The organism is Fodinibius sp. GM21 (assembly GCF_058386955.1).
Window position 1 is genome coordinate 519,043 of record NZ_JBYEIQ010000004.1, and the last position, 57,671, is coordinate 576,713.

A 57,671-nucleotide genomic window follows, 5' to 3' on the forward strand; every position below is an offset into this window, starting at 1 on the left:
ATGAGTTTGATCAATAATTTTGCAACGAGCCATAGTAATCCGAAAGCAACGATCATTCCTGCAGTAAATATACCGCCCACTATCCAATCGGAAGTCAATAGGGTGGCATATCCCATGACAACAAGCGCTACGGTTACATATATAATAGTTTTTGTCTTATTCGATAGCAGGGCAGTAATTGATCCCTCCATAGTACGCAGAGCATATAACGGAGAGGCTTTACGGAGGGCAAGGAGCGGCAGCAGGGCGAAAGCAAGGGCAACACCCGTGCCGGTAAAGAGCCCAAGACCAATAGCCAACCAAGAGGTTGTCAGCTCAACATTAACAGGCAGGAAATCACTGACCAGGCCGGGTAATAAATATTGAATACCGACTCCGATAACCGTACCTGCAAGAGCCCCCAAAAATCCTAAAACAATTGATTGAATAAGGAAGATGCTCATCGTTTGATCAGAGGAAGCTCCAAAACATCGAAGAACGGATGCTGTACTGATCTTTTGGTTGATATATACATGGATGGAACTTGCCACACCTATACCACCAAGCAGCAGGGCAACAAATCCAACAAGATTCAGAAATTTTCCGAGATTACCGACCGCTTCGCCAATTTCTTCGCGACGTTCTTCTACGGTTTCTGTGTCAATATCAATGCCCAGGGCATCCTGGAGCGAGTCGACCCGTGTTTCAATGGTTGTAATATCTCGATTATCCGTAAACTTAAAATACTGCTTGTATTCCACACGGCTGCCGCGCTGAATAAGATTTGTGGCCTCCAGCATAGAAGCGGGAATGAATACGCGCGGGCCTACCATTGCAGCAGCTGCGGCTTCTCCGGGGACTTTAGTAATTCCACCACCAATCGAAAAGGTTACTTCTCCGACCTTGATAGAGTCTCCGACTTCAATATTGAATTGAGTCATCAGGGCCTGATCGACCAAGGCCGTTGTATCTGTTTTAAAGGTTCGGGCTGCTTCGATCGGGATGGTTTCGAGTGCCCCGTAAAAGGGAAAATTTCCTTTCAGCGCGCGAATATTAGCTAAACGGGTATTTCCATTTTTGGGAAATAACACCATTGATGGAAATTCTGTAATAGTGGATTGTTCTCCGCCCAAGGTGTCAAAATAGGCGGTAAGGGTATCGGGGGGCGGTTGCTCGGTTTCAATTTCTAGGTCAGCCCCCAGCAGTTCTTTCGACTGATTATTGATGGTATTATTGAGGCTGTCACGAAATGAGGTGATGGCTACCTGCGCCGCCACACCAATAATAATAGCAGATATATAAACGAATAATCGTTTTTTGTTTGATCGGGCATCGCGCCAGGCCATCTTCCATGACCATTTAGAAAAGAATGATGACATAAATCTAATGTCTAAAAATCTTATTGAACCTGTTCAACAGTGGGATTGTCAATCCATTCATCCTTATGGATCTTACCATTTTTAAGTCGGATGATACGCTGGCACTGCTCAGCCAGAGATAAATCATGTGTCACTAAAACAAGGGTAGTGCCGCGTGCTTTATTGAGATCAAAGAGTAATTCTTCAATAGTGGCTCCCGTTTCAGAGTCAAGATTTCCGGTGGGTTCATCCGCAAAAAGAATCTTCGGTTTATTGATGAATGCCCTTGCAATGGCCACACGCTGCTGTTCTCCTCCGGAGAGTTGAGCAGGATAGTGGCTCATTCGATCAGAAAGCCCAACCTGGGTAAGCAATTCTTCAGCATTGCGCTGTACCTCAGAAGTTTTTACACCTCGTAGTTCAAGAGGCACCATCACGTTCTCTATAGCGGTAAGGGTAGGCACCAGCTGAAAGGTCTGGAAAACAAACCCCACGTGTTTATTGCGAACTTCTGCACGTTGATCTTCATTAAGCGGCCCCAATGTTACGCCATTGAGCGTTACTTCGCCGGTTGTTGGACGATCGAGACCTGCACAAAGTCCCAGCAAGGTTGTTTTGCCACTGCCCGATGGGCCCACGATAGAGCAGGTGGTGCCCGATTCTATCGAAAAGTCGACGTGATCGAGGACGGTTAATTCTTTTTCCCCACTTCTAAATTGTTGTGTTAGATTTGTAACTTCCAGTATTGGATTTAAAGCCATAAAAATAATATCGTAATAGAATTATGGGTAGTAACATCTACCGGCGGGTGAATCATTCCGTAAAAGAAAGCGTTTCCCAACTTAAATGAAAATGATGTAACAATAATTTATGCTAACTGATTTATGAAACGAATTTTGACGGCTATTGTTTTGATTTTTTTGCTTCCGTTGTTGCTTTTTGGGCAGGAAAAACCCAAACGCATCCTTTTCTTTGGGGACAGTATTACGGCAGGGTATGGAGTGGGCAAAGAAAATGCTTTCCCTGCTTTTATCCAGCAGAAAATTGATTCGCTGGATTGGAATTTCAAAACAGTGAATGGGGGATCGAGCGGTGAGACATCGGCCGGCGGTCTGTCTCGTATTGACTGGATGTTGCGTCAGCCGGTATCTGTGTTTGTACTTGAGCTGGGAGGCAATGACGGACTTCGTGGTATTGATTTGGATGCAACGAAAAAGAACTTACAGAAGATTATTGATCGTGTTGAAGCCAAATACCCCAGTGCCGCTATTGTTATAACGGGAATGCAGGTGCCGCCTAATTTGGGTCCCGAATATACCACTAAATTCAAGGAAATATATCCTAAACTGGCCGAAGAAAATAACGCTGAACTAATTCCTTATTTTTTGGATGATTTGGGGGGCGATTCAGAATTAATGCAGTCCGATGGAATCCACCCGACAGAAGCTGGTCACAGATTGTTGGCTGAGAAAACCTGGAACGTGTTAAAACCAATATTGCAATCAAAAAGAACAGATACTCACTCTAATTAAAAGCGTTTACTATTATGCGCAGGATAAAAGGGATTTTTCTAATCATCAGTTTACTTTTTCTATTTGGATTTACGGGGTTATCCCAAGCTCAGGAACTCGATTATGAACCGAAAGTACTGCTGGTGACCGCACATCCCGATGATGATGCGCTTTATGCAGCCACGGTATTTAAGACTACTCATTTGTTGGATGGTGTTGTAGATCTGGCCATTATGACGAATGGCGAAGGTGGATATAAATATTCAACGTTGGGTAATTATATTTATAATCGTGAGTTGGACCGGGAAGAAGTGGGTCGTGAATATCTGCCTGGCATCCGCAAAAGGGAATTGATGGCCGGCGGTAAAATTGTAGGTATGCGCAACTACTTCTTTTTCGATCAGGTGGATGATGAATATTCAAAAGACATTAGTCGCCCGATGCAAAAGTGGGACATCGATTGGATAAAACAGCGACTGCAAAAAATATTGAAAGAGCAACAGTACGACTTTGTATTTACCATGACGCCTTCAAAGTCGACGCACGGACATCACAAAGCCTCAGCGATTTTAGCCTTGCAGGCTATAAAAGAACTCCCCGAAGATGAGCGACCCCTTGTTTTTGCAACGACTATAGTTGATTCACTGGGAGATAAAATAAACTATACGCAGTTGGAAGGATATCCGGTTTCGAAGCTTATGGAGGGACAACAGCCGATGGAGTTCGATCGGACACAGAAATTTGGATTTGATAAACGGCTGGATTACAAGATTATCGCAAACTGGGTGATTGCCGAGCACAAATCGCAGGGAACCATGCAGCTTTTGATGGGACGCGGCAATGTGGAGCAGTATTGGCCGTATGCTAGTAATGATAAAGAAGCCTTAAGAAAAGCGAAGGAGTTCTTTGAGGCCGTTAATGACGTTCCCATTTATCGAAATCCCAATGTGGATTTTCGGAGGTAACAAAAGAGATGCCACTGTTTTGAGCAATGACATCTCTTGCTTAAATCATTTCTTGAATCTATAGGTTACCGACACATTTGCTGTAACGCTTACGGTCTGGTCAAATTCCATCAAACCGCTATCAGCAGCTCTGCTTGCGGTCATTTCCATCATAGGCCGGGGCGGACGACTACTATAGGAATGGTTGATATTTTTGATACCGGATATAGATACACCCGTTTCTGAAGCAATAATTTCAGCTTTTTCTCGAGCAGTTTTTAATGCTTCTTTGAGAGCCTCATTTTTTCCTTCCTCAGATTTGCTGGATGTAAAATTACCACTGAATTCGTCAAAATTATTTTCGATAAGCGTAATCTGTATTTGCTCATAGATGTCAAAATCATCCAGTGTTACAATAACATTTTGTCGCGTATAAATACGTTTCTCTTCCTTATTTCGATATGAATCGTTGTGTCTTTTATTGATTGAGATAGGTTCAAAATTCAGATCTTTATCTTTTATATCATGCTTTTTTAGCTGCCTGACTAACACTTTTTCCCGTTCCTTGTGAAGATCATACGCTTCTTGAGGCGTATCCCCCTCAGCATTGAGGTTGATTTGAAAAGCAATCTTATCCGCCGGAACCAGTACCTCCGCAGCGGCATTTATGGATATTTCATTTTGGGCTTGTCCATTTGTTGTTAAAATAAATAGTGCGAGGAAAAGGGTAAGAGCTCTCATAGAATACGTGTTTTTTAAGTTAAATATGTTAATCACACAAGACTGATTGTAATTTATCTTGAGAAATATTGGCACCACAAACAATAATAACGGTTGTTTGATCAGTAAAGCTGTTGGGGTGTTTAAGCAAACTTGCAATAGCCACACCCGCCGATCCTTCCACTAACTTTCTGTGGTGCTTGATCATGGAACGAATAGCGTCGGCAATTTCGTCTTCAGAAATTAAAATAAAATCATCGACAAGCTTTTGGCACAATTCAAAAGTAATAGAATCGCGCTCAAATCCACCTGCTGAACCGTCCGATAGGGTAGGCTCTGATTTTACTTCACGGTATTCACCGGCACGTACACTAACGCTCATTTCCGGGGAATTTTCGGGTTGACAGCCAATCATATGTATATCGGGTAAATGCTTTTTCACATACGCGCCGATACCCGAAATGAGACCACCGCCTCCCACAGTTGCTAAAATATTATCAAGTTGGGGCATAGCATTTAACAGTTCTATTCCGATGGTTCCCTGTCCCGCTATAATCTGCGGATCGTTATAGGGTGATATATAGATCCATCCGTTATCCTCGGCTGTCTTGCGGGCAAAGGTTTCGGTTGTATAGGGATCATCCCCATGGAATTCGATTTCCACATCAAAAGCGCTGATTGATTCAACCTTGGATGTCACCGCATTATGGGGCAAAAAAACCTTTCCCTTTATGCCAAGAAGGTCACAAGCACGGGCAAAGCCGAGCCCGTGATTTCCCGTTGATGCCGTAACTGGCAGATTGGTTATATTTTGCTCTTGTATCCATTTAAGCTTGTTTAAGCTGCCCCGTGCTTTAAAAGACCCCGTTATTTGTTCGCTTTCCAGTTTTAGATAGACATCACCGTTACAGTAGTCACTTAGCCAGTGTGAATAGATCAGCGGCGTATGAAAAACATCATCACGAATACGCTTGTGAGCTTGTTCAATTTCTTTGAGTAGCTCCATATCATTTACTGTAGTTTAGGTAGAATTGAAGGAAGCATTTTTGAAACCCACTGCTGGTACATTTTTCCTGAAGGATGTAAGTCATCGCTGGCCGTTAGTTCAGGATTGTCCAGTGCTTTCTCAGAGATAGGAGTAATGTTGATAAATGTGATCTCGTATTCTTCTGCAATGGATCGGGCGGTCTCATTATACTGTGTTAGTTCTTCCCGTATTTGCTCAGGATTACGTATTTGTCCAAATGGTGTGGCCCCATAATTGGGGATTGAAACCACAAACACATTTTCCTTCTCTTCTCCTGCAAAAGTAATAGCTTGGGAAAGTAATTCTTCAAACTCCTGCTCAAACTGATCAAAACTCAAGCCTTGATATTGATTATTAACGCCTATAAGTAGCGAAACCAAATCATACGATTTTTGAGGATTTTTTTCTTTGATTGCTTCTTGTAAATCAGCGGTAGTCCACCCGGTTTCGGCAATAATATCAGGAGACGAAACAGAATAGCCGCGCTGGCGTAGAGAATCAGCAAGCTGAACAGGCCAGCGCTCTTCTTTGTCGACGCTTTCGCCAATCGTGTAAGAATCACCCAGAGCCAGGAAGCTAATTTGTTCGAAGGTAATTTCTTGGTCGTAAACAGTAGATTTTGATTCCTGCTGACACCCACTTAATAAAAATATGGTCAGCAGTACAATAAAAAAGGTAAATATTCGCAGATGGTTAATAATCATACGGTGATCGTTAGGAGTTTGTATTTGAAAATTAGGTGGGTAATCCTTCCATTTTCATAATTTTAAGAGCATTGGTAGAAGGGCAGGGGCCAGGTTTCAGCTTGTATTCAAAACTCATCTTATTGCCCTCGATGGTTTCGGCGAAATGCCAGTTGCTGAGTTCGGGGATGGACTTTTCCAACTGTGCCAATTCAAGATCGTGAGTAGACACAAGTCCCACCCCGTTTTTACCGGCTACATTTTTCAGGAATGCTTCACTACCCTGCAGGCGTTCCCGGTTGTTGGTACCGCGGTATATCTCATCTACCATAAAAAATACCGGTGTATCATGGTTGTCATTAAGCATATCAAGTAATTCCCGCAAGCGCTTAACTTCTGCATAAAAATGAGACAGCCCATTGTCCAGCGAGTCTGTTACATTGATGCTGCTGTAAATTCGAAAAGGGATCGCAGAAAAGGTTGAAGCATTGACGGGAGCTCCTGCAAAGCACATGGACAGGTTGATTCCCATAGTTCGTAAAAATGTGCTTTTTCCAGCCATGTTTGAGCCGGTAATCAACAGAATATCGCCTTTTGAATCAACAGTGATATCATTGGTTACTTTCTCGTTATGGGGGATAAGTGGATGTCCCAGGGCAGTAGCTGAAAAAGGGACTGAGGATTCAACATCCGGCAAGGAAAAAAGATACTGAGGATTTAGCCAAGCAAAATTGGCCATTGAACAAAAAGCCTCAAGCTGATAGAAGTGTGTGAGCCATTCGTCCAGTTTTGGTGCGAGTTCTTTCTTATAGGTACTCAGTTTTTGTGAAAAGTAGAGGTCCCAGGGTACTAAAAAATTAAGCAGCACCCAGATAACTTCACTCTGTTGTGAAGAGGCTGCACCGGCAATACGAATAATGCTTTTTACATATTTGGAGGGGGAATAATCACTGCTCCAATAGGGTTTACAAAATGCTTTCAGGCGATTATTGGATTGATAATCGTAATTTTCTAAGAAGTGTAAAACAGGATTAAAGCGACTGAGCTGTTTTTCAATTTGATGCGCTTCGGTGTATAACCCGGATATTTTTTCGCTGTTAAAGTTATAAATCACTAAATATGCTACGAAGCTAATGATGACGTAGGGAGCAATAGTTCCCATGAGATAGAGTGCCAGCAGCACTATATTGAGAGCCGATAACCCTCCAAGTATTGTTAGCGGAAGCGTATAGTTGACCACTTGTGAGTTCCGTAGATAGTCGAGCAGCTCATCGAGATTCCAGTCGGTTTTAAGCTCCTGCTTGCTGTTGAGTTCTGCCAGCAGCTGTAGCTTGTCACGGAATTGTGGTTTTGCTTTAAGTTCTTTGACAATTTCCTGACGCTCTTTGACATCCTCAATCGTGGGTTCTCGCTTTAACAGATATTTGGCAAGTACATCGGTACTGCCTTGGTAGGTGGAAGTATCAATAAGTTGCAACAGAGAGTGGTTGCCAATTATATCGAGGTCGTTGGCAAAGGGATGGTCTTCGTAATTTGAGGTAGGTTTGCGTTTCGGTATATCTGACCAGTTTAATTGCTGGCGTGCCAAGTGGTGTTTCCGAATCGATTTCCAAATTTCAAACTCTTCTTTAGAGCGCTCAACGTTATTGTGTATTGTAATCAACCGGTTAAATCCAAAGAGAAACGCTGCCAATGTAATCCAGAAAAGCCATTCCGGCCCCCAATTTCCTGCCGCATAAACCAGTGCAAGGCCTCCCACAAAACCGAAAAGGCGACCCATCGAGAGACTACTGCTTAGCTTGTTAAGTGCATCAATATTATCGGATAAACGACGGACTTGATTTTTGAGCGCGTTTGCTAACGACTGTCGGGAATAGTTTTGCATATAATGTTTTGTTGGAATATAAATACTATGTCAAAGGATAGAGAAAGCAGCGAAAAGATGCAGATAGAAAATAGAGCTATAATTTATTATTGGCCAAGGCATAATTTTTTTATAAATTCAAATAAAGGATAAAAAGATCTTTTATTCTTGTTAGGTGATATATCAAAAAAATAAACCCTCAATAGTTATGAATATTATACATAAAGTAGGCACATTAGTGTTGGTGACGGTAATTTCAATGGCATTAATTTCGTGTGGCAATACAGAAGAAAAATCCAATAACACAACTCAGAATCGGTCAGCTTCTGCATCTACCACAGGACAGGCCGGCGTAGTGGATGATGAGTCTAAAGCACATATTTTGCGAATTGCTAAAGAATCTCCAGATCATACCATTTTGGCTAAAGCAATTGAAGCAGCAGGTATTCAAAATGTCTTGGTTAATCCGGGACCATTAACGGTTTTTGCTCCAACTGACGAAGCTTTCAAGGCACTTCCTGAAGGCACACTCGATGACTTGATGAAGCCCGAGAACAAATCGAAGTTGGCAAAAATATTAACATCTCATGCTTCTCCCGCTTCGCTGGATAAAGATCAATTGGCCAGCGGTATGAACGTGTATCTGGCTACGGGACATTACGTTCAGTCGGAAGAGAAAGATGAAGGGGTATATATTAACGGCGCCAAAATTCTAGGTACCGTTGATGCTTCAAATGGTTATGTCCACGTTGTTGACAAGGTATTTCTGGTGGCATACTAAGGGAGCTGTGGAAGGTGAGTAATAAAGTCCGGTAGCGTTCTAAGTTTCCGGACTTTATTTTCTATGCGTTCGTTTCTTAAGATCCTTAAAAAAAAGCTCTTATCGGAATGCGTCTCAGCAATTCCAATAAGAGCTAATAGTTGTTCAAATAAATGCCCTTCTAAATAATAGTGACTTATTTATCAGCCAGTTTTTGAAGAGTGTTAACCAATTTGTTGACCTTCGCAGTTTGACTGGATTTTGATGCCCGGCTATCCATATCATCAGCCAATCCATCAAGAAGTTTTTGTTGTTCTGTTCCTGATGTTTTTTCAGCTGCAGCGAGTTGCTTCCTGGCTTTAGTTATCTGATCCATAGAAAGTCCTTCACCTCGTTCGAGTTGATCTACATATGCTTTCGCAAGTGCAAAAGTGGCAGGCCAATTGTATTTCGGTTGTCCCTGCGGATTGAGTTGCTCAAACGTAACGGTATTGGCAGCTGCAATCTCATTTTTGGTGAGATAGGGGCTAGGTTCCAGTTCAAAGATATCAAGTCCGCGGGCGATTTCAGAGTTCACAATAACACCGTTGTACCAGTATACCGACCAGCTTCCGCCCATCTGCATACGAGTAGAGTCAACAGGACCACGATCGTGGTAAGCAATTTCAACAGGATTATTGGGATCGGTCCAGTCGAACACAGAGATACCACCCTGATACCAGGATTGTACCATGATATCACGATCGGGTATGGGTATCAGCGAGCCGTTGTGCGCTACACAGTTTTCTTCTGGGGTTTGTGGCGCAGGCATTTTGAAGTAACTTTGAAAATCCATTTCATTGTTTTCATCAATGGTAAAGATGGCGTTTGCGCCCCATTCCATAGGATCTTTCTCGCGGCACTTCGGTTGACCGCCGCCGCCCCATTCATCCGTAAAAAGAACTTTGTCACCTTCATTATTGAATGTAGCAGAGTGCCAGTAGGCAAAGTTTGAATCCGCAACCGCATCAACACGCTTGGGATTAGCAGGATCTTCAATATCTAAGAGAAGTCCGTATCCTTCACAAGCTCCGCCGGCCAATCCGATCTCAGGATACAATGTAATATCGTGACACTGATTTGGACCGCGATTTGCCATAAGATTTTCTTCCTCATCATCATTACCGCCAAAGCGTTCTTCGATCATCTTGCCAATATTTTCTCGCAGCATGGCACTGTCTTGTGCGGTAGGTTCGCCCTCGCCGCCGCGTTGCTTTACAACTTGCGCAAGCATCTGCTGAACATAACGATCAGGTATGATACGGGGTTGACCAAAAATTTCAGCTACAAATGCTCCTTCTGCTTTCGCTTTCTCAATTTGTTCTTTATCAGCAGGAGACATTCCGTGGGTAGGGGCTTCGGTAAGATTCTCAAAGATGCGTGGAGAATTAACGATCTTGGCATCTTCGGGACTATCCAAAGGTACCTGAATTACTTCGATTCGGAACAGGGCAGAGTTTGGATCCTCAGAGGGAGGAGCCGAAGAACAGCCTGGTAATTCTTCATCGGGACGTACCGGAGCTGATCCGGAAACGTACACGTACACATTTTCATCATCCTGAGGATCGTCTAAGACTGAATGAGTGTGTGATCCTCGGCAAGTCTGTACGTTGGAAACATATTCGGGATTTTCGATGTCGCTTATATCAAAAATTCGTATACCACGCAATCGTTCTTTGCTTGCTCGCTCATTAACTCCTTCGGTACCGCAGTCGAGACGTCCGCCCAGTCCTTCACCGGATACAAAGAGTAGGTCGCCGTAAACAGATACGTCACTTTGAGAAGCCGGACAAAGGAAATCAACCACAAGACTTGGGTTTGCAGGATCGGATATATCCCAAACCATGAAACCATTATAATTCCCCTGAATGGCATAGTTTCCTTTAAAAGCCAGGTCAGAGTTTGTTGAGCCTATAAAGTCTTTGGGCGGTGGGGTCGTCGAAAGCATCTCGAGATTCCATATCGCGTCTTCGGCATCGAATAATCCCGCTTTAAGACCCACGCGAGGATCTGGGCTGGGAGGACTTACTACATCCAGAGATTTTACATTGGATGTTTCGATGGTTTGTTCTTGCTGATTTTCAGTTACCGTTGATGAAGAAGAACAGGCATAAGTGCCGAATAAAGCTACTACGAATAATAGCCCCAGCCAGCGTTTACTTGCTCCCGCTAATCCGGCAACGGTAATGATGCGGTTGTAAAGTGAGTTCATAAAGATAGTTTTAGGTTAAAGGTAAAGCGTTGTTAAGGTGTTATCCTGATTCGGTAAGCTGATCGAGCATTTGCTGCATGCGATCTATTTCAGTGCGTTGATCTACCTGAATATCAGATGCCAATCGGAATGCTGTATCATCTTGCGCAGCGCCATCGGTATTAAATAAGTTTTCTACCATATATACAGCGCCCGAATGATGCTCAATCATGTATTTAAGAAAAAGTCTGTCGAAGTCTGCTCCTTTTGCAGCGGCTAATTCTTCAATTTGTTGCTGGGATAAAACTCCCCTCATTTTTTTATACATGGTATAGGGTTTACCATTGAGCTCGATCATTAAATTAAGTCCTTCTATTTCGATGTGTGGCACGGGCTGTTCGCGCTCCCGGAGCCACTGTTGCATTGATGCAATTTCATCTTTCTGAGCATTGATGATGCGTGCGGCCAGTCGCTGTATTTCGGGGCTGGCACCATTTTTCGGGGCCAAGCGGGACATAACCAGTGCCTGGGCATGATGAGCAATCATTCCTGTCATAAACTTGACGTCGGCCTTGCTGAATGATGTGCGCGAACTTTCAATACGATCCCAGTAAAGTTTTTCAAGTTCTGATTTGTCAGCTGAATCGTCCGCAGATTGTGTTGCTGTTTTTTCTGTGTGTTGGCAAGCGATCGTTCCTGTTGTGACGAGAAACACCAAAAATAATTTTAAAACTTTCAAACCGTCGAGTCTTTTAAATTTTATGAAAAGAATATCGTAACTCTTTTATAGCACAAATTGTGAATTACGATCAACATAATAATTGCAAATTCACAAAAATACTAATGTGATTACTTTAAAAAATGAAAATTCTATGACCTCCGTTGCTACCTAAGAATAATTCATGAACAGTTAGGGTTAACAAATAATGGTTAAATATCAGACGCAGAAATTACAAATAAGTTTCAGAAAGGCAGTTAAAAATGGTCTTGGTCAAATATGTGGATTAAGAAGCTAAAACCGAACGGATGTGACAAATACCTGTTTGCTATTTTAAAAATTACGGAAGTTATCAAAGTGTCCTTTTGTGAAGATAAATTATCTTCTTGTAATATCAACGATACGAATCACAGGGCCTACCATTCTGATGCTTCCCACGTTTTCTTCGACATTGGCAGCGACCGTAACATCAAGCCCGTCCTCTTGAAACTTAGAGGGCAGGTTGGTGGGTTCGTAGGTTTCATTGCCAGTTTCTATCGCCCAAAAGCCACCTTCAATTTCCATATACGTTACTTCTCCTTCGAAGTATAATTCGGCATCATGGGATGATTTTAGATCACTACAGTGTGTAATGCTTACTGCAATCAATAAAATGAACAGTAGCTGTTTTAACTGTCTCATGGTATTGTAACAAACCTTATTGTAGATTTTTTGTAATTCTAAAAAAGTTTAGTTCTATCATCAAATTTGGTGTGATTACCTGACAATATATGAGATAAAAGGCACATGAATAAAATAGGCCGGAATTTTATACAAATCCGGCCTATGAAAATATTAAATCCTGATAGACTAAGCTTTAATTAGACACTTCGAGCCCTCGTCGTTTCAGCAGATGGTTGACATCTGGTTCCTGGCCGCGATACTCTTTATAGAGTTCCATGGCCTCATCACTACCACCTTGCGAGAGAATGTATTCACGGAATCGATTCCCGTTTTCTTTTTCTAAGCCGCCTTGCTCCATCATATAAGCAAAGGCATCGGCGGCAAGAACTTCGCTCCAGATATAAGCGTAATAATTGGCAGCATATCCGCCGGAAAATATATGGGCAAAGTAGGGAGACTTATATCTTGGTGGTATGGCCTGCATGTCAAGATTGTATTTTGCAAGCGCATTGTTTTCAAATGCCTGTACATCTTGTGGAATCTCATCCTGACCCAGCAGGTGCCATTCCATATCAAGCATCGTTGCAGCCAGATATTCTTGGGTATCAAATCCTTGATTGAAATTGCTGGCTTCAATGACTTTGTCGAGCAGTTCCTGTGGAATTTGCTCTCCTGTTTTGTAGTGGATAGCATAATTCTCAAGCACTTCCGGCTGTATGGCCCAGTCTTCTTCAAATGTAGATGGAAACTCTACAAAATCACGAGGAACGGATGTTCCTGATTGGGATGGATATTTTACATCAGAGAAAAGCCCGTGTACGGCATGCCCCATTTCATGGAACATGGTTGTAACGTTATCGAAACTGATGAGTGCGGGTTCTCCTTCTGCGGGAGGGGGGATATTCATGACGTTTACAATCACGGGCTTTTTATCCAACAGATGCGATTGTGATACGAAAGAGTTCATCCAGGCCCCGCCGCGCTTGGAATCGCGCTCAAAATAATCGGCATAAAACAAACCGATTTGTTCGCCGTTCTCATCATACACATTAAATGTTCGCACATCTTCGTGATAGACCGGCAGATCATTTCGTTCTTCAAAGGTGATACCGAACAATTTTTTCATTGTATAGAACACACCGTCTTTTAACACCCGGTCGAGTTCAAAATAAGGACGTACTTCTGATTCATCGATATTGTATTCTGCCTTGCGTACCTTTTCAGCATAGTAATTCCAGTCCCAGGGTTGGACTTCTTCATCGATGCCATCTTTTCGCATCATTTCTTTAATGGCATCCGCTTCATTTTGTGAGTTTTGTATTACCGGCGGAATGAGATCCGTAAGCATATCGAGAGCAGCTTCCGGTGTTTTCGCAGTTTGGGGATCAAGTTTATAGGCAGCAAAGTTCTCGTATCCCAATAAGTTTGCTTTTTCGGCGCGCAGTTCAGCAAGTTCTAGAACAATGGGACGGTTGTCTATCCCACCATTTTGTCCAATGCCTCGATAGGCAGAGGCTTTCCATACTCGTTCGCGTAGATTACGATTGTTCAGACTTTTTAAAATGGGGACGCGGGTGGTATTGGTGATAGTAAGTAGATACTTGCCGTCTTCACCACGTTCAGCTGCAGTTTCTTGGGCAGCTGAAATACGATCATCGCTGAGTCCGTCCAGCTTATTTACATCATCAACTAAAACGGCGCGTTCTTGGGTTATTTCCAGCAGATTATCCTGGAATTGAGTAGTAAGTGTCGAAACACGCTCATTGATTTTGCGCATTCGTTCTTTTTCTTCTTCCGAAAGTTCGGCCCCTGCGCGAACGAATTCGCGATGAGTGTCCTCAAGCAGTTTTAATGAGGCCTCGTCAAGTTCAAGTTCGTCTCTTTTTTGGTAAAGGGTTTTTACACGATCGAAAAGATCGGCATTAAGCAGGATATCATCGGAATGGGCAGCCAGCTTAGGAGCCATTTCTGACTGTATTTCCTGTATCTTATCGTTGGTATGGGCCGATGTAAGATTATAAAAGACAGAGCTTGTTCGTCGAAGTAGTTCTCCGCTTTTTTCCATTGCCACAATAGTATTTTCAAAAGTCGGCGGCTCCGGGTTGGTCGCAATAGCTTCCATTTCTTCCAGTTCCTGTTTCATTCCTTCTTCAAAAGCAGGGCGATAATGTTCAACTTCTATGGCATCAAAATCGGGTGCTTCATAGGGAAGAGAACTTGCAGAAAATAGGGGATTGTTGTTCATCGAATCTGTTTCACTTTTGGATTGATCGCAGGATGATAGTGATAGGCTGAATGCCAGCGATAAAATTAAAAGGTGAATAATTTTCATCATACAAAAGTTAATTGGTTGTTGGGTCTTGATCAGTTGAATATAAAGAAATTTGTGTTGCCCGAAATGATAAATATCAGGTTCAAACCTGCAATAACTAAAAAAAGATTTAAAAGGGGGCATTTTTTAATCAAATATTATTCCTTTTCCGGAGAGATAAGATGGGTAGTGCTATCTTAATCATGCATTACCACAAGCTTGATTGATGCCATTCTTGCACTGTTGCAATAGGGGCTTTCGGAATGGTTGAAAATGTATGGTCTGGAGGTTCTAATGCATGCCTTATAGGCATTACAGAATGGTCTGATTCTTGTGGTACTACTATTAAAAAACGCTGAAAACATAGAAGGAGTATTACCATTTGTAGCTTGTCGTTTGACCAGCTATCTGTTTTCGGCTCTCCAAATAAATAAAAAGGAGGTTGTTATGTATTCAGATATGAAGAATCCCAAATATGACCTCAGAACATATTATAAACTGTTTTGGGAAACCGGTGTTATTATTTCACTCCTGATATTTATTGGGTTGACGAAAATTGATTTCAGTGTAGAAAAATCAGAAATAACCTTCAAGGGGGAACAAGAGGTTGTTGAGATGGAAGAGGTTGTACAAACGGAGCAACAAAATCGTCCACCCCCACCTCCACGACCACAAGTTCCTGTAGCAGTGCCTAACAGTGAGATTATTGAGGATGTGGAAATCAATATTGATGCAGAAATTGATATGGAGGAATCCCTGGAGATGCCACCCCCACCCCAGGAGGAAGAAGGGGTTGAAGAGGAGGAAGAGGATTTCTTTGTCTCAGTAGAAAAAATGCCCAAAATGAAAACCAGCTTAGCTGAACTTCAAAAGAAAATTGTATATCCTGATAAAGCCCAAAAAGCCGGTATAGAGGGGCGTGTTATTGTACAGTTTGTTGTCAATGAGAAGGGCGAAGTCGAGAATCCCAAAGTTATCCGCGGTATCGGTGGCGGTTGTGATGAGGAGGCACTACGTGTTGCGAAATTAGCGAAGTTTGAACCCGGAGAGCAGCGAGGAGTCCCGGTTCGTGTTCAATTTACACTTCCTATTATGTTTAAGCTTCGAAATAATCGATAACTTTGATACTTAAAAATAGATCATAGCAAGAATATATACACCGACTACCAGTGCTGTTGTGATAACTGCCGTAGGTCTGGCAAAATTGAGGGCGTATCCTCCACCACGAGGTTTAAAAAGTCGTGGATCGCTGGGGTTAAAATAGATGAAGTACCAGTAAAAGTGTTTGGCCTCAGACTGGTATTGTTTTCCCAGATTATTTTTGTGCCACTTATAGCTCATAAAAGCGTTATAACCCAACAGAACAAGAAAAAATAGGAGTATGGCTGTTACAATGGTAAAAACTACCACGATGTTATTTATTTTCTATTGTGCCAGCTTAACTTTCAACTTGTTATCTAAATAGCAACGTTTAAGAAATTATGAATCTTTTTTAAGTGTGGCAATGGTAGCGCCCCACCCGCTGCGGTCATTTGCCAGGGAGTAGGACTTTACTTTATCATTTCTGTTAAGAAGAGCATGTACCGAACGCCGGAGATTGCCCGTTCCTTTGCCGTGAATTATGCGAATCTCATAGATTTCCTTTTGCAGGCATTCATCAATATAACCGGGAATGAGTGAGCCCAGTTCTTCTGGTTTAAAGGTATGCAGGTCTAGAGTCCCATCAATGGGAATTTCAGTAGGTTCCATTATCTTAATAATCTAATTTATTTCTTGAAAAGATAAGTATAGAAAGCAGAATAGTGAGATTAAACGTTTATTTATGGATACTTGCCGCCAAGTATTTGTTTTTTATTCTCTTGTTATTATATATCAAGTGATGAAGAAACAGATGATCATATCATTTATTACACTGCTTGTATTGTTGATGGGGGCAAAGTGTGCCTATTGTCAACATGATAACAGCCGTTTTTTACGGTGGCTTAAAGATGATCCTGTATCTATGATTTCGAATGTACAGTCTGACCAGCTCTTAACGATGGCCTCATTCGGGATGGGTATAGCTGCAATTTCTGTTTCTGATGTCAGTATAAGTAACACTATGCGGCGACATTATTCACAATCCCCAATCCTTGATTTCACCAATCGATGGGGGGCTTGGGAAACCGTATTACCTGTTTCGGCGGGTATTTTTGGCACATCGCTGCTTACTAACAACACAAAATTTCAAGATGCTGCTTTTACTTCTTTACAGTCGTTAGTTATGACCAATATTACGGTTAATGCCGGGAAGTTTCTGTTCGCCCGACAACGTCCTGCCCACAACGGGGGACCTTTTGATGTGGAATTTGCTGAGTTAGGGGCAACTTCATTTCCGTCAGGGCATACAGCTACAGCATTCGCATTGGTAACACCGTGGGTTATTTATTATCCAAGTCCGGTAACCTATTCCTTAATGGCTATTCCGGTAGGGACTGCAATTGCTCGTGTTGCCAAGGGACGTCATTGGCTAAGCGATGTTACCGCCGGAGCTGCCATTGGCTTTTCAATGGCTTATCATTTATCAAAAAAGCATCTAAAGATACAATCTGATCGGGTGGAAATAATGCCGCTTGCCAGTCGAAATAGTGTGGCTTTGAGCGTTAATTTATCTTTTTAGAAAGTGATTGCAGAAAAAACTTTTACGCTCGCTCGGCCAGTTCAAACCATCGTTCAGTACATTCCTCAATTTCAGTTTTTAGTGCTGAGTATTCATCTGACTTTTCGCGAAGTTGTTCATGGTCTAAATTACCGCTGCTAATTTCAGCTTCGAGTTCTTTTTTCTTCTCCTCCAGTTTCGCAATTTTATCTTCGAGCTTATTGTACTCCCGGCGTTCATTATAGCTGAGACGTTCATCATAATTGCCGGACGTTTTCTGTCCATTTTGGGATGTCGAGGATTCTGCCTTCTTTTTTGCGCGTTCTTTGGCTTCACGTTCTTTTTTTAGCTGACGATATTCTTCATATGAACCGTGATGGTCATGTACTTTTCCTTCTCCTTCAAAAATAAGGTAATGGTCAACCAACTTGTCCATAAAAAAGCGGTCGTGTGATGCGATAATCAGGCATCCCTCAAATCCCATTAAAAACTCTTCGAGCTTGTTAAGCGTAAGCAAATCCAGATCGTTGGTAGGTTCATCAAGGACTAGGAAATTGGGATTTTCCAGCAGTACCATCATCAGGCTGAGACGACGCTTTTCACCGCCGCTCAGATTTTTGACCGGCGTATACTGCATGTCAGAAGTAAACATAAAGTGTTTAAGAAACTGCGATGCCGATATTTTTGATCCATCCGCCAGCTCTACTACTTTTCGCACATCTTCAATGACGTCAATCACGCGCTGTTCCTCATCAAAATTGAGCCCTTCCTGCCGGTAGTGACCAAAGACAATTGTTTCGCCCACACGTCGCTTGCCGGAATCAAATGACTCTTCGCCTGTAAGAACTTTTAGAAAGGTGCTTTTGCCCACGCCGTTTTCACCGATGATACCGATGCGTTCTCCCTTTTCAAAGTCGTAGTAAAAACTGTCCAGAATTTTCTCATCCCCGTAACTCTTGGAAACATTAAGCAGCTCCAAGATTTTTCCGCCCATGCGCTGCATATCCATTTGGAGGCGCAGTTCGGGCCCATCGGGACCGGTATCGAGTTCATCTTCTAACTCCTTAAAATCATCGATGCGCGATTTTGATTTGCTGGTTCGTGCTTTGGGTGATCGACGCATCCATTCCAGCTCTTGTTTGTACAGCTGGTTGGCTTTGTGGGCACGTTTGCGCTCAATTTCACGCCGTTCAGCACGTTTCTGCAGAAAGTACTGGTAATTTCCCTGGTGATGATAGAGCTTGCCGTTTTCCAGCTCGATGATATGGTCGCACACCCGGTCGAGGAAATAACGGTCGTGGGTAACCATTAATAGCGTTTTATTTGTTGATTTAAGATAATCTTCCAGCCATTCGATCATCTCCACATCAAGATGGTTGGTCGGCTCATCAAGGATGAGCATATCGGGATCATCCAATAAGACAAAAGCCAGGGCGACCCGTTTCCGCTGACCGCCCGAGAGTGTTGCAATAGATTGGTCAAGATCGTGGATATTTAGCTTTCCAAGGATTTGCTCCATGCGTTGCTCATAATCCCAGGCATTGGCAGCATCCATCTTGGAGGCCGCTTTCTGAAAAGCTTGCTGTGTTTCTTCGTTGTAGTTCTGGGCCTGAGCCTCCGCGGCGCGCTCATATTCCTGGATTAAACGCACCATTTCATTGTTGCTCTGCGCTATATAATCACGGATAGTCAGGTTTTCGTCGAGTTGGGGATCCTGTTCCAAAAAACCGATGCTTACGTCGTTCTGGATCATCACCTTGCCTTTGTCCGGCGTTTCTTTGCCGGCTAAAATGTGGAGGAGCGTAGATTTTCCTGTGCCATTTTCGGCAATAAGGGCTGTTTTATCCCCTTCGGAGATCCCAAAGGTAAGTCCTTCAAATAAGACCTTGTGTCCGTAATTCTTTGACAGGTTTTCAGTGGAAAGATACGTCATGAATAATAGATGATGCCAAAACAGATGGTTTGATAGCTTATTTTAATTGCCATGCAAAATAAGGAACCCAAGCGCCACTTAGAAACGTTGATCACATCAAATCATTACACAATAACACCAGTTATATTGTGCTTTTTGATGGTTAAGCCTATTTGTGCTTTCTGATAAATTCCCGATTTTCAATAACATTACTTAAAATTTTACTGGTTGTTGATATGTCATTTTCTGTGCTTCCCAAGGTTGAGCTACATTTACATTTGGACTGTTCGTTAAGTTTTGATGTTGTGCAGCAGCTAAATCGCGAGATAAGTGAGGAAAAGTATCGCAAAAATTTTATTGCACCACCGAAATGTCGAGATTTAGCGGATTATATCAGTCGATCCGAAAGTGCTGTAGCGTTGATGCAAAGTCGGGAAGCATTGCATATGGTTACCGAAGATTTGTTTAAACAGTTACAGGCAGATAATGTAATCTATGCAGAAATTCGTTTTGCTCCTCTGTTGCACACGCGGAAAGGGTTGACGGCGAAGGAGGTGGTCGGGGCTGTGAATGAAGCAGTCGAAGAACAAGTAAAGACTACGGGAATTGAGGCCGGTATTATTTTATGCACGCTGCGTCATTATTCCGAAAATCAGAGTATGCAAACAGTGAAGCTTGTGGAAGAGTTTGACGGCAGTAGGGTGGTGGGATTTGATATTGCCGCTGACGAAGCTGGTTTTCCTATCGATAATCATATTCCGGCCTTTGAATATGCGAATGAAAAGGGATTGAACTGCACCGCTCATGCGGGAGAAGCCTGTGGAGCCGAAAGCGTTTGGGAGACGATCGAGCATTTTAAGCCTTCTCGCATCGGTCATGGGGTAAGAAGTGCAGAAGATGATGAGTTGCTTGATTATTTAATAGAACACAAAATCCATTTGGAGGTTTGTCCCACAAGCAATGTGCAAACCAATGTGTTTGATACTATTTCAGATCATTCTATTAATGCTCTTTTCGAAAAAGGTATTTCACTGAGCGTAAATACAGATACGCGTACGATTTCTAATGTAACCTTAGATGATGAATATCAAACGCTCTCCGATTATTTTGAGTGGAATCTTGATCATTTTTTGCGATGCAATTTAGAGGCTGTTGATCATGCTTTTACAAATGAAAAAACTAAAGAAAAGCTCCGCGGAACAATCCGCGAAGCTTTTACAAACAATAACTAATATTGTTAAAAACCCTTAGGTTTTACAGGGATCTAGAGTCTAAATAGGGAATACGATAGGTTTAATCCTAAAGACCTAGTGTGTTTCTAATCTTTTTTCTTTACCACTTTTCCGTCTACAATTACAGAACTAATGTGGGTCGTATATTCGAGTGGATCGCCGTCAAATAGGACGAGGTCAGCGTCTTTACCTACCGCCAGCGAACCAACACGGTTCGATATACCCAGCATTTCAGCGGGTGCTTTGGTTAAGGCATGTAACGCTTTTTCTCTATCCAAACCGTAACTTGTGGCAATGGCCGCTTCAAAAAGGATGATTCTTGTTTTCGGCACATAACTTTCAAACCCACTTTGAAAAGCAAAGGGGATACCGGCTTCGGCTAATTTACTTGCCGTAGTAAAGCTGGCATTTTGGGTATCACCATAGGTGCGCACCATGGTAGGATGGATAATAACAGGCACTCCGGCTTTTTTGATTTCATCTAATAGCAAGTATGCTTCAGCTGCGCCATCTAAAATCATTTCAAATCCGAATTCTTCCTGCAGTCGCAGGGCAGACATAATATCATTGGAGCGATGGGCAGTTATCAAAGCTGTTAGTTCTCCGTTAAGTACATCGGCCAAGGCTTCCATCCGTAAATCTTTTGCGGGGCGTTTATCAGGATCATCAGCCTTACGTTTTTTGAGATACTCCTGGGCATCTATAAACTTTTGCCGCAACATCGCAATACCTTTGGCACTTGTGCCGGGACTGTCAAAATTACGACCAACGGTGGAGCCAAGCGTAAAGGCAATGGTTGTTGCGGAATCCAAAAGCGCATCTTCCACCGTATTGTAGGGCGTCTTGGCAATCATTGTTTGTCCGCTGGCCAGGGCCCCGGGACCATGTCCGGTATGTGTTGTGGTTACTCCTTTATCGAGGACAAATTTAACCAGTTCCTCTCGGGCATTGTAGGCATCGATAGCTCTGAGCTCGGGTTGGATGGGGTCAGAGGTTTCCAACTGATCCTGGTCATCGTCGCGATTATAGATTCCGGCCAGACCTACCACGCTGTGAGCATCCACCAATCCCGGTGTAACAACCGACGCCCGATGAGTTTGATAATCAGATGGGATGTTAATTTCGGAGGCTGAGCCCACTGCTTCAATCTTGTCGTTAGCGATAAGGACCACACCATTCACAATTTTATCACCTTCCATGGTATAAAGCGTATCAGCCTGCACAGCCATTTGTGCCTGGGTGATAGTGCTTAATCCCATTAATAGTGCAAGAACAAAAAATATTATTCGTTTTTTCATAGCGCTAATTATTTAAAGCTTAAATTCTTGTAGATGCTGAATTAAATGCAACATGGCATTTCGGTTTGGAATTATTCATCACCGTGATGATTGTGAGCAGAACCTCTGAAAACATCATAACCGCCGGTCGAATACTTGCGATCTCTGGGATTCGAATAATCGAATCGCTTAATACCTTCTACCCAGGTTTGTTCAACTTTGGTATAGACGCTCAGCGGATCCCCGGATAAAACGACAAAGTCGGCATCCTTACCGGCTTCAAGGGTTCCTACCCGATCTTGCAGATCCATCATTTTAGCATTCTCGATGGTCAGGGCTTTAAGGGCTGCCTCACGACTCATCCCCGCACGTACGCCAAATGCCCCGGAGCGCAAAAACAACCGCGTATCGGTAATAGATGCATCCGTATGGTAACCTACCGTTACGCCGGCTTCTTCTAAAACAGCGCCGTTTTTGTATTTGATTTCTGATGCTTCGGGTTTTCCTCCGGGTGCATCCAGTACAATGATGGATGTCGGAACATCAGCTTCTGCAATTTCATCGGCAATTTTCCAAGCTTCACTTACATGGTGTAATACCACACGAAATCCAAACTCCTCGGCCAGTCGAATGGCTGTAAGGATATCGTAATGTCGATGCGTATGATAATGGACGATACGCTCTCCGTTCAGTACTTCAACCAGCGCATCCATGCCTACATCACGCTTGGGCATCTTTTCGGGATCACCGTCAGCGTTTTCAACTTTTTCTTTGTAATCCTGGGCTTTGATAAAAAGTTCACGAACCATTGAAGCCGATTTTGCCCGCGTACCCGGGAACGGGGGACTACCTATGGAGTTGGTGCCATTTGCCATTTTAAGGCCGCCGGCTATTTCGTTCTGCGGATCATCAACAAAAAGCATCTCTTCAATTTTATCCGCATTGCGAAGTTTTAGGTAAGCCGTTTGTCCACTCATCAAATGACCTGATCCGGGCATCACATTAACCGTTGTTACGCCTCCGGCCAGTGCTTTTTTAAACGTTTCGCTGTGCGGATCAATGCTGTCAATAATTCGGGCATCGGGATGGAGTGCAGCAGAGCGGTCACCGCCGTCTCCATCACCAATATGCGAGTGAGAATCTACGAGTCCGGGCATAATAACTTTCCCGGATACATCGAACGTTCTTGCATTAGATGGAATCTCAATTTCGCCCTCTGATCCTACAGCAACGATTTTATCCCCCTTTGTAACGAGCACACCGTTATTTATGGGTTCTCCGCTTATGGGAATGATTTTGGCTCCTGTAAAAACCTTGGCTTGCTGGGCTGCCGACATGATAGGTAAGAATAAGATCAGCAGTAGACTAAGCCCGATAAATTGTTTCATAAGTTTTCCCTGAATTTTATTAATGATATTTTGCAGTCGTTTAAAACTTGATTATGCTAAGAAGCTGATTTGTTGGCAAATTATCAATACGCTCCTTTTCAAGCTTTTACAAATGTCCTTTTTATTGCCCCCGATACCAAAAAATGAAGAAGGTAATCCCAGAAAGGTTGGACTTGAGCTCGAGTTCGCCGGTATTGAACCTATGCAGGCCGCGAAAATTATTTCCTCTGTCTTTGGCGGAAAAATATCAGAAGAGCACAGGTATCATATAAATATCACCGACACGGCTTTAGGGGACTTTAGAGTGGAGCTGGATGCGCGCATCCTTCGGAAAATGGCTGAAGAAAATATTTTTGATAAGCTGGGGATTAATTTCGAAGAAGATTCTATTCGCAAATCGATAGAAGATGTGGTAGATAAAATGGCGCGTTCGGTAGTACCGCTGGAAATTGTAATGCCGCCGGTTACAATTGAGAAATTAGATCAACTGGAACAATTGCGCGAGGTCCTACAGCAAAATAAAGCCAAGGGCACTCATGCTTCCATGGTACATGCTTTTGGGATGCACATAAATATTGAATCCCCTGATTTGAAGACGGCTACGTTGTTAAATTACTTACGGGCCTTTGTCATAGTGTATCCTTGGCTGCTGGAAGTACTTGATATCGACATGACGCGGCGCATTTCTCCGTTTGTGGATCCTTTCCCGGATAAATATGTGAATAAAATTCTGAATCCTGAATATACACCCGATGCTGATCAATTAATTGAGGATTATATCGAGTTTAATCCCACCCGGAATCGTCCGCTGGATATGATGCCAATTTTTGGAATGTTAAATAATGAGCTTATTACCCCGGTGATGGAAGGATCAAAGAACGATCCGCGTCCCACTTTTCATTATCGCTTGCCCAATAGCAGGATTGATGATCCGGACTGGCGTTTTGCAGATGAATGGAACCACTGGCTGGTGGTTGAGAAACTTGTTAGTCAAAATGAAATGCTTGAGAAGTTAAGTCGGTTATACCTTCTGCGACGAGAGGAAACGGTAATGTCTCTTCGTAAAGAATGGGCCAAAACTCTGGAAATTTTACTGGACCTGCATGACCAAACGTAGACCAAATATTGGTGTTACGGGACCCGATAGGGGAGGCCGTGCCGCTTGGTGGTTTACTTGGTTTGCCGTGTCTTTGCACGGGGGACGTGCTATTCGTATTCATCCGAAAAAAGGATTACCTGATGACGATATTCACGGTCTCATAATTGGAGGGGGCGCCGATATTAACCCAGAGAGATATGGGGCAGAAGATATTGGTGATCTTTTTTCGAAGGATGAAAAAGTATCGAGTGTGCGCAAGTTTTTTACCTACCTGTTGACCGTGATATTTTTCCCTTTTATTTACTTGCTGCGGAAGATTTTTTCGGCCTCCTCAGAGGATATAGATAACAATCGGGACGAACTCGAGTTTAACCTGATTAAAAAGGCAGTAGATAACAACATCCCAATATTGGGTATATGCAGGGGCGCCCAGCTATTGAATATTCATTTTGGAGGAACGCTACATCAGGATATTGCAAGTTATTATACTGAAGTGCCCAGGGTGCACAGCGTGTGGCCCAAAAAGAGAGTGGAGGTGGGTAAAAAGAGTAGATTGTACGATATCTTGAGTTTTAACAAGGTTTGGGTGAATGCACTGCATCATCAGGCAATAGATGAGCTTGGAGAACAGTTAGCAGTTGTTGCACGCGAAGAAAATGGCATTGTGCAAGCCATTGAGCATACCGACCGGAATTTTATTTTAGGCGTACAATGGCATCCGGAATATATGCCGCAGATACCGGCACAGCGTCGGATTTTTAAGCAGCTGGTAACAGAAGCCGAGAAAAAGATGAGAAAATAAAAGAGCAGGGGCTTATGTGATAAACCCCTGCTCTAAATAAAATAGTGGCTTTAAGTTTTTAGGTATCCACTTTGTAATCTACGAAGTGGCGTTCTTCGATTACAGAGTTAATAAAATTTACGGCTTTTTTGTGATTTTCATCCCGCGTATACATGGTGTAGTCCAGCTCGGTCTCAAAATCAGAGATAAGCACTACATCATACGGGGAACCTGCTTCGTCATCATCATCTGAGATATTGATGCCGACTTCCACATTTTTAATTTCATCAATATTTACTTTTAGTCCCTCCAAGATAAGTTTCATCTTTTCAGCATTCTTTTCCTTGGTGGCACCTTCCGCTTCCTCTTTCAATTTCCACATTACTACGTGACGAATCATATGTTTACTCCTATGGTGTGCTTTTATTATAAATTTGATTTAAATGGTCTAAGGTTTGCCAAATTAACCGTTAGCGGGCTCTGTTGGCATAAGAAAGATCTGTTTGATCTATGGGAACATCAGCAAGTTGCTGTAAATCATCGTGGTATAACTTGGCGGCCCAAAGGTGATTTTTAGCTTCGGGCTCCCCATTGCTTTTATACCATTTGTATGTTGCAATATATCCCCTTGCAACACCAACCGAATCAGTGTCGTTGAGGGTGTTTTGGGGTCCCGATGGCAACGGAACTGAAAGTGAACTGCCGGCATAAATCAGGTCGGGATCATCAAGAGAACCATTGTTGCCATAAATCCAGGGCCATAACCGAGGATTCCCATAGCGGTCCTCAGCCAGACTCCACAATGTTTGTCCTTCCTCAATTTCAACAGCTTGATTGTTGGGTGTAGTATTACTTGTTGATTGTGTTGTTGTAGACTGCGTTGCTGACTGGGACTGATTTTGTGTTGCTTGTTGAGCGTTTTCGGCCTGTTCTTCTGCCGGTTGCGGTTCATTGTTATTATTCTGCTGCATAGTAGCATCGGCCGAGACTGTCTGTTCTTCGGATGAAGAAATAAGGGTAGTATCAGTATCATTTGTAGGTAAGGTGCTGTAATACCAGGCTCCTCCTGCAATAAGAAGTAGAATAATTGCAGCGGCCGCTACAGACGAAAAGGAAGAATTTCGGTCAGATGGTCGGCTTGTTGCCACAGCAGGGCGGGGAGTCCCCTCATTTTCTTGATCAGATTGATCTTGTTGTTCATATTTTAAATTCTCAGCAGCTTCTTCAAGCTTTTCAACCTCTTCTGCCAAAACCTCTTCAGCCGATTTCCCGGTTGAATTCTCTTCGTCGTTTTGCTCGCTTGATACTGCTTCATCCGATTTCTCTTCAGTTTCGAGCGACTCGTTTTTTTCTGATTCAAGCTGTTCTTCTTCTGTACCGGTTAAGTCTTCTGAGGGTTCATCGTCTTCTTCTTTTTCTTCTGAGCCAATAAACTCTTCAAGGAGATCGTCTTCCGTATCCGACTGAGCCGCATTGAATTCTACAATATCTCCGTTGTCGTCATTATTTTCATCATCTGAAAGTTCAGAAGTTGTATCCTGTGAAAGTTTCTCATCCTCATTTTGCTGTTCCACCATATCATAAGGAGACCCTTGTTCTGCTCTTGCTTGATCCTCGCCATCAGGATTATCCTTATCTTCTTTGTGTGATGTAGGTGGAGCTGTGGGAATAAAATCGTCTTGGTTGAGTTCCTGTTCTTCCGACCGTTTCGGAATATCAGGATCTGCCTTCTTTTTCTGTTTTAATTGCTCATTTTCTTTGTTGCTGCTTTTATTCCCCGCAGCACCTGATTCTTCAGTTTGGGATTCTATTTCTTGTTCTTGCTGACTTGGAGAAGAATGATCCTCATCAGAAGCTTCAGTTTCCTCTTCTTCTATCAGCTGCGGCTCCAAATGTGCATAGGGAGCATTTACAAGCTCTCTGAGATCTTTATAGGGTTTAAAGACCACTTTGTTATGAGCCGGAATCGTTATTTTCTCTTCAGTTTGTGGGTTGTATCCCTCGCGTTCCTCCACGCGTTGAAGTTCAAATTTTCCAAAGCCGGCAATATTTACCTTGCCGTCTTCTTCGAGTCCGCCATTGATGACGTCCACAAAATCCTTGAGAAAATCATGAGTAAACTGCTTGGAGTGTTCCGTTTCCTCAGCAATTGACTCAATAAGTTCTCCAAATGTAACTTTTTCACTCATCGCCTGTATCTGCCTGTTTGAAGTCTTCTTTTAGTCCCTTGCTGGGATTAAAGTCAATAACCCGTTTCGGGGGTAACTCCATATACTGCTCATAGTGGGGATTATAAGATTTTCTTTTTTTACGAGTGGTAGTACTAAACGTCCCCAACTTCGGTATTGTAATAGAATTACCGGTAGCAATATTTTCGCTTAATCTCTGAGTAATAACATCTAATAATTCACGTGCTTCAACTTGCGTCATATCCCAATGTTCGGCAAGCATCGCTACTACATCGCTCGTATTCATACGAAGATTAAACTCAGATTATACTTATAAGTTTGTCAACAGAGATACCGTTAATTAAGAAAAAAAACTTTAAAAACTAAGTATATATTTCTACCAATAGCTTAGAATATGTATAAATTATTATTTCTTGTGCATTTACTTGAAGAATAGGGGCATCGTCCGGTATTTTAAGAAACGTTTTTTGAAGCATTTTACTTTAGTGTAATCAACTGTATAGCGGAAATAAATCCAAAAATATTTATGAGTAAACCACTTAATGTTACTGAGAAACTAATCAAAAGCCATCTCGTTGATGGTGAAATGGTTCCGGGCCAGGAAATTGGTCTTAAAATTGATCAAACCCTCACGCAAGATGCCACCGGTACTATGGTGATGCTTGAGCTTGAGGCCATGGAACTGGATGAGGCACAAACCGAAATATCGTGTCAATATGTCGATCACAACTTGATTCAAACGGACTTTAAAAATCCTGATGACCACGTATTCCTTAAATCCGCTGCCGAACGATTTGGTATGTGGTACAGTCGTCCGGGGAATGGGGTAAGTCACCCTATTGAAACCGAACGTTTTGCTATTCCCGGAAAAACATTGGCAGGTTCCGACAGTCATACGCCTGCCTCAGGATGTATGGGGATGCTTGCAATCGGTTCGGGTGGTTTGGATGTCGCTTTTGCCATTGCCGGTGAACCGCTTTATATCAAAATGCCTAAAGTATTAGGCGTTGAAGTAAAAGGTGACTTGCCCGACTGGGTAAGTGCCAAAGATGTAGTGCTCGAGATGCTGCGTCGCTATGATGTGGATGGTGCAACCGGATATGTGATTGAATATTTTGGCGAAGGATTGAAAAACCTCTCTACGATGGATCGCCACGTGATTGCAAACATGGGTACTGAGATGGGGGCAACCAGTACCGTATTTCCTGCTGATGGCGAAGTGCGTCGTTTCATGGAATCGCAGGAGCGCGGTCACGAATTTGTTGAGCTGAAAGCCGATGAAGGCGCTGAATATGATAAATATGAAGAACTTGTGCTGGATGATGTAGAGCCGCTTATTGCTCTGCCCAGCAGTCCGGGGAATGTCGTGCCCGTTCGCGAAGTAGAGGGGCAAGACATCTATCAATCGTATGTTGGATCTTCTGCGAACCCGGGATATCGTGATTTCTGGATGGCATCCGAGATTGTAAAAGATAAAACGGTAAATGATAATGTTTCCTGGGATATTAATCCGACATCACGACAGATCATCGAGAATATGGTCAAGAATAATGTCATGTTTAATTTGGTGCAGTCCGGTGCGCGTATTCACCAGGCCGGATGTAACGGATGTATCGGGATGGGACAAGCACCCGCATCAGGACAGAACAGTCTACGTACCGTTCCGCGAAACTTCCCTGATCGATCGGGAACGCCCGAAGATTCGGTATTTTTGGTCAGTCCCGAAACGGCAGCTGCTTCTGCACTGACAGGTAAGATTACTGATCCGCGAGATCTTGAGGATCTTTACAACATGAAATATCCCAAGTATGAGCATCCGGAGAAGCTGGTTGTAAATACTGAGATGCTTACTCCCCCCAAGCCCAAGGAGGAGCGCGGTGAAATCAAGAAGGGGCCAAATATTTCTACGATGCCCGACTTTGATGAGCTGAAAGATTTTGATGTTCCTGTTCTCTTGAAAATGGGTGATGATATTTCAACAGATGAAATTCTGCGTGCCGGAGCCGAGGTGCTTCCTTATCGCAGTAACATTCCTGAAATTAGCAAGTTTACACTGGATGTTGTGGATAAGAATTTCCATGACCGTGCCATGGAAGCCAAGGAAGAACACGACGGACATGTCGTCATTGCAGGCGAAAACTATGCACAGGGTTCTAGCCGTGAGCACGCAGCAATTGCGCCGCGCTACCTAGGTATGCGTGCTGTTATTGCCAAAAGCTACGCTCGTATTGGCTGGCAAAATCTGATTAATTTCGGAATTCCACCGTTAGAGTTTGAGCATGACGCGGATTACGAAGATATTGATCAGGGAGATATTCTTGAAGTGAACGACATTCGGGAAGCTATTAAAAATGGCAACGAAGTAGTCGTTCATAACAAGACGAAAGGCAATAAATATACGGTAAAACACACCTTCAGTGAGCGACAGAAAGAAGCGGTCTTGCATGGTGGTGTTATCAATCGCTTTAAGGCCGAGAAGAAAGCGGGATAATAAATCCGTTTAGACTTAATATTTTAAGGGCTCCGAGTTTTCGGAGTCCTTTTTTATTTCTAATTCCTTTATGATTGGATTCATAAAATTTATCAACGGCTCATCACAAATAATTTGCTATTTTTTCATGGGTTCTGTTTAATTCATAAAATTCAAATTATATCTCAAAAATCAAGAAATGAAGTACCTTTGGTTGTCGTCTGTTTTTTTACTATTCGTAAGTTGTGCTACGCTAAATTCTGGTCCTGCCGGTCCTGATTCTACTCCAATGAAGGACGCTAACGTCATACTTATTGAAACTTCCGATCCGGTAGAAAAATCATTTGACAGACTTGACGATATCCTGAAAGAAGAGGGGTTTAGTATTAAGTCTTATAATAAAAATGAGTTCGTACTTAAAACCAATTTTAAAAAGTACAACGAGAAAAAGGTATGGTTAACCTCATCAGTTATTGAAACAGATAGCAGTTCTGTTATTGAACTTTCGGGTATGGTGGAAGTACCGAAGTTTCAGCATCGCAAGGAGTACGGTGGCTCAAAGCCGGACGTTAAAAACAGGATTAAAAAGAAAGATGGTGGGTATAATCCGGCGTGGAAAGTAATGATGGGTATTGCACTCAAATATCCCGATGGTAAAATTTGGTTTGCACGCAAAGCCAGTTAGATTTGGTTTTTATTGTCTGCTAAAAAAAAGGCCCCGAATTCGGGGCCTTTCTTATTGAATAAATAATCAAGATTAGTTTTTATCCTACTGTTTGCTTTTCAAAACTTTTACTTCAATAGAAGTAGGATATTTAGAGTTGTGATAAACCCGCTGGATGGCATCCTGGAAATCCTTTTCATCTGCTTTAAAAATATTAGGCACATATTTCTGTGGATTTAGATCCACCAGTGGAAACCAGGTGCTCTGAATTTGGATCTGTATCTTATGCCCTTTCTTAAATGTATGATAAACATCCTGCAGCGGAAGATCGATATTCGTGACTTTATTGGGTTTAAATGGTTTTGGGTTTTTGTAGCTTTCACGGAATCGCCCGCGCATGACTTCGCTACGCACCATTTGGTGATAGTTGTCAAGCTCTACATCTTCAGGGGTGTGCTCACTTTCCTCAGTACTGGGAGGATATACGTCTACCAATTTAACTACCCAGTCTGAGGCAGTTCCCGAGGTTGAGACAAATAAATTCGCAAGCAGGTCTCCGGCCAATGTTACGTCTTCTTCGAGTATGGACGTCTCAAAGGTAATAACATCCGGTCGACGGGCTGCAAAACGCTGGTCGTCAGTCATATAATCCTGGGGAATAAATACCAGCTCGCTTTCTTCTTTATAAGGTACCGGGTTGTCTATATCGCTTTTGTACTCGGTATATTTCTTTTTGGTTTTACCCGGTTTGGTATCATTTAAACGACCACCGCTGTGGATGTACCATGATTTTTGCTCGATGTTTTTTGGGGGCCAGTGGTCAAAGGCACTCCATGATTTTTTCCCGGTATCAAACATGTATGCTTCAGGGAGGTCTTTAATATCAACATCTTTCAAGTGTTTCATGAAGAAGGGATATTCAATTTCTTTTTGGTAGAAGGCAGAGATTCCTTCTCCAAAGTAGATTTCTCCTACCGATTGGTGAGAGCTGCTGCTTGCCCACTGACCGTGACTCCAGGGCCCCATGACAATAGTATTCTGGGTATCCGGATTTTTTTCTTCTATAGATCGATATGTATTGAGCGGCCCGTACAGGTCCTCGGCATCAAACCAGCCACCGACTGTCATCACAGGGTGATCGATTTCATTTAAGTGGGGCAGAATATTTCTGCTTTGCCAAAACTCATCGTAATTGGGATGATTCTTAAGTTCCTGCCAGAAGAAATTATCTTTGTCGTAATATTGGTCGGCCTTGGTCAAAGGAGTAATATTTTTGTAAAAAAGATAGCCATCCTGCGTGCCGGTGTCTGCAAAGTCATACCACGATGTATCGGTGGGTCCTTCATGCTGGATTCCGAAGAGGGGAGTTACATACCAGTAGCTCAAAAAATAAGCCCCGTGGTGGTGAAAATCGTCAAAAAAGAAATCTGAGATGGGAGCTTGCGGGGAAGAAGCGGCCATAGCTGGATGTGCATCAGGTAGTCCAGCCGTAGTATAAAATCCGGGATAGGAGATTCCCCATTGACCTACTTTTCCATTATTATTGGGAATATTGTTGATGAGCCATTCCACTGTATCATAGGTGTCAGAGCTTTCATCTATCTGATCAGGATCTTCACGATTCGGCGTCATTGTCGTGTAATCGCCCTCCGACATCCAGCGCCCGCGCACATCCTGGCACACAAAGATAAATCCGGCCTTTTGCAAGTGTGGATTATGCATAATACGTTCCGGCACTTTTCCTTCTTCATACGGACGACAGCTGTAAGGCGTTCGTTTCATCAGTATGGGATATTCTTGTGTGGTGTCTTTGGGGGCATACACCACAGCATGTAATTTGACACCATCACGCATCTCGATATCGTACTGTGATTTTTCGTAATCCTTGCTTGAAAAATTGTTCTGCTGTGCAAGCGAAGGAACCGTTAAGAAAACCATTAAAAAGATGATTCCTGACAGCCTGAAAATTCTTGTACTGTTTAACATTGTAATACTGTTGATTTGAGATTTATTAATCTTAAAATAGGAGCTTGAAGTAATTATAAAACCGAGAATTGAAATTAATTGTAAATATTTTCCGTCGGAAGATCAGATCAATATTTTTGTAAGAAAGGCGGAAAGTGTGTATCTTTATACACATCAAAAATGCAACGAATTAGAACGACTTTTGTTTTCGAAATCTTTTTGGGATCAGTTAGGCATCAGCTTATCAGGATTATGTGCGATACACTGTTTATTTTTTCCGGTAGCCATTGCTTTGTTACCACTTTGGCCGATGGCTGAGTCGATTCATTTTTGGACCCACCCGCTTCTGTTTTTGCTCATTGTTCCTACCGTAGTTTTTGCATTGCGTCATAGTAATCTGCCGCAGCGAATTCCGATATTGTTGTACGCCGGATTAGTCGTAGTGGCATTGGCGTGGATTTTTCATGAATGGTTAGGGTTATGGGGAGAATCTCTGGTAACAATGGCAGGAAGTGCATTGCTGGTTACTGGGCACTGGTACAACTACAAATTTCATCAAACGAAACATAAAGCAGGTTGCGAAGTATGAAACGACTGAATTTTACACTCGATGACGATACTGTAAAACTGTTAGAGGAACTTTCCGGTAAGTATTACGGCGGGAATAAATCTCAAACTGTTCGTGCCGCCCTGGAAAGTCTTGCTGTACATGCCGGTCATGAAGGCTGGGTTATTGCTGGATATACGCCCAAAGAGCTTGATGGAGAGGAGAGTTGTCACAGCTGCGGGGAGTCTCATGACAAGGGCGATGTACTTTATCGGCCTGTTTTTGAGAAGGGGAGTAGTCCGAAAGCGTTGCCCAAGATGCCTTCAGAAAACTGGCTTGATTGTCCGGACTGTGCTGAAAAACAGATCTACAACTAACCGTTAAGAAAACGTCTTTATATTAATCTCACTGATGTTTTCCAGCAGCTCTGCCCTAACCTTATCTTTGTTTTGTTGTGATATCCAATAAACAATTTCCAATGCGCATCCCCAGGAAAGCGTAACGCCGGCGCCGCCATGTCCATAGTTATGGTATACTGTTTTTCCTGATGCACTATCTTTTTCAAGTCGTAAGCCGTTTTTTCGGTTGCGGATGTATCGATAACCAACCGAAGGAGTAATATCATTGGATACCTCAAGTGAATGATCGTAGGTATGGTTAAGGATCTCGTTATTGAGGTCTATGATCTGCTTTGGAAACGGTATCTGATTGATCGCATAAGCTGATGTTTCTCCCAAACTTTCCCAGATATTATCCCTGTTTAGTTGTCCAACCTGACGACTGCCGCCGAGTATCCATCCGTCTTTCCGGGGATAGCAATACACATCGCAGGCATTCCCTTCAGCGTCTGAATACACATTAGGTTTAGGCGTGTAATTATAGGATATAATTTCACCATGCTTGGTTGTAATCAGTGGTGCTTCAGCTTTATGAAGCAGGTGTCCGCGCATGATGAGCTGATTTTCACTGGGATCATCAAACAACATAGGTCCGCCGGTACCGCTGCAGTTGATGACCACCTTTGATAAGAGGTCGGAAATATCTTCTCGTTCCAGTTTTTGTTGAGTCATGGTTCCCCCGCTCTGTTGATAAAGTTCAATAAGCGCAGGAAAATAGAGTGACCAGTCTGCAAAGATGCAGTCAAACAGCCAGCCATAAAGCGGTTTATCATTGGATCGGCGCGGAATTTCAGTTTCGGCAAGTTCATCAAGAACAGTGAAATTCGGCATCCAGCTGCAGTATTCCGGCTGATCGGCTTCAAACTCAAAAACCTCAAAATGTTTGTGTGTAGTTACTCCGGGGAATGCGTGTTTACGGAGCTCGTAGAAAAAAGCTTGCGACTGTTTAAACAGCTCTTCCAGTTGGGGAGAATAGACGGAGTGTGGGATTACCGAAGCCGAAGGGAAGAGGCTGGCGAATTCGGGATAATTATTTTTGTTGGTAATTTCAGAAGGTTTTTTGTCCGTCACTATTTCTGTATCAAAGCCCACGAGTTGCAGTGCAAGTGCTGTTGTAATTCCGGAAACGCCGGCTCCTATCACAGTAATCTTATCAGTCATGTTCAAATCTAACGCTTAATTCCCAATACTAAATTTATGATTCCAAATTTCATTGCCAGGGCAGGGTATCCAGATCCATATTTCCGCCGCTGATGATGATACCTGCTTTTTTGTTTTTGATATCAACTTTGCCGTTGAAAACCGCAGCAACCGGAACAGCGCACGATGGTTCGATGATAATTTTCATCCGTTCCCAAATAAATCGCATAGCATCAATAATCTCTTCTTCCGTGACAGTTACAATATCATCTACATGCTCTTGGATACAGCTGAAGGTTAACTTGCTGAGGGAGGTACGTAAGCCATCAGCAACGGTATCCGTGCTTTGAACAGGATGGAGTTCTCCGGTTTTGAATGATAGATACGCATCGTTGGCCACTTCTGGCTCGGTACCTATCACCTTGGTTTTGGGCGAAAATCCCGAAGCGGCAATAGCCGTCCCGCTGATCAGGCCGCCGCCTCCAACGGGCGCCAGTATAATATCGAGTTCCGGTTTGTCCTCGAGCAATTCAAGGGCCGCGCTACCCTGTCCCATAATGATATGAGGATTGTCATAGGGATGAATAAAAGTAGCTCCGGTTTCTTCTACGACCTTCTCCAACGTTTCTTCCCGAGCCTCTTGCGTCGACTCACAAAAGGTGATATGAGCCCCATAGTCCCGAACAGCATGGACTTTAACTTTTGGTGCATTTTCCGGCATCACGATATGGGCGGGGATACCGCGCTGCTTGGCGGCCAGCGCAACCGCCTGGGCATGATTGCCGGATGAGTGGGTGGCAACGCCCTTTTGCGCTTTTTTGTCCGGTAATTTTTCCACGGCATGAGTTGCACCGCGGAATTTAAAAGCACCTACCTTTTGGAAGTTTTCACATTTAAAAAAAAGCTGTCCGCCGGCGCGTTCATTCACTTTTTGGCTTTTCATAACCGGGCTTCGATGGACGTTCTTGCGAATTTTAAGATATGCTTTTTGTACCTGTTCAAAAGTTGGAACGGATACCGGTGTACTATCTGACATAACAGCATTTTAATTGAGAAATTGAAATAGCGTACTCTGAGAGTAAAAATTTTATGCCAGTAATTAAAAACTGATTTCAAAACGATTTAGGTTGGAGAGTAAATGAATGGGTCAGAAATTTTCTTAAAAAAAAGCTCACATATAAAAAGTACTTATAGTTTTTACCTATTAATAAATTAGGTGGATTGACCTATATATATCGTGCTTTAAAAAAGTTATTCTTGGTCTGGAAATTATTGGCTTCCTGAAAAGTGAATCAAAAGCTTGTAGGATATAAATTGTGTAGTATACTATACACGCAAGTTTGTTAAAAAAGGATTGGGCGAAACATTTGCGTATGCTTCATAATATATATCAGGCATGGCTGTCCTACGCATAATTATTAAGATCAGTAATAAATAGCTTTGTAGCAGTTGTGAATATTCTTATTGCATTACATTATAAGATTGTAAGAGATGGCATTACGAAGATTCTGTCTGAAGACCCCGATATTAATGTGATTGGTTCAGCAAAAAACAAGGAGGAGCTATGCCCCTATGAATCTGAAGTAGATAAGATAGATGTAGTTGTGCTGGATCTTGATATTCCGGATCTGGATTCATTGAGTACCATAAGAAGTCTGCTGGAAGATCATCCCGATACGTACATTTTGGCTATGAGTGATGATGAAGATCCACATCAGATAAAAAATGTGATGCAGGCCGGGGCTTCGGGTTATATCTTTAAAAAGCGCGGTGCCGGTGAGCTTATCAAAGCGATTAAGGAGGTTGAGGCGGGCAATCAATATCTGTGTAACGATACCATAGCGTTACTGGTTAAAGGAGAGAAGGTTCGTTCTACCAGTGAGCGGGTGGCCGATCTTACCGAGCGCGAGTTTCAGGTATTGCAGTTAATATGCCGAGAGCATATCAACCGGGAAATTGCTGAAGATCTGGGTATTAGTGTACGTACAGTAGATGCTCATCGCCGTAATCTGATGCAAAAAACCGGATCTAAAAATACGGTAGGCCTGGTAAAGTTTGCCATAAAAAATGATTTGTTTGATCTGAAATAAAAGTAGGTAATTTATTGCTTTGCTTTCGGCTATAAACGCTTTATATATGTTAATACCTTTGTTGATATGATGTTTAGCTGATTTAGAAGCTTTTCTTTCTTTAATGGTAACCGCTATATGAACAGGGCAAACATTATGATCCCATTCATATGCGGATATTATTCATCGGTGATCAATCCCTGCAGAATGATGCAATTAAATCCATTCTCAGTTCAGAGATGGATAGAGAAATTCGGCATTTGACCCATGCGCAAGCTCAAGATGAGATGGCCATAACAAAGGAAGGGCTAGTATTGCTTATCGATCTTGTATCATTCCCTGAACAACCCGTTGAGTATGTGCAATATGTAAAGGAACAAAACCTCTCTAAATATCTCATTGCATTTTATCCGCCCGAATATGATGAATTGAACGATGCATTGGTTGAGGCCGGAGCCGATTTCTGTTTTTCCATTGATTCCGAACCGGAAGAGCTGGTTCAAACGATCTTGCAGCTGGACCACAATTAGCTATACTATTTGTGGTTTACAGCGGCTAATGAGAAATGACTAAGTCTTTCTTGTAATTATCTCACTCCAGTAGGTGAAAATACCCATATTTAAAAATAGGTTTTTTACGTCAACAATTTCTGTTTAGAACCCCTTACTTTCTAACCGAAATAAATATGAGGATTGAGTTAATGTACTTTTTAGATACTCTGGGCAAAAGTATTTTTTAAAAGTATAAATAACATTATTTACATGCACGATATTGACAAAATTTCAACGGGCTTAGAAGGATTAGATGAAATTTTAAAGGGTGGATTAATTCCACGAAAGGCCTATTTGGTACAAGGGGGACCAGGTTCGGGTAAATCCACGCTGGGATTTCATTTTTTGAGACAAGCCATCGATAATGGTGAGCGAGCGCTCTGTGTAACGATGGTTGAGTCGAAGGAGAGTATTCTTCAAAATGCGTCTCAATTCGGGCTGGACCTTTCCAAGGTTGCTGCTCTTGATTTGAGTCCCAAAGACGACGTCACCGGCAATTCGGAGCAGTACAATGTATTTTCTTCGGCCGACGTAGAGCAGGGTCCCATCATGGAATCAGTCGTAGAAGCTGTAGAAGAACATTCGCCCAGCCGTGTGTTGTTCGATTCGTTTACCATGCTGCGGTTGCTGAATCAGGATCCCTATCAGATGAGGAAATTGACCCTTTCGCTGGTAAATTACATTACCAAACATGATGCCACCCTGATGATGACGTCCGAATCACTTTCGCAGAACTCTGAAGATGATGCCGCCTATTGGGTGGATGGTATCATAGAGCTGGAAAATGATGGTGATTGGAGAAACCTGCGTGTTCCCAAGTTCAGGGGTTCCGATTCGCTAAGTGGAAAACACGCTTTTAAAATAACCGGTAAAGGTATTACCGTTTTCCCACGGCTCCGACCGAATAACTATAGCCGAAAGTTTACAAAAGGAACATTATCCTCGGGTATTGAAGGGGTTGATAATTTGTTGAACGGCGGCATTGAAAAAGGAACGACGAGTTTGATCGTTGGACCTACCGGTGCAGGCAAAACCAACTTGGGGCTTCAATTTGCCAAAGAGGCTGCTTTACGCAACGAGCGGTCGGCTATTTATACCTTTGAAGAGTCTAAAGAGCTGATTGTTCGGCGGTCAGAAAATATCAATACTCCCATAAATGATATGATAGATGCCGGTTATTTGAATATTGTTCCGGTAGAACCACTTTCGTATTCCCCTGATGAGTTTGCAAAGATTGTCCGCCGTGACGTCGAAAAAAACGATACGCAAATTGTTATGATTGATGCGATCGGCGGATACCGGATGGCCGTTCGCGGAGAAGATGTGCTTGAACACCTGCACTCACTTACGGTGTATCTGCAGAATATGGGTGTTACCACGCTTTTGCTAAATGAATCAAAAAATGTGACGGGTCAATTTACCACCACCAATATGAATGCCAGCTATCTGGCAGACAATATCATCTTTCTGCGCTACTTGGAAGTTAACGGTCATATTCAGAAAGCAATTGGCGTATTGAAGAAACGCCTAAGTGGTTTTGAGAAGTCGATACGAGAATTTGAAATCAACTCCGAAGGCGTACAAGTAGGCAAGAAGCTGGAAAATATGCGGGGCATTTTATCGGGTGTTCCTGAAATAGCAGGTTAGATCTTCTGGGTTATGCAATGATGAAGACGTCAAATCATACATTAAATACCGACGAGTTGAACCTTCTTGAGCAACCGGTGTTGTTACTGTCGGTATACAATGCCAAGGACCGACAGCTTATTAAAAAGTTCTTGCCCGACTTTTTTACGATTGAAATAAGTGAAAATGGCATTGCAGATCGTTCATTTGATCTTTGTATCCTGGATCACCAATCTTTTGAAGCTAATAAGCATAAACTGCAGGGGTTAAAGAAACAAGCTTCTCCCATTTTCCTGCCTTTTTTGCTGCTCTCACCGGATCAAAAGGCAGCCCGAAACAGCACTACGGTTTTAGAATTCGCTGATGATGTGGTATACATCCCAGCCTCTACCAAATTATTGCAGTCGCGTGTTAAAATGCTTTTAAAGCAGCGCGAATATTCTCTGAAGCTGGAGCAAAAAAATCAGTTACTGAAAGAAAAAAACGAGGAACTGGCCGAAGAGAAGCGCAAGTATCAACTGATTACCGAGAACGCCACGGATATGATTTCGTGTCATGCCCCTGATGGGACCTATCGGTATGTATCCCCGGCAGTTAAAGAGTTGACGGGATATGAGTCTGAAGAACTGCTCGGCCAAAAACCGTTTAATAATATGCATCCCGAGGATCGTAAAATGTTTAAAAACATTGAAGAGCTCTTCGCAGATCACGAAGTAAAGCGGTTTACTTTCCGCAAAGGTACTGCAAATGGCGAATATAAGTGGGTGGAAAGCGTAATGCGGCCGATCTTTGGTGAAGAAACAGGTGAATTAATCGAGATACAGGCTAGCACGCGTGATATCTCCGAGCGGAAAGAGTATGAGCAAAAACTGAAGGAAGAGAAGGATTTTATTGACAAGGCTATTAAGAGCTTGCCCGAGTTGTTTTATATGATTGACGAGGAGCAGAATTTTGTCAAGTGGAATAATATCAAACGGGTCTTGGGATATTCGGATGAAGAGATGCAGGATATGCATCCGGTTGAATTATTTCGTGAGAAAGACCAACAGTTTATTGCCAATACGATCCAGGAAGTTTTTGATAATGGTTTTGCTGAAGCGGAAGTACAAATTAAATCCAAAAGTGGGGAGCTTATCCCTCATCTTGTAACTGCTCGAAAGTTTACGAGGGGAGATGCGGACTTTATTGTCGGAACGGGGATAAATCTATCCGAGATAAAAGAAACCCAGTATGAGTTGGAACAACACCGTCAACTGTTGGATGCCATAATCAATCAGACGAAATCACTTATCTATCTTAAAGACAATGATAAAAAATATCGGCTGGTTAATGACAGTTATTTAGAATTTTATGACTTGAAACGTGACGAAATTATTGGTGAAACAGATCATAAGGTACACGGTTCCCAGATAGGTAAGGTTAGAGAAACCGATTACAAAGTATTAGAAAGCCAGGAAATTTCTGAATTTGAAGAAGTTCGGTCCAACGGTAAAGAAAGTCGCTTTTATCATACGGTGAGATATCCGCTGAAGGGCGTTGCAGGCTTCGAAAATTGCATGTGTGGTATTTCAACTGATATTACGGATCTCCAACAGGCTACAAATCAGTTACAGGAGCGCATTAAAGAACAGCGGTGCCTGTATAATATTTCAAGTTTGCCCCAGCGGGAAAATACGATTAAAGGTTTGTTGCAAAAAGCTGTGAACTACCTCTCAAAAGGATTTCAGTACCCTGATGCTACGGAGGCAGCTATCATTTTTGGTGATAATGTGTATAAAACAGAAGGATATCGTGAAAACAGTTGGCAGCTGTCTACCGAAAATGATCGCATTGAAGACAAAGAACTAACTTTAAAGGTAGTGTATACCGAAGAGAAGCCAGCGGCTGATGAGGGTCCATTCCTGAAGGAGGAACGAAAGTTAATTAACAGTGTGGCAGATACCCTTTCCTCACAAATTGACCGAATTATTTCCAATCAAAAACTTGAGGAAAGTAAAAACCGATGGGAAAAATTGGTTAAAAATGACCCCGATCTTATTGCGATTGTAGTGGATCGAAAGATCAAATTTATCAACCAGTCCGGTGCACAAATATTAGGGGCCGAAGTCCCTGAGGAAATAACCGGAAAATATCTGGGTGAGATTGTGAAACCAGATGATATGGTGCTGGTTAAGGAACGGGAAAAGAAATTAAATGCTAATTTTTCAGATCCGCTTGTCCACTCGTTAGAACCTGTTATTCATAAAGTTACGGCGATGGATGGTAAGGTTCGCCATATAAAAACGCAGTCTACCCCGATTACTTACGAGGGTGATCAAAATGCGATTCAAATAGTTGGGCAGGATGTGACTGATCAAATAGCTTACGAACGCGAATTAAAGGAATCACTAAAAGAGAAGGAGACCCTGTTGCAGGAAATACATCACCGGGTAAAAAATAACCTGGCGGTGGTTTCGGGTATGATGGATCTGCAGACGTTTAGCACCGAAAATGACGAAGTTAAGCGGTTGCTGACCGACAGTAAAAACAGAATAAAAACGATGGCGCTGATTCATGAGAAGCTATATCAGTCTTCATCGCTTTCAAAAATTGATTTTGGGTCCTATGTAGAGGATTTGATTCAAAATATTAAAGGCGTATCAGCGACTAATCAGAACATTAAAGTGGAACTGGAATACGACTCGTTTAATCTAAATGTGAACCAGGCCGTACCTTGTGCGCTTATCATTAACGAGGTGGTAGCTAATGCATTTGAACATGCGTTCACCGATCAGAAACGTGGTTTGATAAGGATTATACTTCGAAATGTTGAGGGTAATATTGTAATAAGTGTTCAGGATAACGGCCGGGGATTGCCAAGTGATTTTGAATATCAAAAGTCAAAGTCCATTGGTATCACAATCATTGAAACGCTCATTCAGCAGCTGGAAGCCGACCAGAAGATAGAGGATAATAATGGCCTTTCATTTACCTTTTCCTTCAAAAAGAAAGACATAAAAGGCTCATCCAGTGCACTGGTTTAAACCAAATAGGGGATAAATAATGTTATGAAGAACAAAAAATACCTAAGTAAAGAGAACTTATCGGAGTTATTTTTTGGGGGTAATCCTATTCCCATGTGGATTTATACCTCAACTGATAAGCAAATTTTGGAAGTGAATGATGCTGCTGTTGACGCATATGGATATTCCAAAGTTGAATTCAGTCATCTATTCCATGACGATTTCACAGGTGATCATATCCCGGGAGACTTTCCGGATGATTCGGAATCAGAGCTTCTAAAACAGTTGTCTATCCACAGGGCATCGGATGGAAGTAGCTTTGTAACACTAATGGTTGGAAACCCGGTTACGTACAATAATAAAGAAGCTATATTGGTCCGTTCAATAAGAGTGTTTAATTAAAAGCTATTCACTGCAGCGGTTGCTCAGCAAATAGATACTCTTTTACGGGTGTGCCGCCAATCAGATGTTCCTGGATGATGCGTTCGAGGACCTCCGGTTTGCAGGAGTGATACCAGCTTCCCTCGGGATATACAACCACAACGGGGCCTTTTTTACAGATGCGCAGGCAGTTGGCCTTGGTCCGGTAGATACCGCCGGATCCATCTAAGTTCAGCTCACGAAGTCTTTTCTTTAGATATTCCCAGGCCTCCAAACCAATCTCTTTCTTACAGCACTTGGGATTGGTTTGGTCGGCACAGATAAAAATATGCCGTTTGATTTTATCTACATGGAGTTTTTCTGCTTTCTTTCTAAGACGTTTATTCATACTAATTTTTATGAAAGCAGCAACCCACTAATTTAAATACAAGCGAATACCTACCGCGCCGCCAAAGAAAAAACTGGCGTCGGGTGAAAAATCTAATGTAGGCACAAGCTCAATAAAACTTTTGAGGTTGCTGTCTGCTAAGGTGTATTCTGTGCCGAGCGGCCAGCGGAGTCCGGCATTTACATCATTATAAAAATCTCCCCACAGAAGTCGTAAGCCCATTCCATAGTAGAGTTGCAGTGCTTCGGAGTCAATAGTATCGGTATGTTTTAAGACATCAGAGTGCAGATAAAAATCCGAGAAATTGTCTGACAGAGAAAATGTAAATGCTGCATCCACTGCTATGTCCTCACTGACCCAATATTTTGCACTAAGACCGGTAGGATTGTTTATAACGGCCCCAACTCCAAGATCGGAATCTTGGGCGTGTGTAGTTTCTGCTGCGACCAATAATAATCCACAAACCAAAAAAGCGAGTAATGATTTCTTCATGATTTTTATACTTTTAGTAATTTAATTTTTGATGAAGTAACTTTTGTATCCTGATGTTATAACATAAAATAATATAAATCTGATATTGTTTACTAATTACTTTTGTCAGGAAAAAGTAATCAGTAATCCAATCCCGGCTGAGTTATTTCGTAATCCTTTTCTTTTTTCGATTTTTGCACCATTTGTTCCACATCTTGCAGCAGTTCCTGGGCGTCATAAACGATGCCGTCTTTGATAGTATATTCAACTCCGCCTATGCGAACCGGTTGGTTGTTTTTATTCACGTGGACGGCGCCGGTGCCGTACAGCGTTTTTAGATTTTTGAGTGGATTCGCATCCACAAGCACCATATCGGCCAATTTCCCTACTTCAATGGTTCCGATCTGATCGTCCATATTCAGTACTTCGGCTGCTTTTAATGATGCCGACTGGAAAATTTCCAGCGGATGAAAGCCGGCTTCCCGCAGCATCTCCATTTCCTGGATGTAGCCGAAGCCATATAATTTATATATGTAGCCGGCATCGGAGCCAAGGGTAACACGACCGCCCCGATTTTTAAATTCATTGACGAATTTAAACCAGAGATCAAAGTTTTCTTTCCAGGCAATTTCCTGTTCGGTCCCCCAGTTGATCCAGTATGAGCCGTGTGATTTGCGATTGGGTTTGTAGAATTCCCACAAGGAGGGGAGGGTATATTTTTCGTGCCACTCGGCGCGTCGCTGTGCGCTTAAATCACGGCTGGCTTCATAAATGGTAAAGGTGGGATTAAGCGTGACATCCAATGAAATCATCTCGTTCATCACGCTGTTCCACTTGTCGCTGTACGGTTCCGCGGCCTGCTTCCATAGCTTGCCAGCCTCCTCGAAACGGTGCTGCTCGTTGTTATAATTATAATCCATCGGGTAATCCTGTATCACTTGGTCGCTAAATAATGCTTCGGGAATGCCGTACCAATGCGTGATGCTTGTGAGTCCCATCCGGGCAGATTCGAGCGCGTTATTATACACAACTCGTGTTTGGGCGTGGTGGGTCATTGTTCCCAGTCCCAGCTTGTTAGCTTCATCAATAGCGGCTTTATAAATGGGACGGGATGCTCCAAAAAATTTAATGCCGTCCGCTCCTTCATCCGCGATCATTTGGACCCAGTTGCGCGCCTCTTCGGGTGAAGTTATAGGGCCGTCATGGTCCATCCCAAAACCGATATAGGAAAAAATACGCGGCGCGGTAATTTCGTTTTGTTGACTGCGTTCTTTTTGTCGCAACGTCCAGTCCATACCGTTAAAAGATCCAGGCTCGCGTACAGTAGTAATGCCGTGGGCCATCCAAAGTTTGTATACATATTCGGCCGGCGTACCCTGTGCTTCGCCGCCGGTGTGGGCATGCATATCAATAAATCCGGGCAGCAGATACATGCCATCTGCCTTAATAACTTTTGTGCCTTCATCGGCATTTGGACGTTGATCGTCATCAATGGGCACGCCGGGATATCCTACTGATTGTACCGATACAATACGGTTTTCCTCCACGACCACATCAACAGGGCCACGGGGTGGAGATCCGGTGCCGTCAACCAGTGTTACGCCCCGAATGATGAGCCGATCGTAGGGGCCTTCGCCCATACTGCGATCGGGGGCTTCCTGCACTTGGGCGTTGGCAATACCAATCCCAAAAAGTAATAAGAGAGATGCTATCCAAGTTGCGTATTTGTTCATGCGCTTTGTATCAAAAGTTAAGATTTGTTGGAATGTAATAATCAGAGACAGGGGAAGACAGTAAAATGTTTTAAATAATATCAATAGGGATGCAACTATTTTTTTGCAGCCAAAAGATTGTGTATTCCCTAATAATGTTGAAATAGACGTAAATCATTCAATGTAATTACAAAAGAAGTGCTCCTTCAAGCTGCAGCAGAAACTGCTTTCGCTCGATGCCCCCGCTGTAGCCTGTCAGTTTATTGTCCGCCCCGATAACCCGGTGGCAGGGAATGATAATGGGAATGGGATTTAATCCATTGGCGCCGGCCACCGCCCGAGCTTTTTGGGAATTTCCGAGGCGTTCAGCCAGCTCACTGTAGGTTATGGTCTGTCCATATGGAATTTCTTGCAGCTGCTTCCAGACCTTTTGCTGAAAATTGGTTCCCTTTAATACAAGCGAGATCTCAAAAGATTTCCTTTGTCCCTCAAAATATTCACTTAGCTGGGCAATGGTCTTTTTGAGCACCGGGAGTTGGTGTTGATCCGATGATTCAGGCGGGTCATCATCATAATAATTTATGGCTATGAGACCCTGTTCGTTGGCTTTTAGTTGTAGAAAACCAATAGGGGATTGAGTGTATGTTGTGTAATCTTTTGACAACGATTTAAATTTTATGTCAGGTTAAAGATTAATTTGTCGGCACTGAGAGATTGCCGGAGCGAAGAAAATCGAAGGTGGTTTGGCCGAGCAGCTCATGCCGGGCGTTGAGATTAAAAGCTCCTTTTATTTCATATTCAAATGATTCTCCTCCCGTTAGCAGTCGGTAGGCTGACATCCCGATTTTGGTGATATTGAGTGATATCGGGATGTTTAGTATGGTCACGCCCTTTTCTTTAATAGTTGTCCCTTGAAGGGCGGTGCCGTCGGCCCACTGATCGCCGTTGATCATTAAGTCGTAATTGAGGGCATTTACGTCGATTCCAAAACCGTTGGGATTATCGAAACGTAACTGCAGGTTGATGGCGGCACTGCTTAGATTAACGCCGGTGACGTTAATGTCTTCGAGGCTTATTTTTGGACTTTTCAGCAGCGGAATTTGCCCTTCTTTACGAACCGGAACTTTTGTTTGTCCGACTATAGGCAGATCAAACGTCAGGTTACTTAAAAAGCTGTAAGAGACCTGGTCAGAATTCCGCAGGCTTTGAACGCTTCGGTAGATATCCGCAAAATTAAGTCGCATTGGAACTTGAAAGGTACTGGCACCGGAAGCCTCGATCGCAAGCTCTTTTTTCTGGTCGCCGGTTACCAGCGAATGTTCATTGATGTCAAGATTATAGTCGTAGGCCAGCATTTGTACCGATAATGCATTTGGGTTATCAACTTTAATGTCATAAGTGAGCTCCATCTCTTGGAAATTAAAGTCACTAACGCGGACGTTCTCGACCGATAGCTTTGGCTTTTGGATAGAGTTAGATAAATCTTCAAGGGCAGTACATCCATCCAGTAGAAGAAAAGAGCATGCCAAAAAAATTACGGATACCGATGTTGGAAAGTTCATTAATAATAGCCGGTCTGAGTTAATTGATAAACTGTTGGATTAGTGATAGTACAGGCTCAATAATTTGTTCCACGAGCTTAAATGTGCAATACGTGATATAAGATAAATTTTTTGTAACAAAAAGGGTTTGCCATACTCTTGAAAACAGAACGCACTATTATTGTCTCTCTAGACCCCATCTAGTTAGCCAACTAGATACTCTAGTCACTCCTAAATGCTGAAACCTAAAGCACGGGACCTCAGGACGGATACTCCTGAGGTCTTTTTTTATTGTGCTAAAAGTGACTTCTATTATTACTGCACGATAAAAAAAATTCGCTTATTGAACAATTTCATATTGCTTTAGTTTTTTATTACCAGAGCACCTACCAAGAAGAGGCAAAAGGCTGCCAATGCAGATATCCAGAATGTTCCATAGATTCCGATAGCACCATAAACCAACCCCAAAAGGAATGGACCCACCGCCTGTCCGCTTCTGATAATCGTCCAGTTAACCGATAAAAAAGCCGCTCGGTATTCTTTGGGGGCTTGGTGAGTAAGAAGGTTTAAAATACTGGGGATGTTGATGCCCTGTGCAAATCCAAATACGATGATGGGAAGCGAAAACAGCCAAATGTTTTCAATAAAGGGGATGCTTAAAAAAACGCCGAGATAGAGGATAGCTGCTGTGATAATGAGCGAGGACTCAGAAAACCGCTTGGTCAAATTACCCAGCTGTGAGGATGAGAAAGCGGTAATAAGGGATGATCCTGATAACATAATTCCGATTAACAGTGACGACTTGCTGAACTGTTCATCGAGCAGGATGGGGAAATAAGTTAAGTAGCCACCGTAAAGCATGATAAATGTAAGAAAGTTGGCAGCGAAGAGCCCGAGAACCGTTTTTGACTTGAGCGCATTGAGGATATCTCCCAGGTACGACTTGATATGTTTGTGATTATCGGGTTCGGGATTATCCAGCTTGGCCAACACAAACAGACCTACCGGAATAGCTAAGAGCGTTAAAAAGAAGGGGTAAAACCAGCCCAGCAAAGCCAACCCACCACCGATGGCCGGATATGCTGCCGTACCTACGCTGAGCACACTTCCATTGTATCCCATGGCTGTTGCTCTTCGATTTCCTTCGTAGAGATCGCCGATGAGCGTGACGTTGAGTGCTCCGAGCGAAGCCCCGCCGATGCCTTGTAAAAAACGGAGGATGAGCAGCCAGGTGAAATCCGTTGCAAAAGCACAGGCCGTGCCGGCAATCCCAAAAATAAATAACGATGGTACCAGAATTGCTTTTCGTCCGATACGATCAGCGAAAACCCCCAGAAATGGAGTTAAAAACATTCCGGGTACGGTAAATGCTGTGATAAGGAGCCCGATGCGTTCATTGGAGACATCCAGCACGTTGGCCATTTTGGGCAGGGCGGGGGCGATGCTGGAAACACCCATCACTGCCGAGAGAGTGATCCCGAAAATTACATAAAGGTTTAAATCTTTGAGGAGAGATTGCCGGTTGGAGGTAGAAATTATTTTGCTATGTTGGTTAAGGTGTTAGTGCATGGCATGTAAATAAAATGAATAGATATAGCGTTCCGATAAAATGAGAGTTAAACGTATCTTATGTATCGACTCTCAGTAAAAGCAGATCATGAACCAAAACAAAAATATGTTATTATGAGATTATTTTTCGGATTACTAATTATGTTTCTCTTGCTATTCAGTAGTATTTTTCTTGGCCAGCAGGTTAAAGCGGATGATGTAAAAAGCATCGATGGAATCATCACCACTTTGTACGATGTTATCTCCGGTCCGGCCGGGCAGCGCGACTGGGATCGATTTTCTTTGCTCTATAAAGAGGAGGCAACGATGGGAGCGATCAGTGAAACTAAGGATGGAGCATTGCGATATGTTTCTATGACGCCAGACCAGTACAGAGAGCGCAATGATGAGTTTTTTAAAAAGAATGGGTTTTGGGAAGAAGAGATTACTCGGCAGGTGTTCCGGTTTGGGGAAATTGCAACGGTGCATACATCCTTTAAAATTAAATCGGCTGAAGATGGAAAAGTAACACGGCGCGGAGTGAATACAGTGCAACTGGTGTATGATCAAGAGCGCTGGTGGATCACAAATATTACCTGGAATAGCGAGCGGGATCACAATAAGATACCTGAGGTGTTGTTAAAAGACGCTAAATTGTAAACCAGTTAGGTTTTGTATATTAAGGTATAGTAATTGAATGGTTGATATACTATTTTAATATTAAATCACATGCATTTGCAGACATGTCAGAATGAACAGAACATCTTTAGGTAAGCATTTAGGTTAAGGCAGTTGTAAAAATAACGTCATCTGCAGTGATATGAGATTTACGGCTATTAGTAAGTTTGAAGTGCGGAATAATATGGAAGAAGAAGTGCGGGAGGCATTTAGGAATCGGCCCAAACTGGTGGAAGATGCCGATGGTTTTGTAGGGCTTAACGTGATTTCGCCGAAAGATAACCCCGCGGAGTTTTGGCTGATAACACATTGGGAGGATGAGGAGTCCTTTCAGGATTGGCATGATAATCATCGCAGCGAATCACATCAGAATATTCCCAAAGGATTAAAACTGGTAAAACGAAGCTTTTCGCTCAACTATTTTGATCACATAACCTCATAAAGAAAGGCTAACTATGCCGGGATCAGATCGAAAGGTAGTACAAGAATTAGAAGCTCACAAAGAAGAGTTGGCCGGGCTTGTCACGTCGATGCATTTTGAACGTCATCCGGAACTGGATAAAAAGTATGGGGAAGAGGGAAGAAAGAAATGTTATGACGATACCATTTATCACCTTGATTACTTAGAACAGGCCGCCCGTGTTGACAGTCAGGAACTGTTTAATAACTATTTGAGCTGGGCGCGAACGATGCTGCAGGAACGGGAGATCCCTCAAAGTGATCTGGTTGATAATATCGTAATCTTACGAGAAGCTATAAAAAAGACGTTGCCCGATGAGGAGGCTTCTTCATTGGTGGAATATATCAGTGAGGGGCTTTCCTCGCTGCAGAATACGGAAATCGAAGACATTTCCTTCCTGGATAAGGATGATCCTTTGTTTGATGAAGCGCGGGAATATTTGGATTTGTTACTGTCGGGAAAACGTAAAGAAGCAGCTCAGCTGATTGAAAAGTTGGTGGATGAGGGAACGTCAATAAAAGATATTTATGAGCATATTTTTCAAAAGACACAATATGAAGTGGGAGCCCTTTGGCAAAAAAATCAAATTACGGTAGCTCATGAGCATTATTGTACTGCTGCCACGCAGCTGATCATGTCGCGGTTATATCCGCAAATATTCTCCATGGAGAAGAGTGATAAACGAATGGTTGCATGTTCGGTAGCAGACGAGCTCCACGAGATTGGCATTCGCATGGTAACTGACTTCTTTGAGATGGAGGGCTGGGATACCCATTATTTGGGAGCGAATATGCCGGCCAGGCACTTAACAGAGTCGGTTAAAGAAAAAGAAGCCGACGTATTGGCGATTTCAGTAACATTACCCCTACATATCAGCAGAGCCAAAAACCTGATTCAAAAGTTGCGCGAAGAAAATGAGCTTAAGAACTTAAAAATAATGGTTGGCGGATATCCGTTTAAAGTGGTACCCGATTTGTGGAAGAAAATCGGGGCTGATGCTTCAGCAGGATCTGCAAATGATGCCATTGAAATTGCAAATGAACTGATTGAACATTGAGTACACGAAAACAGACCCTTCCAAATGGAATTGCTATCATTGTAGATGATGACGGGATTTTACAGAATATCATTCATGATTCCTTTGGCTTATTTTCACTTCAGGGAGAAGAAACCATTTCTTTTGCGGATTGCCTGGAGAGTGACAGCATACCCAAAGCCTATCAGTTTATTGAACGCATAAATACCAACGATGTAGCCTATGGCTGGGAGCTTCATGTTTCGGATGGTGAAGACATTAGCCTGTTTAGTTTTTCCGGTATTCGGATTGACGATGAAAATTTGTTAATAGGGACTGCCAATCCGGATGATACCGAACAGTTTTTGAATGGATTGATGGAAATGAATAATGAATCTATCAATAAGCTGCGTACGTTTATGAAAGAACAGCAGCAATCCGCCGGATCCCAAGATGATGAGTGGGCGATGTATGATCAGATGAGCGGGCTCAATAACGAGCTGGCGAATATGCAGCGCAAGCTTACGAAAAAGACGGCCGAACTGGAACGCATGAACGAACTCAAGAATCAAATGCTGGGCATGGCGGCTCATGATCTTCGAAATCCGCTTACGCTTATCCAAAACTATTCCAATTTTTTGATTGAAGATCACGAAGAGCAGGACATATTTACGGATGATCAGTTTCAGCTGGTAAAACAGATCAAAGAATCCAGTGAATATATGGTGCAGATTATTGAGGATATGCTTGATATTTCTGCTATCGAATCGGGCAGTATAAGTTTGGAAAAAGATGATGAGGATATCTCCGAACTTATTGAGCGAGTGGTGTCATTGAATAGACCGACGGCCGGGAAAAAGAATATTTCTCTTTTCACTACATTGCCGGATAAGCCAATAACGAAAGAGGTCGATGCCCATAAGTTTCAGCAGGTCTTGGATAACGTAGTTTCCAACGCTATTAAATATTCAAAGTCTGAAACAGAAGTGGAGGTGGGTATTAAAGAAGGAGATGAAAATGGCCTAACTATTTATGTGGAGGACCAAGGACAAGGCATTCCCGAAGATGAACTTGAAGATCTGTTTGTGCCCTTTGCTAAAATAAGCAGTGAGCCTACAGGCGGCGAAAAAAGTACCGGCCTGGGATTGGCAATTGCCAAAAAAATTGTAGAAGCGCACGGTGGTGATATTCAGGTCGAAAGTGAAGTAGGGGCAGGGTCAACCTTTTTTGTTAGCATCCCTTGAGATAAATTCCCATAAAAAAAGTCCGCCATGTATCCACAGCGGACTTTAAAATCTAAGTGAAACTCTTCTACTTAGTTTTGTGGAGAAGGTGGTTGCTGTTGCATTTGTCCACCCATTTTCTCCTGTATTTGTTGCTGAATTTGCATTTGGAGAGCAGAATCTTGCTGGGCGGCACGGCTAATATCCTGAAACCGCTGCATTTTCATGCCGGCATCTTCAATAGCTTTTGTTACGCTATCTCGGATATCGCTCTGCAACTCTTGAATGGAAGAGGTAGCCGCATCAAATTTCTCCATTTGGCTGTCACTAAATTCCGTGGAATCGCCTTGCCCCGCTTGCTTGGACTGTGCAATTTTTTGATAGGTTTGAATATCAAGTCCTTCATCCTGGATGATGCCCATCATTTGTTTTTGAGCCTGCATCTGTATGCGCTGGGCATTCATGGCCGCATCGGCGAAGGTCGCAGCCTCTTCATCAGAAACATCAACATCCGGGGCTGACTGCTGCATCTGTGCCATGGGATTAGACTGTTGCGAATTTTGTTGTTGAGTATTCGTGTTTTCGGAGGAATCACTTTGGCATCCGATAAGTACGACTGCCAGTAGAATAGTAGATAGGTATTTAAGAGTATTAGTCATTGCTTAGATAATAAAATTATGTTTTGTTCTTCCGTCACTTTGGCAACGGGGTTAAACTAACTTTATTCCCTTGTATTTATCAATGTTTATTCGAGAATCTTTAAACAGATTTACAAAATGGTAAAGGGAACCTTGATTCGGAGGGTTACATTCCTGCCGGGGCTCAACGCATATCCTTTATAAGTATCCAGAAAATCTCGATAAGCCTCATCAAGTAAATTGTTACCTGACAATTGAAGTGCAACAGGGCGATCCCAAAGAGATACTTCAGCACCTATCGTAGCACTAAATAAGGTATAGGCATCCGTTGAGGCGACACCAAAGTCACTAAATTCGGGCGCGTTCCCAAACTGCCAAAAAGGCTCGTAGCGTCCGGCTGCTTCTTTCGCAGATGCATATTGTATGCCTAGGCTTACAAAGACGTTGTCAAGTTTACCTACTGATGAACGCATCACTTTTATATTACCACTTAGTTTTGTGGGAGGTAAAAGCGGTAAATCATCAACTTCAGAAATATCATCGTCCACGTTTTGGCCGTTAACCGTTTCGAAGGTTCCTGATAATTGTAGCCAGGGCAATACCTGTGCGGTAATATCAGCATTAGCTCCGACTAATCGGGCGTTGCCCTGCACAAATTCTAGAATAGGGGGACCGTCGTTATTCGGACCGGCAAACTCACCGGTATTCACTAAGAACATGTAATTATCAATGGCATTACGATAGACCGTTGCTTTGGCCTGAATGCTTTCAGATCGCCAGCGCAGGGATAAATCTGTGTTCAGGGATCGCTCGGAATCCAGATATGGGTTGCCAACCTGATAGGCAGCAATACCACCGTGAACACCATCCACGTGAAGGTTAAATAGACTCGGCGCTCTGAATCCACGGCCGATATTCATTGCGATGGCAAATTCTTCGGTAAATTGATAGGTAGCGCCCAGCGAACCACTGAATTCCACATACGATTGACTAAGTACCTCATCCGTTTCACCGATATTAACATCGGGCAGATTCAGGTCGGTATTTGATTCGGCTTCTTGAGATCGTGCGTCAATCCGTGCCCCAAATGAGAGCGTTAAATTGTTCATCGCGGCCTGCTCAAAAACGAAAGCTGCAAAATTCTGGATGGTAGCCGAAGGCACCAGCGGTTCTATGCCGCGAGTGTCCTGATCCTGGTATTTATATTCAAGGCCAACCGTACCTGAAAATGGCCCTACAGCAGGATGTTTGAGATCTGTTTTTAAAGTATAGCTGTTTAACAAGATATCCAGGTATGCAAAACCGTCGTCGGGCAGCTTACTGCGCGGCTCGGCATTGGCCCCGCCCGGGTTAGATTGACGCAGGTTTTGACTGTAGGTAAACTGGGGATTTAAAGTATAGTCATTTCCGAGATCCAGCTCTCCCTCAAGCTGCAGGGAGTTATTTTCCAGGTTTTGCCCCAGGCCCAAGCCGTTGGGAAGCAGAAAATTGTGATTGTTTTGCCAACGGGTGTACTCTCCGGATATTTGTCCAATATCAGTTTGGTAACCAATTCCGAAGCTCCCATTCAGTTGGTCATAGTCTGTGTGATCCAATTCTCCCGAAAACTTGGGGGCAGAGGTATCATTGCTCTCCTGAAAGGTAGCTACATCCGGCGCCTTCATATTGCCCGCAGAGCGGCGGATGATCGTTCCTGTAAAGCCCCATCGTCCGGTAGCGCCATTCAAGTGTAATCCGCCGACCAGTTCGTTGTTATTGGAAGAAAATTCACCGAGTGTTTGTCCCTGTAGAAAAGGATTTGAATCTATTGCGTCTGGCAGTGAGTTAGAGATAACATTGACAGCTCCGCCAAGTGCGTCCGACCCATATTGTACGCTTGCTGCACCACGAACAACTTCGATGCGTTCTGAGGTAAACGGATCGACATTTGGGCCATGCCGCACCCCGTATTGCTGGTAATCCATGGCAGCACCGTCATCGAGCACACGCACCCGGCTACCGCTGAGGCCGCGAATAACAGGCTTTCCCGTTTGACTTCCTGTTGAGATCGTGGAAATACCGGCCAGTTCTTCAAGGGATGCTCCCAGCGAAGTTTGCTGACGCGAAAACTTGGTATCACCGGTTAACACATCCACGTCTGCAGGTGTTGTAAGAGGATCTGACTCATAAGGGGTGCCGGTTACTGTAATAGTCTCCGATTGCAGTGTCTGTTGCGTGAGGGTTACATTGAGAGTAGTGGTTTCGCCATCCCTAAGTGTTACTTCCCGGCTTTGAGAAGCGTATCCCACAAAAGAAAAAGTGAGGGAATAGGTACCGGAAGGGAGATTTTCTATCCGGTATTTTCCGTCTGCTTTCGTTGATGTCCCTCTTCCAAGTTCAGCAAATGCTACATTAACGCCGGGCAGAGACGCTCCTTTAGTATCGGTAACTTTCCCGGTAATAATAGCTGTATCATCGGATTGATTTTGGGCGTGTGATGACGTTAGAAATGAGGTAGTTAATAGAACAGTTAAAAATATCAGGATTGTTGTTTTTAATAGGTACTGCATAGCAAATTATTTGATTTCAAATAAGCTGTGAATGGATAGGCCTGCTAATGGTTAGATATATGCCGGCGGTGACTTATTTGAAATCCTGAGGGAATCACCCGATCCCAAAAAAAGCTGGTTTTGAAGTGAAAAGGTATGGTTTTGAAAACATGGAATACCTCCTGTTTGTGACTGGGTGGGAATGCTTCGAAGCAAGTGCAGACAGGCCAGGCAATTGGGTTGGTCGAGACTGATATGTTGGTCAAGCTGATGTTGCTCGGAGATTTCGGGAATTTCGTCATGAATATGAAATGAAATCCCGATAAGACATAGTCCAACCACCATCAAAAATGCACGGTTTATAATGGTGGAATGAAATCTCATCTAACTTTTAAAAAATTCGAAGTTTATACTTTTATGAGGTTTACGTTGAGCAACAATCGTTGATATATGATCATTCTATGGTATCTAAAAATACACCCGGTAAAGCATAGAGATATTACGACCCGGCTGGGGATAAATCTCTTTAATGCGCGAGAGATGATCACGATAGGTAGTATTAAAAATGTTGTTTGCGTTTAATGATACGGTATGAAGCAGGCCCCACTCTTCAAATCGATACTGGCTAAATAAGTTGAAAACAGTATATTCGTCAGTAGGTGTTTCAAATTCTCCGGTACGTTTCTGAGCGGCAGAAACTCTTGCCTTTGTTCCCACTTTCAATTTGTCATAGGTATAAGACAGCTCAATTTTTCCTTTAAATGGAGGAATCAATGGTAACGGTTTCCATTCCTCGCTGGAGTTTGTTTGCTCATTTTCAAAAAGTTTGCGTTTGCCGTGGGTGTAGCTTGCTGAAGCTGACAGGGCCCAATGATTAGACAGTTTAAACCGGGAATTAAATTCAACCCCGGAAAGTACTGTTTCGGTTCCGGTAAATTGATAGATAAATAAGGATTGGTTCTGGGAAGATCGCTGACCGGTGTTGCGTGCATAATTGTAGTTAGTGAATCCATTGTGAAAAACGGTGAGTTCACCACGTACACTGGTTTTGTGATATCTGAAATAGATTTCTTTGCCGAGGCCTCTCTCGGGATCAAGGTCGGGATTTCCGACTTCAAAAGAATAAGACGCAAGGTGTGGCCCCTGAGAAAATAGCTCTTCCTGTGAGGGTGCTCTGAACGAATGAATAACACTGGCTCCCATGAAAAAGCTCCCACCAAAGTCATAAACGGCATTGACAGAACTGGCAAGAGCCGTAAAACTTCTATCTCGAATTTCTCGACCCTGGATGGATTGGTTTTCTACATCTGGAACAGAAGTGGTGTGATCCAGCCGTGCGCCAAGTTCGAGATGTAAAGCCCCCAGATCCTTTTCTTCGATAAGGAATGTCGAGAAACTGTACGAATCAGAGTCGGGAGTCCGGGTGCCGTTAACAGCGTAGTTTTTGCGTTCAGCCCACATTCCAATTTTTCCCCCGTCAAAAATGCCAACGTCTTTATGATCAGCTTTTACGGAGGCGTTGCTGGTTAAAAGCCCAAATTCGGTGCCAATGATGCCGTTCGATTCAATTTCCTGGTGATAATAGCTTTTATGAGAAAGGTCAATTTGCAGCTTTTCGAAAATGGAGTTGTTGACATAAATTTGCGTTTTGCCTTCGACCTGTAGTTTCTCCATCTCAATATTTACGCCGTTGGGATGACCGCCTAACGAATCGGGAGGTATTCCATAATTGTTCAGGTACAAACTGGAGGCCAAACCGGCATGTCCCCAGGGACGGATATAGCCGATACCTATGGCATTATTGGTAGAAAATATCCCTGAATTCTCTAGAGTGCCTTCGGGGGTGTTAGTATTAAGTGCAGACCGAAGGTTTCCGTCAATTTTTAAAGCAAAGTTTGTAGAAAGTGGGGAAAGAAGTTCTATTCCCGCAGCGCCGCCAATATTTACTGACTCTCCCTGCAGGGTGGCCGTTCCATGTATATGATCGGGATGGCTTGAGGGCACTTGGTTTCGGACCACATTTATCACTCCTCCAATGGCATTTGAACCATATTCCAAGGCCGTGGGGCCGCGCGCAATTTGAATTTCTTCTGCTGACATTGGATCTAATGTGACAGCATGATCGGAGGATTGTGATGACACATCACCGGTGCGCTCACCATCCTGCAAAATCATCAGTCGCTCACCGCCCAGACCGCGCATAATCGGACGTCCGGGTGCTGTACCCATTGATCGGGTACTTAATCCCGGTATATCCTCCAGGGTATTGGCCAGCGTGGAGGAGAGATTTTGTCGTAGAGTTTGCTCTGATATAGTTTGCGTTGCATTTTCCAAGTGATTACTGTTTTCCCGGTGACGGTGGCCAACAACCTCAATACCTTCATTGTCCAGGATGGTTGGTTTCATTGACAATGTGATTTTAAGTGTGTCGTTGGCCTTTACTTCAATAGTTTGTGATTTTGTTTGATAGCCAATCCGCTGCATCTTAATGCTGTATGTTCCGCCGGGAATATTCTTAAAGGTAAAGGTGCCGTCGCTGTGTGTAGTCTGCGCGCGATTTATTCCTTCTAAAAATAAATAGGCATAACTGATGGGGTCACCTGTTTCTTCGTCGATAACAATACCAGTAAGAGTACTGTTTGGGAGCGCAGATGCAGCTAATGACTGGGGCAATAACCAATAAAATGTCAAAGCTATTAATAAGATGAAATATAATTTTAAAGACTTTGTCATAAGTGTCTTATAAAATGGTATAGGAAAACAAACAGCCGGAAATAACGAATGTCTCCGGCTGTTTTTGTTATTGAGTTGGATCTGCTACCTGAATAGTGATAGCATTATTTTCTTCTATATTTGGAGTTTCAAAATCTGAATGTATGTCATTATGAATGAGCATAAACTGAACAGTGGTTTCTCCTGCAGTTTTCCCTGTAATACGGAATTGCCAGCGTCCATCTGAGTCTGTTTGTACAATTTCGGCAATCTCAGTATTGGTTATTTTCCAGTCTAAACTGTATTCATCCCCGAGGTCTTCACCATGAACTTCATTGTCATTTTCATCTTTAAATTCAACGGTAATTAATGGTGTTTGTTCACCTACAGTGACGTTGAATTGACCTTCGGTGGTTTTACTTGAATGGCTGTAGGAAACTATAACGTCTCCATTTATGAGAAACTCAACAGTATCGGGTTCAGTATGTTTTTCGTGGTCATTATCATTGCTGGCAGGGTTACTACATCCTGCAATAAGCAATACAACAACAAATGTTAGCGCAATTAGTTTGGTTGAAAAATTTGTAGAAATATTCATTGATCTTGGTATTATATCTGAAAGTTGGATATGGTGGTTACAGCACGACCATCATGCTTTAA

General features: G+C 42.9%; 53 protein-coding genes (1 of these 53 running past the window's edge). 21 read left to right on the forward strand and 32 right to left on the reverse strand.

The window, feature by feature from the left end:
• A protein-coding gene (locus tag ACT3IB_RS12580; protein WP_491539365.1) for an ABC transporter permease crosses the window boundary here: on the reverse strand, positions 1 to 1,358 show its 5' portion. It extends 1,189 nt beyond the left edge of the window; only the first 1,358 of its 2,547 coding nucleotides appear in the window; its start codon is at positions 1,356 to 1,358; the stop codon falls past the left edge of the window.
• A gap of 20 nt (positions 1,359 to 1,378) precedes the next feature.
• On the reverse strand, positions 1,379 to 2,098 hold the full coding sequence (locus tag ACT3IB_RS12585) for an ABC transporter ATP-binding protein (RefSeq protein ID WP_491539366.1): 720 nt from the start codon (positions 2,096 to 2,098) through the stop codon (positions 1,379 to 1,381).
• A gap of 123 nt (positions 2,099 to 2,221) precedes the next feature.
• On the opposite strand from ACT3IB_RS12585, the gene ACT3IB_RS12590 reads away from it, so the two are divergent.
• Together ACT3IB_RS12590 and ACT3IB_RS12595 are read left to right on the forward strand one after the other, a co-directional pair.
• Positions 2,222 to 2,869 carry an arylesterase gene (locus ACT3IB_RS12590; protein ID WP_491539367.1) on the forward strand — a complete coding sequence of 216 codons (648 nt, stop codon included), beginning with the start codon at positions 2,222 to 2,224 and terminating at the stop codon, positions 2,867 to 2,869.
• Positions 2,870 to 2,883: 14 nt separating this feature from the next.
• Positions 2,884 to 3,813, forward strand: a complete 930-nt coding sequence (locus ACT3IB_RS12595) for a PIG-L family deacetylase (RefSeq protein ID WP_491539368.1) — start codon at positions 2,884 to 2,886, stop codon at positions 3,811 to 3,813.
• Between the two features lie 45 nt (positions 3,814 to 3,858).
• On the opposite strand, the gene ACT3IB_RS12600 is transcribed toward ACT3IB_RS12595, so the two are convergent.
• The 4 genes from ACT3IB_RS12600 to ACT3IB_RS12615 are packed head-to-tail and all read right to left on the reverse strand — an operon-like array spanning position 3,859 to position 8,107.
• Complete coding sequence (locus ACT3IB_RS12600; protein ID WP_491539369.1) at positions 3,859 to 4,533, reverse strand: SIMPL domain-containing protein; 675 nt, start codon at positions 4,531 to 4,533, stop codon at positions 3,859 to 3,861.
• Between the two features lie 28 nt (positions 4,534 to 4,561).
• Positions 4,562 to 5,518, reverse strand: coding sequence for a threonine/serine dehydratase (locus tag ACT3IB_RS12605; RefSeq protein ID WP_491539370.1), 957 nt, complete (start codon positions 5,516 to 5,518; stop codon positions 4,562 to 4,564).
• A 5-nt stretch (positions 5,519 to 5,523) separates the two neighbouring features.
• Complete coding sequence (locus ACT3IB_RS12610; protein WP_491539371.1) at positions 5,524 to 6,243, reverse strand: SGNH/GDSL hydrolase family protein; 720 nt, start codon at positions 6,241 to 6,243, stop codon at positions 5,524 to 5,526.
• Positions 6,244 to 6,274: 31 nt separating this feature from the next.
• Positions 6,275 to 8,107 (reverse strand): MutS family DNA mismatch repair protein, encoded by a 1,833-nt coding sequence (locus ACT3IB_RS12615; protein ID WP_491539372.1) that lies wholly within the window; start codon positions 8,105 to 8,107, stop codon positions 6,275 to 6,277.
• A 187-nt stretch (positions 8,108 to 8,294) separates the two neighbouring features.
• Here ACT3IB_RS12615 and ACT3IB_RS12620 point away from each other — a divergent pair, with 187 nt between their 5' ends.
• Positions 8,295 to 8,867: a fasciclin domain-containing protein gene (locus ACT3IB_RS12620; protein ID WP_491539373.1), complete on the forward strand. Its 573-nt coding sequence runs from the start codon at positions 8,295 to 8,297 to the stop codon at positions 8,865 to 8,867.
• Positions 8,868 to 9,042: 175 nt separating this feature from the next.
• On the opposite strand, the gene ACT3IB_RS12625 is transcribed toward ACT3IB_RS12620, so the two are convergent.
• From ACT3IB_RS12625 to ACT3IB_RS12640, 4 genes are all read right to left on the reverse strand, one after another.
• Entirely contained in the window at positions 9,043 to 11,097 is a 2,055-nt protein-coding gene (locus tag ACT3IB_RS12625; RefSeq protein WP_491539374.1) for an LVIVD repeat-containing protein, read from the reverse strand.
• Between the two features lie 40 nt (positions 11,098 to 11,137).
• Positions 11,138 to 11,815 carry a DUF305 domain-containing protein gene (locus ACT3IB_RS12630; protein WP_491539375.1) on the reverse strand — a complete coding sequence of 226 codons (678 nt, stop codon included), beginning with the start codon at positions 11,813 to 11,815 and terminating at the stop codon, positions 11,138 to 11,140.
• A 357-nt stretch (positions 11,816 to 12,172) separates the two neighbouring features.
• On the reverse strand, positions 12,173 to 12,475 hold the full coding sequence (locus tag ACT3IB_RS12635) for a hypothetical protein (RefSeq protein WP_491539376.1): 303 nt from the start codon (positions 12,473 to 12,475) through the stop codon (positions 12,173 to 12,175).
• 175 nt (positions 12,476 to 12,650) lie between these two features.
• A complete protein-coding gene (locus tag ACT3IB_RS12640; RefSeq protein ID WP_491539377.1) occupies positions 12,651 to 14,792 on the reverse strand; it encodes a M3 family metallopeptidase in 2,142 nt (713 codons plus the stop codon).
• Positions 14,793 to 15,101: 309 nt separating this feature from the next.
• Here ACT3IB_RS12640 and ACT3IB_RS12645 point away from each other — a divergent pair, with 309 nt between their 5' ends.
• Positions 15,102 to 15,887, forward strand: coding sequence for an energy transducer TonB (locus ACT3IB_RS12645; RefSeq protein ID WP_491539378.1), 786 nt, complete (start codon positions 15,102 to 15,104; stop codon positions 15,885 to 15,887).
• A gap of 9 nt (positions 15,888 to 15,896) precedes the next feature.
• On the opposite strand, the gene ACT3IB_RS12650 is transcribed toward ACT3IB_RS12645, so the two are convergent.
• Together ACT3IB_RS12650 and ACT3IB_RS12655 are read right to left on the reverse strand one after the other, a co-directional pair.
• Positions 15,897 to 16,109, reverse strand: coding sequence for a hypothetical protein (locus ACT3IB_RS12650; protein WP_491539379.1), 213 nt, complete (start codon positions 16,107 to 16,109; stop codon positions 15,897 to 15,899).
• 138 nt (positions 16,110 to 16,247) lie between these two features.
• Positions 16,248 to 16,517 (reverse strand): Smr/MutS family protein, encoded by a 270-nt coding sequence (locus ACT3IB_RS12655; protein WP_491539380.1) that lies wholly within the window; start codon positions 16,515 to 16,517, stop codon positions 16,248 to 16,250.
• Between the two features lie 142 nt (positions 16,518 to 16,659).
• On the opposite strand from ACT3IB_RS12655, the gene ACT3IB_RS12660 reads away from it, so the two are divergent.
• Positions 16,660 to 17,427: a phosphatase PAP2 family protein gene (locus ACT3IB_RS12660; RefSeq protein ID WP_491539381.1), complete on the forward strand. Its 768-nt coding sequence runs from the start codon at positions 16,660 to 16,662 to the stop codon at positions 17,425 to 17,427.
• A 22-nt stretch (positions 17,428 to 17,449) separates the two neighbouring features.
• Here the strand turns inward: ACT3IB_RS12660 and ACT3IB_RS12665 are convergent, their stop codons facing one another.
• Positions 17,450 to 19,339, reverse strand: coding sequence for an ABC-F family ATP-binding cassette domain-containing protein (locus tag ACT3IB_RS12665; protein ID WP_491539382.1), 1,890 nt, complete (start codon positions 19,337 to 19,339; stop codon positions 17,450 to 17,452).
• A 215-nt stretch (positions 19,340 to 19,554) separates the two neighbouring features.
• On the opposite strand from ACT3IB_RS12665, the gene add reads away from it, so the two are divergent.
• Entirely contained in the window at positions 19,555 to 20,550 is a 996-nt protein-coding gene (gene add / locus ACT3IB_RS12670) for an adenosine deaminase (protein WP_491539383.1), read from the forward strand.
• An 86-nt stretch (positions 20,551 to 20,636) separates the two neighbouring features.
• Here add and ACT3IB_RS12675 read toward each other — a convergent pair whose 3' ends face one another.
• Positions 20,637 to 21,848 (reverse strand): amidohydrolase family protein, encoded by a 1,212-nt coding sequence (locus tag ACT3IB_RS12675; RefSeq protein WP_491539384.1) that lies wholly within the window; start codon positions 21,846 to 21,848, stop codon positions 20,637 to 20,639.
• Between the two features lie 71 nt (positions 21,849 to 21,919).
• Positions 21,920 to 23,215 carry an amidohydrolase family protein gene (locus ACT3IB_RS12680; RefSeq protein ID WP_491539385.1) on the reverse strand — a complete coding sequence of 432 codons (1,296 nt, stop codon included), beginning with the start codon at positions 23,213 to 23,215 and terminating at the stop codon, positions 21,920 to 21,922.
• 112 nt (positions 23,216 to 23,327) lie between these two features.
• Here ACT3IB_RS12680 and ACT3IB_RS12685 point away from each other — a divergent pair, with 112 nt between their 5' ends.
• Positions 23,328 to 24,332 carry an amidoligase family protein gene (locus ACT3IB_RS12685; RefSeq protein ID WP_491539386.1) on the forward strand — a complete coding sequence of 335 codons (1,005 nt, stop codon included), beginning with the start codon at positions 23,328 to 23,330 and terminating at the stop codon, positions 24,330 to 24,332.
• Positions 24,319 to 25,116: a gamma-glutamyl-gamma-aminobutyrate hydrolase family protein gene (locus ACT3IB_RS12690; RefSeq protein ID WP_491539387.1), complete on the forward strand. Its 798-nt coding sequence runs from the start codon at positions 24,319 to 24,321 to the stop codon at positions 25,114 to 25,116. Before ACT3IB_RS12685 ends, ACT3IB_RS12690 begins: the two co-directional genes overlap by 14 nt.
• 58 nt (positions 25,117 to 25,174) lie before the next feature.
• Here the strand turns inward: ACT3IB_RS12690 and ACT3IB_RS12695 are convergent, their stop codons facing one another.
• The 3 genes from ACT3IB_RS12695 to ACT3IB_RS12705 form a co-directional block, all read right to left on the reverse strand.
• Complete coding sequence (locus ACT3IB_RS12695) at positions 25,175 to 25,495, reverse strand: Dabb family protein (RefSeq protein WP_491539388.1); 321 nt, start codon at positions 25,493 to 25,495, stop codon at positions 25,175 to 25,177.
• A gap of 70 nt (positions 25,496 to 25,565) precedes the next feature.
• Complete coding sequence (locus ACT3IB_RS12700; protein WP_491539389.1) at positions 25,566 to 27,284, reverse strand: HU family DNA-binding protein; 1,719 nt, start codon at positions 27,282 to 27,284, stop codon at positions 25,566 to 25,568.
• Positions 27,277 to 27,570 (reverse strand): HU family DNA-binding protein, encoded by a 294-nt coding sequence (locus ACT3IB_RS12705; RefSeq protein WP_491539390.1) that lies wholly within the window; start codon positions 27,568 to 27,570, stop codon positions 27,277 to 27,279. Before ACT3IB_RS12705 ends, ACT3IB_RS12700 begins: the two co-directional genes overlap by 8 nt.
• A gap of 240 nt (positions 27,571 to 27,810) precedes the next feature.
• On the opposite strand from ACT3IB_RS12705, the gene ACT3IB_RS12710 reads away from it, so the two are divergent.
• A complete protein-coding gene (locus ACT3IB_RS12710) occupies positions 27,811 to 29,775 on the forward strand; it encodes an aconitate hydratase (protein ID WP_491539391.1) in 1,965 nt (654 codons plus the stop codon).
• 178 nt (positions 29,776 to 29,953) lie between these two features.
• Positions 29,954 to 30,439 carry a hypothetical protein gene (locus ACT3IB_RS12715; RefSeq protein ID WP_491539392.1) on the forward strand — a complete coding sequence of 162 codons (486 nt, stop codon included), beginning with the start codon at positions 29,954 to 29,956 and terminating at the stop codon, positions 30,437 to 30,439.
• 84 nt (positions 30,440 to 30,523) lie between these two features.
• Here the strand turns inward: ACT3IB_RS12715 and ACT3IB_RS12720 are convergent, their stop codons facing one another.
• Positions 30,524 to 32,356: a CocE/NonD family hydrolase gene (locus ACT3IB_RS12720; RefSeq protein ID WP_491539393.1), complete on the reverse strand. Its 1,833-nt coding sequence runs from the start codon at positions 32,354 to 32,356 to the stop codon at positions 30,524 to 30,526.
• A gap of 229 nt (positions 32,357 to 32,585) precedes the next feature.
• On the opposite strand from ACT3IB_RS12720, the gene ACT3IB_RS12725 reads away from it, so the two are divergent.
• Both ACT3IB_RS12725 and ACT3IB_RS12730 read left to right on the forward strand, forming a co-directional pair.
• Positions 32,586 to 32,972 carry a MerC domain-containing protein gene (locus tag ACT3IB_RS12725; RefSeq protein WP_491539394.1) on the forward strand — a complete coding sequence of 129 codons (387 nt, stop codon included), beginning with the start codon at positions 32,586 to 32,588 and terminating at the stop codon, positions 32,970 to 32,972.
• Positions 32,969 to 33,307 (forward strand): ribbon-helix-helix domain-containing protein, encoded by a 339-nt coding sequence (locus tag ACT3IB_RS12730; RefSeq protein ID WP_491539395.1) that lies wholly within the window; start codon positions 32,969 to 32,971, stop codon positions 33,305 to 33,307. Before ACT3IB_RS12725 ends, ACT3IB_RS12730 begins: the two co-directional genes overlap by 4 nt.
• Before the next feature lie 3 nt (positions 33,308 to 33,310).
• Here the strand turns inward: ACT3IB_RS12730 and ACT3IB_RS12735 are convergent, their stop codons facing one another.
• Together ACT3IB_RS12735 and ACT3IB_RS12740 are read right to left on the reverse strand one after the other, a co-directional pair.
• Entirely contained in the window at positions 33,311 to 34,489 is a 1,179-nt protein-coding gene (locus tag ACT3IB_RS12735) for an FAD-dependent oxidoreductase (protein ID WP_491539396.1), read from the reverse strand.
• A gap of 49 nt (positions 34,490 to 34,538) precedes the next feature.
• Complete coding sequence (locus ACT3IB_RS12740) at positions 34,539 to 35,504, reverse strand: threonine ammonia-lyase (RefSeq protein WP_491539397.1); 966 nt, start codon at positions 35,502 to 35,504, stop codon at positions 34,539 to 34,541.
• Between the two features lie 415 nt (positions 35,505 to 35,919).
• Here ACT3IB_RS12740 and ACT3IB_RS12745 point away from each other — a divergent pair, with 415 nt between their 5' ends.
• The 5 genes from ACT3IB_RS12745 to ACT3IB_RS12765 all read left to right on the forward strand — a co-directional run bounded on the left by ACT3IB_RS12745 (position 35,920) and on the right by ACT3IB_RS12765 (position 42,118).
• Positions 35,920 to 36,558 carry a response regulator gene (locus ACT3IB_RS12745; protein WP_491539398.1) on the forward strand — a complete coding sequence of 213 codons (639 nt, stop codon included), beginning with the start codon at positions 35,920 to 35,922 and terminating at the stop codon, positions 36,556 to 36,558.
• Positions 36,559 to 36,707: 149 nt separating this feature from the next.
• On the forward strand, positions 36,708 to 37,067 hold the full coding sequence (locus ACT3IB_RS12750; RefSeq protein ID WP_491539399.1) for a hypothetical protein: 360 nt from the start codon (positions 36,708 to 36,710) through the stop codon (positions 37,065 to 37,067).
• A gap of 231 nt (positions 37,068 to 37,298) precedes the next feature.
• Positions 37,299 to 38,735, forward strand: a complete 1,437-nt coding sequence (locus tag ACT3IB_RS12755) for an ATPase domain-containing protein (protein WP_491539400.1) — start codon at positions 37,299 to 37,301, stop codon at positions 38,733 to 38,735.
• A gap of 17 nt (positions 38,736 to 38,752) precedes the next feature.
• Complete coding sequence (locus ACT3IB_RS12760; RefSeq protein WP_491539401.1) at positions 38,753 to 41,737, forward strand: PAS domain S-box protein; 2,985 nt, start codon at positions 38,753 to 38,755, stop codon at positions 41,735 to 41,737.
• Between the two features lie 24 nt (positions 41,738 to 41,761).
• The gene (locus tag ACT3IB_RS12765; RefSeq protein WP_491539402.1) at positions 41,762 to 42,118 is read left to right on the forward strand and encodes a hypothetical protein; all 357 of its coding nucleotides are present in this window, start codon (positions 41,762 to 41,764) and stop codon (positions 42,116 to 42,118) included.
• A gap of 7 nt (positions 42,119 to 42,125) precedes the next feature.
• On the opposite strand, the gene ACT3IB_RS12770 is transcribed toward ACT3IB_RS12765, so the two are convergent.
• From ACT3IB_RS12770 to ACT3IB_RS12795, 6 genes are all read right to left on the reverse strand, one after another.
• Positions 42,126 to 42,485, reverse strand: coding sequence for a (2Fe-2S) ferredoxin domain-containing protein (locus ACT3IB_RS12770; RefSeq protein ID WP_491539403.1), 360 nt, complete (start codon positions 42,483 to 42,485; stop codon positions 42,126 to 42,128).
• 27 nt (positions 42,486 to 42,512) lie between these two features.
• Positions 42,513 to 42,977: a hypothetical protein gene (locus ACT3IB_RS12775; RefSeq protein ID WP_491539404.1), complete on the reverse strand. Its 465-nt coding sequence runs from the start codon at positions 42,975 to 42,977 to the stop codon at positions 42,513 to 42,515.
• A gap of 119 nt (positions 42,978 to 43,096) precedes the next feature.
• The gene (locus ACT3IB_RS12780) at positions 43,097 to 44,689 is read right to left on the reverse strand and encodes an amidohydrolase family protein (RefSeq protein WP_491539405.1); all 1,593 of its coding nucleotides are present in this window, start codon (positions 44,687 to 44,689) and stop codon (positions 43,097 to 43,099) included.
• A 166-nt stretch (positions 44,690 to 44,855) separates the two neighbouring features.
• Positions 44,856 to 45,332 (reverse strand): methylated-DNA--[protein]-cysteine S-methyltransferase, encoded by a 477-nt coding sequence (locus tag ACT3IB_RS12785; protein ID WP_491539406.1) that lies wholly within the window; start codon positions 45,330 to 45,332, stop codon positions 44,856 to 44,858.
• A 28-nt stretch (positions 45,333 to 45,360) separates the two neighbouring features.
• Positions 45,361 to 46,230, reverse strand: a complete 870-nt coding sequence (locus ACT3IB_RS12790) for an LEA/WHy family protein (RefSeq protein ID WP_491539407.1) — start codon at positions 46,228 to 46,230, stop codon at positions 45,361 to 45,363.
• 342 nt (positions 46,231 to 46,572) lie between these two features.
• Complete coding sequence (locus ACT3IB_RS12795) at positions 46,573 to 47,748, reverse strand: MFS transporter (protein ID WP_491539449.1); 1,176 nt, start codon at positions 47,746 to 47,748, stop codon at positions 46,573 to 46,575.
• Between the two features lie 144 nt (positions 47,749 to 47,892).
• On the opposite strand from ACT3IB_RS12795, the gene ACT3IB_RS12800 reads away from it, so the two are divergent.
• The 4 genes from ACT3IB_RS12800 to ACT3IB_RS12815 all read left to right on the forward strand — a co-directional run bounded on the left by ACT3IB_RS12800 (position 47,893) and on the right by ACT3IB_RS12815 (position 51,154).
• Positions 47,893 to 48,417 carry a nuclear transport factor 2 family protein gene (locus tag ACT3IB_RS12800; RefSeq protein ID WP_491539408.1) on the forward strand — a complete coding sequence of 175 codons (525 nt, stop codon included), beginning with the start codon at positions 47,893 to 47,895 and terminating at the stop codon, positions 48,415 to 48,417.
• Positions 48,418 to 48,577: 160 nt separating this feature from the next.
• On the forward strand, positions 48,578 to 48,877 hold the full coding sequence (locus ACT3IB_RS12805; protein WP_491539409.1) for an antibiotic biosynthesis monooxygenase family protein: 300 nt from the start codon (positions 48,578 to 48,580) through the stop codon (positions 48,875 to 48,877).
• Positions 48,878 to 48,890: 13 nt separating this feature from the next.
• The gene (locus ACT3IB_RS12810; RefSeq protein WP_491539410.1) at positions 48,891 to 49,952 is read left to right on the forward strand and encodes a cobalamin-dependent protein; all 1,062 of its coding nucleotides are present in this window, start codon (positions 48,891 to 48,893) and stop codon (positions 49,950 to 49,952) included.
• The gene (locus ACT3IB_RS12815; RefSeq protein ID WP_491539411.1) at positions 49,949 to 51,154 is read left to right on the forward strand and encodes a sensor histidine kinase; all 1,206 of its coding nucleotides are present in this window, start codon (positions 49,949 to 49,951) and stop codon (positions 51,152 to 51,154) included. The genes ACT3IB_RS12810 and ACT3IB_RS12815 overlap by 4 nt, the downstream gene beginning before the upstream one ends.
• 71 nt (positions 51,155 to 51,225) lie before the next feature.
• On the opposite strand, the gene ACT3IB_RS12820 is transcribed toward ACT3IB_RS12815, so the two are convergent.
• The 5 genes from ACT3IB_RS12820 to ACT3IB_RS12840 all read right to left on the reverse strand — a co-directional run bounded on the left by ACT3IB_RS12820 (position 51,226) and on the right by ACT3IB_RS12840 (position 57,609).
• Positions 51,226 to 51,792 carry a DUF4168 domain-containing protein gene (locus ACT3IB_RS12820; protein WP_491539412.1) on the reverse strand — a complete coding sequence of 189 codons (567 nt, stop codon included), beginning with the start codon at positions 51,790 to 51,792 and terminating at the stop codon, positions 51,226 to 51,228.
• A 110-nt stretch (positions 51,793 to 51,902) separates the two neighbouring features.
• On the reverse strand, positions 51,903 to 54,320 hold the full coding sequence (locus ACT3IB_RS12825) for a TonB-dependent receptor (RefSeq protein ID WP_491539413.1): 2,418 nt from the start codon (positions 54,318 to 54,320) through the stop codon (positions 51,903 to 51,905).
• Between the two features lie 51 nt (positions 54,321 to 54,371).
• On the reverse strand, positions 54,372 to 54,683 hold the full coding sequence (locus tag ACT3IB_RS12830; RefSeq protein ID WP_491539414.1) for a hypothetical protein: 312 nt from the start codon (positions 54,681 to 54,683) through the stop codon (positions 54,372 to 54,374).
• 84 nt (positions 54,684 to 54,767) lie between these two features.
• A complete protein-coding gene (locus ACT3IB_RS12835) occupies positions 54,768 to 56,972 on the reverse strand; it encodes a TonB-dependent receptor (protein ID WP_491539415.1) in 2,205 nt (734 codons plus the stop codon).
• A 127-nt stretch (positions 56,973 to 57,099) separates the two neighbouring features.
• A complete protein-coding gene (locus ACT3IB_RS12840) occupies positions 57,100 to 57,609 on the reverse strand; it encodes a hypothetical protein (protein WP_491539416.1) in 510 nt (169 codons plus the stop codon).
• Positions 57,610 to 57,671 lie beyond the last annotated feature (62 nt).

Excerpts from the sequence above, each read along its gene's own strand:
- ACT3IB_RS12590 (WP_491539367.1), top strand. The coding sequence starts at position 2,222 with ATGAAACGAATTTTGACGGCTATTGTTTTGATTTTTTTGCTTCCGTTG.
- ACT3IB_RS12710 (WP_491539391.1), top strand. The coding sequence starts at position 27,811 with ATGAGTAAACCACTTAATGTTACTGAGAAACTAATCAAAAGCCATCTC.
- ACT3IB_RS12605 (WP_491539370.1), bottom strand. The coding sequence starts at position 5,518 with ATGGAGCTACTCAAAGAAATTGAACAAGCTCACAAGCGTATTCGTGAT.
- ACT3IB_RS12660 (WP_491539381.1), top strand. The coding sequence starts at position 16,660 with ATGATCATATCATTTATTACACTGCTTGTATTGTTGATGGGGGCAAAG.
- ACT3IB_RS12800 (WP_491539408.1), top strand. The coding sequence starts at position 47,893 with ATGAGATTATTTTTCGGATTACTAATTATGTTTCTCTTGCTATTCAGT.
- ACT3IB_RS12730 (WP_491539395.1), top strand. The coding sequence starts at position 32,969 with ATGAAACGACTGAATTTTACACTCGATGACGATACTGTAAAACTGTTA.
- ACT3IB_RS12825 (WP_491539413.1), bottom strand. The coding sequence starts at position 54,320 with ATGCAGTACCTATTAAAAACAACAATCCTGATATTTTTAACTGTTCTA.
- ACT3IB_RS12655 (WP_491539380.1), bottom strand. The coding sequence starts at position 16,517 with ATGGAACCTACTGAAATTCCCATTGATGGGACTCTAGACCTGCATACC.
- ACT3IB_RS12820 (WP_491539412.1), bottom strand. The coding sequence starts at position 51,792 with ATGACTAATACTCTTAAATACCTATCTACTATTCTACTGGCAGTCGTA.
- ACT3IB_RS12740 (WP_491539397.1), bottom strand. The coding sequence starts at position 35,504 with ATGTCAGATAGTACACCGGTATCCGTTCCAACTTTTGAACAGGTACAA.
- ACT3IB_RS12715 (WP_491539392.1), top strand. The coding sequence starts at position 29,954 with ATGAAGTACCTTTGGTTGTCGTCTGTTTTTTTACTATTCGTAAGTTGT.
- ACT3IB_RS12735 (WP_491539396.1), bottom strand. The coding sequence starts at position 34,489 with ATGACTGATAAGATTACTGTGATAGGAGCCGGCGTTTCCGGAATTACA.
- ACT3IB_RS12685 (WP_491539386.1), top strand. The coding sequence starts at position 23,328 with ATGTCCTTTTTATTGCCCCCGATACCAAAAAATGAAGAAGGTAATCCC.
- ACT3IB_RS12595 (WP_491539368.1), top strand. The coding sequence starts at position 2,884 with ATGCGCAGGATAAAAGGGATTTTTCTAATCATCAGTTTACTTTTTCTA.
- ACT3IB_RS12585 (WP_491539366.1), bottom strand. The coding sequence starts at position 2,098 with ATGGCTTTAAATCCAATACTGGAAGTTACAAATCTAACACAACAATTT.
- add (WP_491539383.1), top strand. The coding sequence starts at position 19,555 with ATGTCATTTTCTGTGCTTCCCAAGGTTGAGCTACATTTACATTTGGAC.
- ACT3IB_RS12760 (WP_491539401.1), top strand. The coding sequence starts at position 38,753 with ATGATGAAGACGTCAAATCATACATTAAATACCGACGAGTTGAACCTT.
- ACT3IB_RS12700 (WP_491539389.1), bottom strand. The coding sequence starts at position 27,284 with ATGAGTGAAAAAGTTACATTTGGAGAACTTATTGAGTCAATTGCTGAG.
- ACT3IB_RS12690 (WP_491539387.1), top strand. The coding sequence starts at position 24,319 with ATGACCAAACGTAGACCAAATATTGGTGTTACGGGACCCGATAGGGGA.
- ACT3IB_RS12610 (WP_491539371.1), bottom strand. The coding sequence starts at position 6,243 with ATGATTATTAACCATCTGCGAATATTTACCTTTTTTATTGTACTGCTG.
- ACT3IB_RS12780 (WP_491539405.1), bottom strand. The coding sequence starts at position 44,689 with ATGAACAAATACGCAACTTGGATAGCATCTCTCTTATTACTTTTTGGG.
- ACT3IB_RS12805 (WP_491539409.1), top strand. The coding sequence starts at position 48,578 with ATGAGATTTACGGCTATTAGTAAGTTTGAAGTGCGGAATAATATGGAA.
- ACT3IB_RS12625 (WP_491539374.1), bottom strand. The coding sequence starts at position 11,097 with ATGAACTCACTTTACAACCGCATCATTACCGTTGCCGGATTAGCGGGA.
- ACT3IB_RS12830 (WP_491539414.1), bottom strand. The coding sequence starts at position 54,683 with ATGAGATTTCATTCCACCATTATAAACCGTGCATTTTTGATGGTGGTT.
- ACT3IB_RS12770 (WP_491539403.1), bottom strand. The coding sequence starts at position 42,485 with ATGAATAAACGTCTTAGAAAGAAAGCAGAAAAACTCCATGTAGATAAA.
- ACT3IB_RS12775 (WP_491539404.1), bottom strand. The coding sequence starts at position 42,977 with ATGAAGAAATCATTACTCGCTTTTTTGGTTTGTGGATTATTATTGGTC.
- ACT3IB_RS12765 (WP_491539402.1), top strand. The coding sequence starts at position 41,762 with ATGAAGAACAAAAAATACCTAAGTAAAGAGAACTTATCGGAGTTATTT.
- ACT3IB_RS12755 (WP_491539400.1), top strand. The coding sequence starts at position 37,299 with ATGCACGATATTGACAAAATTTCAACGGGCTTAGAAGGATTAGATGAA.
- ACT3IB_RS12650 (WP_491539379.1), bottom strand. The coding sequence starts at position 16,109 with ATGAGCTATAAGTGGCACAAAAATAATCTGGGAAAACAATACCAGTCT.
- ACT3IB_RS12680 (WP_491539385.1), bottom strand. The coding sequence starts at position 23,215 with ATGAAACAATTTATCGGGCTTAGTCTACTGCTGATCTTATTCTTACCT.
- ACT3IB_RS12665 (WP_491539382.1), bottom strand. The coding sequence starts at position 19,339 with ATGACGTATCTTTCCACTGAAAACCTGTCAAAGAATTACGGACACAAG.
- ACT3IB_RS12675 (WP_491539384.1), bottom strand. The coding sequence starts at position 21,848 with ATGAAAAAACGAATAATATTTTTTGTTCTTGCACTATTAATGGGATTA.
- ACT3IB_RS12790 (WP_491539407.1), bottom strand. The coding sequence starts at position 46,230 with ATGAACTTTCCAACATCGGTATCCGTAATTTTTTTGGCATGCTCTTTT.
- ACT3IB_RS12720 (WP_491539393.1), bottom strand. The coding sequence starts at position 32,356 with ATGGTTTTCTTAACGGTTCCTTCGCTTGCACAGCAGAACAATTTTTCA.
- ACT3IB_RS12810 (WP_491539410.1), top strand. The coding sequence starts at position 48,891 with ATGCCGGGATCAGATCGAAAGGTAGTACAAGAATTAGAAGCTCACAAA.
- ACT3IB_RS12600 (WP_491539369.1), bottom strand. The coding sequence starts at position 4,533 with ATGAGAGCTCTTACCCTTTTCCTCGCACTATTTATTTTAACAACAAAT.
- ACT3IB_RS12640 (WP_491539377.1), bottom strand. The coding sequence starts at position 14,792 with ATGATGAAAATTATTCACCTTTTAATTTTATCGCTGGCATTCAGCCTA.
- ACT3IB_RS12620 (WP_491539373.1), top strand. The coding sequence starts at position 8,295 with ATGAATATTATACATAAAGTAGGCACATTAGTGTTGGTGACGGTAATT.
- ACT3IB_RS12705 (WP_491539390.1), bottom strand. The coding sequence starts at position 27,570 with ATGAATACGAGCGATGTAGTAGCGATGCTTGCCGAACATTGGGATATG.
- ACT3IB_RS12695 (WP_491539388.1), bottom strand. The coding sequence starts at position 25,495 with ATGATTCGTCACGTAGTAATGTGGAAATTGAAAGAGGAAGCGGAAGGT.
- ACT3IB_RS12840 (WP_491539416.1), bottom strand. The coding sequence starts at position 57,609 with ATGAATATTTCTACAAATTTTTCAACCAAACTAATTGCGCTAACATTT.
- ACT3IB_RS12615 (WP_491539372.1), bottom strand. The coding sequence starts at position 8,107 with ATGCAAAACTATTCCCGACAGTCGTTAGCAAACGCGCTCAAAAATCAA.
- ACT3IB_RS12750 (WP_491539399.1), top strand. The coding sequence starts at position 36,708 with ATGCGGATATTATTCATCGGTGATCAATCCCTGCAGAATGATGCAATT.
- ACT3IB_RS12635 (WP_491539376.1), bottom strand. The coding sequence starts at position 12,475 with ATGAGACAGTTAAAACAGCTACTGTTCATTTTATTGATTGCAGTAAGC.